Consider the following 57,671-nt stretch of genomic DNA (forward strand, 5'->3'; position numbering starts at 1 on the left):
CGCCCGGTCCCATTCCGAACCCGGAAGCTAAGCCCTCCAGCGCCGATGGTACTGCACCCGACAGGGTGTGGGAGAGTAGGACACCGCCGAACACATTGTGGAAGAAGGGGACCCAGTCACTGGGTCCCCTTTTTTCGTTTCCCACCGTTTTTCTGATTTCATTGTGAAGCGACACGCTCGATCGAAAGGAACCGTTGTGCCGGAAGACAGCAACGACCGCCGCTCCTTCCGCGGGGACGGACCTTCTCGTTCCAACGACCCGCGGGGCCGATCCGGTGGGCGCCCGGGTGGAGAAGGACGCTCCGGCAACCCTCGTCGTTCGGACAATCCTCGTCGTTCCGACAGCGCAGGCCGCCCCGATCGTCGGGGAGACGGTCCGCCCCGTCGTCACGGTGGCGAAGGCGGGTTCGCAGACGATCGCCGTGGGGCACGTGGCCAGGCAGACCGCCGCCCGCCTCGTCCTGACGAGCCCGATCTGCCAGACGAGGTGGAGCCCGGTCAGCTCGAACCCGCGGTTCGTCGCGATCTATTGAGCCTGGACAAGACCAATGCAGCTTCCGTCGCACGTCACCTGGTGATGGCCAGTCGCCTGGTCGACGACGATCCGCAACTCGCACTGCAGCATGCGCGCGCCGCACGTCAGCGCGCTGGGCGCATCGCCGTCGTGCGTGAGACCGCCGGCATCACCGCGTACCACGCGGGCGAATGGGCCGAGGCGCTGTCGGAGCTGCGCGCCGCTCGCCGCATGGCAGGCGGGCCGGGTCATCTCGCTGTCATGGCCGATTGTGAGCGCGGCCTGGGTAGACCGGAACGTGCCATCGAGCTCGGTCGAAGCGACGAAGCGCGCGCGCTGACGGGTGACGACGCGTCGGAACTTCGCATCGTCGTTGCCGGCGCTCGCATGGACCTGAGCCAATACGACCAAGCCGTCGTGACACTTCAGACTCCGGATCTCGATGCTTCGCGGTCCGGTACCGCAGCGGCCCGACTGTTCTACGTCTATGCCGACGCGTTGGTGGCAGCCGGCCGAGTCGAAGAGGGTGTCAAGTGGTTCCTCAATGCTGCTGCAGCCGACGTCGACGGTGAAACCGACGCGGAAGAGCGCGTCGAAGAACTGTCCGGTGACGGGAAGTGACGACACTCCGGTCTGCATACGACGTACTTCTGCTCGATCTGGACGGCACCGTCTACCAGGGTGAAGATCCCATCGTCGGCGCCGTCGAGGCCTTGAAGGGTGGCAGCGAGAAGCAATACTTCGTCACGAACAACGCGAGCCGCTCACCCGAACACGTGGCGGCGCACCTTCGTCGTCTCGGCTTCGACACGTCCGAAGAGTTCGTCGTCACGAGCGCGCAGGTCGCAGCGCGCATGCTGGCAGAGAAACTGACTCCTGGTGCGTCCGTCGTCGTCGTCGGAACCGAAGCTCTGGTGGACGAGATCTCGAACGTCGGTTTGACTCCGGTGCGTTCGGCCGAGGGATCACCTGCGGCGGTGGTCCAGGGGCACAACGTCGACACCGGATGGAAGGCACTCGCGGAGGCGGCGTTCGCCATCAGGGCGGGTGCCATCTGGGTCGCCACGAACATCGATGCGACGTTGCCCGTCGAGCGTGGTCTTGCCCCGGGTAACGGTTCGATGGTTGCTGCTGTTCGCCATGCGACCGGTGCTGAACCCGATGTCGCGGGCAAACCTGCAGCTCCGATCATGCGAGACGCGATCAGGCTCAGTTCCGCGTCGGCGCCGCTGGTCGTCGGCGACCGTCTCGATACCGACATCGCCGGTGCGAACACGACCGGAATCCCGTCGTTGCTGGTGCTGTCCGGCGTCAGTAGTGCAGTCGATGCGCTGCGTGCGATCGAGTCCGAGCGTCCGACGCATATCGGTTTCGACCTCGATGTGCTCAACCAACCTGCGGACGTGTCGTCGGTCGGTGCCAAGCCGGGCTGGTCGGCGACCGTCGGTGCCGGCGTTCTGACCGTTGCTCATGACGGTTCCACCCCGGTGGTGGCGCTCGATGGACTGCTGACTGCTGCCTCCGTGGGTTGGGCGTCGACCGGCTGGGAGACGATCGAGGTCGTCGGGTCCGGCGTCGACGAGCTGCGCGACCTTCTGGAAGCTCGATAGTTCTCCGCGCGGCACGGTACTGCGCTGGGACATCTGTCGGTTCCATCCGATAGCGTTGTCGGCGATGAGCACGCCCATTCCACTCCCAGGCCAGCATCGTCCGCACGATGTCGGTACGCCCATGGTCGAACCGTCTGCCGTCTCGGCAGAGGTCGACCGACTGTTGGATCGGCTGCCCGGTCGTGATGCACCGCCGATGGACGTGAAGGTTCAGGCACAGATTCTCGAACGTGCTCATGACGTGCTGGTGCAGGCGCTGTCGTCCGTGGACAAGAGCTGACGTGGCACGACGCGCACGCGTCGACGCCGAACTCGTACGTCGAGGTCTGGCTCGCTCACGCGAACATGCCGTGGAGTTGATCGACGCAGGCCGGGTGAAGATCGCGGGCACTGTCGCCACCAAACCAGCGACTGCCGTCGAAGCAGGTACTCCGTTGGTCGTGACCGCAGAGGACAACGAGGTCAACTGGGCGTCCCGTGGCGCGCACAAGTTGCTCGGGGCTCTCGACGTCTTCGAGCGCGGGGGCTTCGCCGTGTCCGGTAGGCGCTGCCTCGACGCGGGTGCGTCGACCGGTGGTTTCACCGATGTGTTGTTGAGCAAAGGGGCGGGCGAGGTAGTCGCGGTCGACGTCGGATACGGCCAGCTCGTGTGGCGTCTCCAGTCCGACGACCGGGTGCACGTCATCGACCGTACGAATGTGCGGTCCATCGACTCCGAGGTCATCGGTGGACCTGTCGAGGTCGTCGTCGCCGATCTGTCGTTCATCTCGCTGAAGCTGGTGCTCCCGGCGTTCGTCGCGTGCGTTGCTCCCGGCGCCGATCTGGCGTTGATGGTCAAGCCACAGTTCGAGGTCGGAAAGGACCGCGTCGGATCCGGCGGAGTGGTGCGCGATCCTGCATTGAGGGCCGAATCGGTGATCGAGGTCGCCGACTCTGCACGAGGACTTGGTTTGTCCCTGCGAGACGTGACGGCAAGTCCACTTCCCGGGCCCTCGGGCAACGTCGAGTACTTTTTGTGGCTACGATCGCAGTCTGTCGAGCAGGAGGACGAAACCGTGCGCGACAGTGTCGCCCTGGTGCAGCGTGCCGTCGAGGAGGGCCCACAGTGACAACCGCGGTGCGAGAGATTCTGCTCGTCGCTCATCCCGGCCGCCCCGACATCACCGATACGGTTCGGCGGGTCGGAAAAGTGCTGTCCCAGTCGGGAATCCGCCTACGAGTACTGGTCGACGAGGTGGACTCGTCACGCATCGAGGCCTCCGGCCGTCATGATGCGGATGATTCCCTCACATCCGAGCTCGAACTCAGAATCGTCGAGTTCGCGCCCGAGGCGGCCGTCGGATGTGAGCTCGTCCTCGTACTCGGAGGCGACGGCACCTTCCTGCGTGCCGCCGAGTTGGCCAAGGGCGCTGACATTCCGGTCCTGGGGATCAATCTCGGCCGCATCGGATTCCTGGCCGAGGCCGAGGCAGAGCACCTCGAAGATGCTCTGGCACGCGTCGTGAGCGGCGATTACCGGGTCGAAGCTCGCATGACCCTCGATATCGTCGTGCGCGTCGGTGAACGCGTCGTCGACCGTGGGTGGGCGTTGAACGAGGCGAGCATCGAGAACGGCTCACGTCTGGGTGTTCTCGAAGTGGTTCTCGAGGTCGACGATCGCCCGGTGTCGGCATTCGGTTGCGACGGGGTCCTGATTTCGACGCCGACCGGGTCGACGGCGTATGCGTTCTCGGCCGGTGGACCGGTGGTCTGGCCCGAACTCGAAGCGATCCTGGTCATTCCGAGCAATGCGCATGCGCTGTTCGCGCGGCCCCTGGTCACCAGTCCGGAGTCGATCATCGCCGTCGAGACGGTGGCAGGAAGCCATGACGGAGTGGTGTTCTGCGACGGTCGTCGAACATTGCAGTTGCCGGCCGGTGGCCGCGTCGAGGTGGTTCGAGGAGCTGCGCCCATCAAGTGGGTTCGGCTCGACTCGTCACCGTTCGCCGACCGTATGGTCACCAAATTCGAATTGCCCATCACAGGATGGCGGGGGAGAGCGAGGTAATCATGCTCGAAGAGATTCGAATCGACAGCCTCGGTGTCATTTCTTCGGCAAGCGCCCAGTTCCACGAAGGCCTCACTGTTCTGACCGGTGAGACCGGCGCGGGCAAGACGATGGTCGTCACAAGTCTGCATCTGCTCTCCGGGGCGCGGGCCGACGCAGGTCGTGTACGGCTCGGTGCCGACCGTGCCGTCGTCGAGGGTCGATTCAGTACGGAAACCGCGTCGGCGCAAGTCACCGACGAGGTCGAGCAGGTTCTGGAATCGGCAGGCGCGCAACGAGACGAGGACGACTCGATCATCGCTGTGCGTACCGTCAACGCTGATGGTCGCTCGCGCGCTCATCTCGGGGGACGCAGTGTGCCGGCTTCGGTGCTGTCGGGTTTCACCGACTCGCTGCTCACCGTGCACGGTCAGAACGATCAGCTTCGGCTTCTGCGAGCAGATCGACAACTGGACGCGTTGGACCGATTCGCGGGCGAGTCCGTATCGGGTCCGTTGAAGAAGTATCGCGCGGCCCGTGCCGAGTGGCTCGCTGCGCGGACCGAGTTGATCGACCGAACCGAGCGTAGCCGCGAACTTGCGCAGGAAGCCGACCGTCTGCAATTCGGACTGCAGGAGATCGACGCTGTGGCACCCGAAGCAGGTGAGGACGTCACCGTCGCAAACGATGTACGACGCCTCGGCGACCTCGATTCCCTGCGCGAATCCGCCGAGTACGCCAGTGGGGCGTTGTCCGGAGACGATGCGGGAGAAGGCCTGTCCGTTCTCCATCTGCTCGGTGAAGCGCGTAGCCGTCTCGATGCAGCGGACGACGCAGTTCTGACCGAACTCGTGCCACGGTTGAACGAGGCGCTGGCTGTCGTCACCGACGTCGGGGCCGACATCACGTCGTACCTCGCTGATCTGCCGTCGGATCCCAGCGCGTTGGAAACGCTGTTGAACCGTCAGGCCGAGTTGAAAGGCCTGACTCGGAAGTACGCGGCGGACGTCGACGGCGTCATCGCGTGGGCAGAGGATGCGCGCGAGCGTCTGGGCAAGATCGACGTGTCCGCGGATGCGCTCGCCGAGCTCTCTGCCCGTGTCGACTCGACCGCCGTCGAAGTTGCTTCTGCTGCAAGCAAACTGACGGCCGCCCGTGCCAAGGCTGCCGCGAAACTCGCGAAGGCGGTCAGTACCGAACTGGCCGGTCTCGCGATGGGCAAGGCAAAGCTCCAACTGGATCTGCGGACCATGGCCGCAGGACCGAACGACAGTGCGCCGTTGATCGTCGACGGCAAGGAATTGCACGCAGGGCAGAGCGGCGTCGACGAGGTCGAGTTCAAGTTGTCCGCTCATGACGGTGCGCAGGCCTTGCCGATCAGCAAGAGTGCGTCGGGCGGTGAATTGTCCCGCGTGATGTTGGCACTCGAGGTGGTCCTCGCAGGGTCGGACAAGGGCGCAACGATGGTGTTCGACGAGGTCGACGCAGGCGTCGGTGGTCGAGCCGCCGTCGAGGTCGGTCGTCGTCTGGGTCGTCTGGCGCGGACGCACCAGGTCATCGTCGTCACCCACCTTCCGCAGGTAGCGGCGTTCGCGGACACGCATCTCGTCGTGAACAAGGCCGATGGAAAGAGGGGTGCGGCGAACAGCGGTGTGAAGTCGTTGTCGGCGTCGGAGCGCGTCGTCGAACTCGCTCGTATGTTGGCGGGATTGGACGATACGGAGACCGGGCGCGCGCATGCCGAGGAGCTGTTGGCTACGGCGAGGGCCGACCGGGAGAACTGATTTGCAGCTTGGTACTCGTGTGACCAGTGTGGTAATTGTTTCGGCGCGCCTCCACCGTGGTGCGTGACGTCGGCGTCATCATGGGAGCCATGAAGATGCCCGCTCTGTTATCACGAAGTCAGGATTCGCTACCCGGAATCAGTGGTATCGCCCGGGTCGATCGCAACACCGCCAAGCTGCTCAAACGGGTAGGCCCAGGGGACATCGTCGTGCTCGACGAGTTGGACCTCGACCGGCTGACCGCGGATGCGCTCGTCGCGGCGGGCGTCCTTGCGGTCGTCAACGCGTCGCCGTCCATCTCCGGTCGTTACCCGAACCTCGGCCCGGAGGTGATCGTCGCCAACGGCATCACGTTGATCGACTCCGCAGGTACCGAGGTCTTCAAGAAGATCAAGGACGGCACCAAGATCCGCCTGAACGAAGGCGGTGTCTACAACGGTGATCGCAGGCTCGCGAAGGGCGAGGAGCAGAGCGAAGCCGAAATCTCGGACCGGATGATCGAGGCCAAGACCGGCCTCGTCGATCACCTGGAAGCGTTCTCGGGCAACACCATCGAATTCATCCGGACCGAGAGTCCGTTGCTGATCGACGGTGTCGGGGTACCCGACATCGACATCGTGCTGCAGGATCGCCACGTCGTCGTAGTCGCCGACGGCCCGGGACATGCCGACGACCTCAAGGCGCTCAAGCCGTTCATCAAGGAGTATGCGCCGATCATCATCGGCGTCGGCGCGGGTGCCGACACGGCGATGAAGGCCGGCTACCGACCCGATCTCATCGTCGGCGATCCCGAGGAGATCACGGCTCAGACGTTGAAGTGCGGTGCGGAGGTCGTGCTCCCGGCCGATTCCGACGGCCATGCCAACGGTCTGGAACGCATTCAGGATCTCGGGATCGGAGCCATGACGTTCCCGGCCAGCGGTGCGCCCGCTGATCTCGCCCTGCTGCTCGCCGACCACCACGGTGCGTCGCTCATCGTCACCGTCGGTAGCCCGGCAAGCCTCGACGAGTTCTTCGACCGCGGCCGCCGCAACACCAACCCGGCAGCATTCATGACACGTCTCAAGGTCGGTGCCAAGCTCGTCGACGCGAAAGCTGTTGCGACGCTGTACCGGAGCCGTGTGTCCGGCGGCGCGGTGGCACTGGTCGTGCTCGCTGCGCTCGTCGCGATCATCGTCGCGCTGATGGTGTCGAACATGGGCACCGAGGTCGTCGACTGGGCCGTCGATCTGTGGAATCGCTTCGCGCTCTGGGTTCAGGGGCTGCTCGCGTGATTTCGATGCGTCAACATGCCATTTCGATCGCAGCGATCTTCATCGCTCTCGCGATCGGCGTGGTCCTCGGTTCCGGACTGTTGTCGAGTGGCCTCGTGTCGGGCCTTCGCGACGACAAATCCGGACTCGAAAACGAAGTCGACACACTGCAGAGCACCAACAATCAGTTGGGTGAACAACTCAACTCGGCCGACGGTTTCGACGCCGCCGTGTCGGGCCGGGTGGTTCGCGATGCTCTGGCGGAGAGAAGCGTCGTCGTCATCACGACGCCCGACGCCGATCCCAGTGACGTCGACGGCGTGACACGGTCTGTACAGGCGGCCGGCGCAGCAGTCACCGGCCGCGTGTCGCTGACGGATTCGTTCGTGTCGGCAGCAAGTGGCGACGACCTGCGTACTCGGCTGACCAACGTCGTGCCCGCCGGGACACAGCTGCGCACCGGCGCCGTCGATCAGGGCAGCATGGCAGGCGACCTCCTGGGTTCGGTGTTGTTGCTCGATGCGCAGACGGCGGAACCACAGTCGACCCCCGAAGAACTGTCGCTTGCGCTCGAGACGCTGCGCAGCGGGGGCTTCATCGCGTACGACAACGGTGCCGTGGCTCCGGCTCAGCTGGCCGTCGTCGTCACCGGTGGCAACGCGGCATCCGACGACGGGAATCGCGGGGCCATCGTCGCCCGCTTCGCCGGTGGACTCGACGGCAGGGGAGCAGGAACGGTTCTGGCGGGCCGCACCGGAGCTGCCGAAGGAAACGGTCCCGTAGCCGTCGTCCGCGCGGACGCAGCGCTGTCGTCCGGCGTCAGCACCATCGACAACGTCGACCGCGAGGCAGGCCGCATCACCACGACGCTTGCGTTGCAGGAACAGTTGGACGGTGCAGCCGGCCGGTACGGCACGGGCCCGAACTCGACGGCCATCACCGTCGGGGCACCAGCACGGTGATTCTCGCCGCTTCCGAGCGCGCGTCGTTCGCGATATGGGCCCGACTGGTGTTACCGTGAAGACCCGTGGGTAGCAGGCCCATTATGGACGCAATACCTCTCTTGCCAGCTCTCTGGCAGGAGCAAGCCCTGCAGATTGGTCACGGGAGCATCATTGTCACGCCTTCAGTCGCGATCTGACACCAAGCACATCTTCGTCAGTGGGGGCGTCGCGTCCTCGCTCGGTAAGGGCCTTACGGCATCGAGCCTCGGGCAGCTTCTGACAGCACGCGGACTGCGCGTCACCATGCAGAAGCTCGATCCCTATCTGAACGTGGATCCGGGCACCATGAATCCGTTCCAGCACGGTGAAGTGTTCGTCACCGAAGACGGCGCCGAAACCGACCTCGATGTCGGCCACTACGAGCGCTTCCTCGATCGTGACCTCTCCGGGTTCGCGAACGTGACCACCGGCCAGGTGTACTCGGCAGTCATCGCCAAGGAACGCCGCGGTGAGTACCTCGGTGACACGGTGCAGGTCATTCCGCACATCACCGACGAGATCAAGAGTCGCATTCTCGCGATGAACGGCCCGGATCTCCAGGGACATCAGCCCGACGTCGTCATCACCGAGATCGGCGGCACCGTCGGCGACATCGAGTCGCAGCCGTTTCTCGAAGCCGCCCGTCAGGTGCGCCACGACGTCGGACGTGAGAACGTCTTCTTCCTGCACGTCTCGCTCGTTCCGTTCCTCGCGCCGTCGGGCGAACTGAAGACGAAGCCGACGCAGCACTCCGTCGCAGCATTGCGCAGCATCGGTATCCAGCCCGACGCACTCATCCTGCGCTGCGACCGCGAGGTCACCCCGGGACTCAAGAACAAGATCGCGCTGATGTGCGACGTCGACGTCGACGGCTGCATCTCGACGCCCGACGCACCGTCGATCTACGACATCCCGAAGGTCCTGCACAAGGAAGGCCTCGACGCCTACGTCGTGCGCAAGCTCGGTCTGCCCTTTCGCGACGTCGACTGGACGGTGTGGGGCGGTCTGCTCGAGCGCGTCCACGAGCCCCGCGAGACCGTCCGCGTCGGACTCGTCGGCAAGTACGTCGATCTTCCCGACGCGTACCTGTCCGTCACCGAAGCTCTGCGTGCCGGCGGTTTCGCGCATCGCGCCAAGGTCGAGATCAAGTGGGTGCCCTCGGACGAGTGCCAGACCCCTGCGGGCGCGCAGGCAGCGCTCGGTGACGTCGACGCCGTGCTCGTGCCCGGTGGGTTCGGTATTCGGGGCATCGAAGGCAAGCTCGGAGCCATCGAATACGCGCGTACGCGCAAGGTACCGCTGCTCGGACTGTGCCTCGGCCTGCAGTGCATGGTCATCGAAGCTGCCCGTTCGGTCGGTTTGGACGACGCCAACTCCGCCGAGTTCGAGTCCGACACCAAGTACCCGGTGATCTCGACCATGGCGGATCAGGAAGACGTCGTCGCCGGTGAAGCCGACCTCGGTGGCACCATGCGTCTCGGTGCGTACCCCGCGAAGCTGATCAAGGGTTCCGTCGTCGCCGGAGCATACGGTTCGACGGACGTCTCCGAGCGTCACCGTCACCGTTTCGAGGTCAACAACACCTACCGTGACCGAATCTCGAAGAGCGGTCTGGTGTTCAGCGGAACCTCACCGGACGGCCATCTCGTCGAGTTCGTCGAGCTTCCCGCGTCGAAGCACCCGTTCTTCGTCGGCACACAGGCCCACCCGGAGCTCAAGAGTCGTCCGACGCGCCCGCACCCGCTGTTCGCAGCGTTGATCGATGCGGCGCTGAAGTACAAAGCGGCAGAACGGCTTCCGGTCGACGTCCACGGCGACGACGCTGCAGCGAAGGATTCGGAGTTCCCGGTGTCGGGAGCAACCGCCGAGAGCATCGGATGACGTCGTCGGGTCAGGGTGCACGGTTCGAATTCGAGACCGTCGCGTCCGACACCGTCTACGAAGGCGCGATCCTGGCCCTGCGACTCGACAAGGTGAAGATGCCGGGCGGGCGCGAGGCCGAGCGCGAGGTCGTCGAGCATCACGGTGCTGTCGCGATCGTGGCGCTCGACGATCAAGACAGAATCGCGATGATCGAGCAGTACCGCCATCCGATCGGGCGTCGCCTGTGGGAGCTGCCCGCCGGGCTGCTCGACGAGCTGGACGAGCCACCCGTCGAGGCAGCCAAGCGAGAACTCGCCGAGGAGACCGGCTTGGCAGCAGCGCGCTGGTCTGTTCTCGTCGACGTCATGGCGTCTCCGGGCTTCACCGACGAGTGCGTCCGCATCTTCCTCGCGGAAGGTCTCACGGAGGTCGAGCGTCCGGAAGCGCGCGACGAGGAAGCCGACATCGAGTTGTCGTACGTCCCAGTGGACGAGGCAGTGGCTCGAGCGTTGTCCGGCGAGATCGTCAATGCGTCCGCTGTGTCCGGGGTTCTCGCGTTGGTGGCGTCCCGAGCCGCATCGACGAGCTTGCGCCCTGCCGACGCTCCGTGGCCGGATCTGCCGACTACCTTCGAGCGTCGGAAGAAGTCCGACGGGTAGACGGCATGCTGGGTGACCAGATGTCGACGTATCTCGACCACCTGGAGGTCGAGAGGGGCGCTGCCCGGAACACGTTGTCCTCGTACCGTCGTGATCTGCGCCGGTACGAGGCGTTTCTCGCCGACCACGCGATCGACGACCTGGCCGAGGTGGCCGAATCGGACGTCGCCGATTTCGTCGTCGATCTGCGCCGCGGCAGCGACGAGTTCCCTGCTCTCGCAGCGAGTTCGGCCGCCAGAACGCTGATCGCAGTCCGCGGTCTTCACCGATTCGCCGCGGCCGAGGGGCTCGTGTCGAGCGACGTCGCGAGCGCCGTCAAACCACCGACCCCGAGTCGACGACTGCCGAAGTCGCTTCCGCTCGAGCAGGTGGTCGCGATTCTGGACTCCGCGTCCACCGAGGGGGCCGATGCGCCACGCGGCTTGCGGGACAAGGCGATTCTGGAACTTCTGTACTCCACGGGGGCTCGCATCTCCGAGGCTGTCGGGCTCGACGTCGACGACATCGACACGGAGACACGGTCGGTGTTGCTGCACGGCAAGGGAGACAAGCAGCGGCTCGTTCCGGTCGGCAGGCCTGCGATCGAGGCGATCGACGCGTATCTCGTGCGCGGCAGACCTGGATTGGTCAAACGGTCGACGCCTGCGCTGTTCTTGAATGCTCGCGGTGGCCGGTTGTCGAGGCAGAGCGCCTGGCAGGTGCTGCACTCGGCCGCCGAACGCGCGGGCATCACGACGCCGGTCTCACCACACACACTGCGGCACTCGTTCGCGACCCATCTGCTCGACGGGGGCGCCGACGTCCGCGTCGTACAAGAGCTGTTGGGGCATGCGTCGGTGACGACGACACAGATCTACACACTCGTGACCGTCAACACCTTGCGCGAGGTGTGGGCGGAAGCGCACCCACGCGCTCGATGACTGCTCAGGCGGGTTTTGCGCGTGTCCCGCGATGTAGCGCACGGGCAACACGGTAGCGTTTACCCGACGGTCGCCTTGCGGCCGAACGGGCCGAGGTCAACGGACAGGGGAGCGTAGGAGAAGTGTCGACACCGCAGCCGCCAGCGGCGGAGTCAGCCTCAGGATCGACCCTGGGTGACTCGACGCCGGTGAGTCCGCCGTCGACCGATGTTCCCACCGAAGTCCGACCGGACGGGTTGCCCGCAGTTCACCCGCCCAACGACGGCGCGTTGTTCCATACGCGTCAACCCGAGACAAGCCGTGAGACGAGAGAGACCATTCCTGCGGCCAACGAGCTAGGACCCACGGGTCGTAAGACCCGCGAAGTTCCCGAACCGACCCCGCTGCCCAGTCATGGGCCGGCGAAGATCATCGCGATGTGCAACCAGAAGGGGGGCGTCGGCAAGACGACGTCGACCATCAATCTCGGTGCATCCCTCGCCGCCTTCGGACGGCGTGTCCTGCTGGTCGACTTGGACCCGCAGGGCGCTCTTTCCGCGGGCTTGGGCGTCGCGCATCACGAGTTGGATCTGACGGTCTACAACCTTCTCGTCGAACCGAAGGTCTCGGCCGACGACGTGTTGATGCGCACGCGCGTCGAGAATCTCGATCTGCTTCCCAGCAACATCGACCTGTCGGCCGCCGAGATCCAGTTGGTCACCGAAGTCGGACGCGAGCAGACTCTGGGACGGGTGCTGCATCCGGTCCTCGATCGGTACGATTACGTGCTCATCGATTGCCAGCCGTCGCTCGGTCTGCTGACGGTCAACGCGTTGACCTGCGCCGACGAGGTCATCATTCCGATGGAATGCGAGTACTTCAGCCTCCGCGGCCTGGCGCTTCTCAACGACACCGTCGAAAAGGTCCGTGATCGTCTCAATCCGCGACTGAAGCTGGCGGGCATCGTCGTGACGATGTTCGACGCCCGTACGCTGCACTCGCGTGAGGTCATGACGCGAGTCGTCGAGGTGTTCGGCGACGTGGTCTACGACACCGTCATCACGCGGACGGTGAGGTTCCCCGAGACGTCCGTCGCCGGTGAGCCCATCACCACGTGGGCGCCGAAATCCTCTGGGGCACTGGCCTACAAGGCGTTGGCCCGAGAGGTCATCTATCGGTCCGGCCCGTGAGTGCTCCCGCAACCACCGATGCGCCGATCGAGGTTCCGGACAACGAGGATCCGTCGAGGTTCCGCGTACGGTTGCTCAATTTCGAAGGCCCGTTCGATCTCCTGTTGACGTTGATCAGCCAGCATCGCCTCGACGTCACCGAGGTAGCGCTGCACACCGTCACCGACGACTTCATCTCGTTCACCAAGAGCCTCGGGCACGAGGTCGGTCTCGACCAGACGACCGAGTTCCTCGTCGTCGCAGCGACATTGCTGGATTTGAAGGCAGCCCGGCTACTGCCGTCGGGAGACGTAGAGGATGCCGAGGATCTGGCGTTGCTCGAGGTCCGAGACCTGCTGTTCGCGCGCCTGTTGCAGTACCGCGCATACAAGCAGGTGGCCCAACTCTTCGGTGAGCTCGAGGCCGCAGCGCTGCGTAGGTACCCGAGGTCGGTGTCCGTCGAAGATCGCTACACGGACTTGATCCCCGAGGTGCTACTCGGCGTCGATCCCGCCCGTTTCGCGGACATCGCTGCCGCGGCGTTTCGTCCGAAGCCGGTGCCCAAGGTCGGACTCGATCACATCCACCAGCATTCGGTGTCGGTTCCCGAGCAGGCGAAGTGGATCATGGCGAAACTCGAAAGCAACGGCAAAGGAACGTGGACGCCGTTCTCCGAGCTCACCGAGGGATGCGAGCACACCGTCGAGATCGTCGCTCGTTTCCTCGCCCTGCTCGAGCTGTTCCGTGAACAGGTGTTGGCGTTCGACCAGCCGGAGCCGCTGGGGGATCTGATGGTGAGTTGGACCGGTAACGCCGAGCCAGACCAGGTACTCGTGTCGGCGGTGGATTATGGATGAGGACTCTGTGCAGCTCGACGAGGTAGCCGAGGACGAATCGGAACTCGACGACGCCACGCTCGAAGCTGCTCTGGAGGCGGTGTTGCTCGTCGTCGACTCGCCTGCATCGAACGATCAGCTCGCGTCGGCGGTCGGCAGCGACGTTTCTCGGGTCGAGCCGACGCTGCAGCGAATGTCGGCTGGGTTCACCGAACGAGGCAGTGGAATCGACCTTCGCTACGCGGGCGACGGATGGCGTTTCTACACCCGAACCGCGTATGCCCCGTACGTCGAGCGGCTGCTTCTCGACGGGGCTCGGTCGAAGCTCACACGTGCGGCATTGGAGACTCTGGCCGTTATCGCATATCGTCAACCGTTGACCCGCGCGCGGGTCAGCGCTGTGCGCGGCGTCAACGTCGACGGCGTGATGCGCACATTGCTCGCTCGCGGGCTGATTTCGGAAGCCGGAGTGGATCCGGAATCGAATGCGACGATGTACTCCACCACCGAGTTGTTCCTGGAGCGACTCGGCCTGGCATCCCTGACGGATCTACCGCCCTTGGCGCCGTTGCTGCCGGGTGTCGATCTGATCGACGAGATCAGTGACAGCATGGACACGGACCCGAGAGTGACCCGCTCCACCAAGAACCGCGGATCGAAACCCGATCCGGTAGCCGAGCTCGACTCGGACGACTGAATAGGTACAAAAGTGAACAAGCCCGCTCGCCGTGATGGCACACCGGACAGGAACAAGAAACAGGCTCCCAACAGGAAGCCGACGAGAAGTAGGTCGGAGGAGCCCCGCGAGGGACGCCGATCCAGCGACGCGCCTCGCGGCGCGCGAGCGGACAGCCCACGTGGAGGTCGTCGCGCAGCATCCCCGAGAAGGGGCGCAGACCAGCGCACACCCTTCGACGACAGGCCCGTCGAGAGCGGAATCAACGACCGCAGCAACGACGCAGTGCCCCGCAAGAAGCCGTCGCGGCCCAAGCCCCCGAAGCCGCAGAAGAAGCAGCCGCAGACCACCACCATCAGCAACGCCAAGCCGGCGAAGCACCAGTACGCCGACTCCGACACCAAGCGTCGGCACGTGCCGCGCGGCGAGGGTGTCCGGTTGCAGAAGGTGCTTGCACAGGCAGGCGTCGCATCGCGGCGTGCAGCCGAGGAGCTGATCGCCGACGGCCGCGTCGAGGTCGACGGACGGATCGTCACCGAGCAAGGCATCCGCATCGATCCGGATGTCGCGGTCGTGCGCGTCGACGGCACTCGCGTCGTCGTCAAGGAAGAACTCGTCCATCTGGCGATGAACAAGCCACGTGGTTGGCAATGCACCATGTCCGACGACCTCGGCCGACCGTGCGTCGGCGACATCGTCTCCGAGCGCGTCCAGGCGGGTCAGCGACTGTTCCACGTCGGACGACTCGACGCCGACACCGAAGGACTGTTGCTCTTCACCAACGACGGCGATCTGGCGCACCGCCTGATGCACCCGTCGTACGAGGTCTCGAAGACCTACCTGGCGACACTGTTCGGCGCGATCCCGCGTGACCTGGGCAAGAAGCTGCGCGACGGCGTCACGCTCGACGACGGCCCGGTCAAGGTCGACGGTTTCGCACTGCTCGACATCTCGAACGGTCTGTCGCTCGTGCGCGTCACGCTGCACGAAGGTCGCAAGCACATCGTTCGACGTCTGTTCGATCACGTCGGATTCCCGGTCGGGCGTCTCGTGCGTACCGATGTCGGCAACATTGCACTCGGCGACCAGCGACCGGGCACTCTGCGTGTTCTCGGACGCGGCGAGATCGGCAAGCTGTACGAGTCGGTCGGTCTCTGATGGCGGACCTTGTCATTGCCATGGACGGGCCGTCGGGAACCGGGAAGTCGACGGTGTCGCGCAAGCTCGCGACCGCGCTCGACGCCCGGTACCTCGATACCGGAGCCATGTATCGCGTCGCGACCGTGTGGGTGCTGCGTGCGGGAATCGATCCGACCGACGCGGACAAGGTCGCCGACGTCGTCGCGACCCTGCCGTTGGATATCGGTACCGATCCGGCAGCGGAAGCAGTCACGATGAGCGGTGAGGACGTGTCGGCCGAGATCCGTGGTGACGCTGTCACCAAGGCTGTCTCGGCTGTGTCCGCAGTCCCACGTGTTCGCGAGTTGCTCGTGCAGATGCAGCGGGACATCGCAGCGTCGTTTCCACGCATCGTCGTCGAGGGTCGCGATATCGGCACCGTTGTTCTGCAGGACGCCGACGTCAAGGTCTTCCTGACCGCGTCACCCGAAGCACGGGCGGATCGACGCAACAAACAGAACATTTCACAAGGACGCGGCGACGACTACGAGGCAGTTCTCGCCGACGTCCAACGCCGCGATCACGCGGACTCCACACGCGCCGTATCTCCGTTGCGGCCGGCGGACGATTCCGTGATCGTGGACACGAGCGATCTGGGCATGGACGGCGTCATTGCCGCGTTGTTGCAGGTTGTCAGCGACAGAACTGGAGCAGTGCAGTGACCGACGATTTCTACGCCGCCGAGACGGTCGGCGACGGCACCTGGAGTGACGAGGGGGAGTGGGACCTCGTCGACTTCGTCGACGGTGAAGATGCAGGCGAGGACGTAGCGGTCCCGACGCTCGCCGTCGTCGGACGTCCCAACGTGGGCAAGTCCACTCTCGTGAACCGCATCATCGGGCGTCGTGAAGCAGTGGTCGAGGACATTCCCGGTGTCACCCGCGACCGAGTCTCGTACGAGGCCAACTGGGCCGGGCGGCGATTCCTGGTGCAGGACACGGGCGGTTGGGAACCCGACGCCAAAGGTCTGCAGCAATCCGTTGCACGCCAAGCAGAATTGGCGATGCGCACCGCGGATGCGATTCTGCTCGTCGTCGATGCACGCGTCGGCGCAACCACCACGGACGAGGCAGTCGCACGAGTGCTTCGGCGTTCGAAGACGCCAGTGTTGTTGGTAGCCAACAAAGTCGACGACGGTCGTACCGAGTCCGAGGTCGCATCGTTGTGGTCTCTCGGTCTCGGGGAGCCGAATTCGGTGTCCGCGACGCACGGCCGAGGTACCGGTGATCTGCTCGATCGCGTTCTCGACGCTCTGCCGGAGACTCCTCGCGAGGGGATTCCCGGTGGCGGGCCACGTCGAGTTGCGTTGGTGGGCAAGCCGAATGTCGGCAAGTCGTCGCTCATCAACAAGCTGTCGGGCGACGAGCGATCGGTCGTTCACGATGTAGCAGGCACAACCGTCGACCCAGTCGACTCGCTCGTCCAGTTGGGCGGCAAGACATGGCGATTCGTCGACACCGCCGGGTTGCGTAAGAAAGTGTCGCACGCCAGCGGCGCCGAGTTCTACGCGTCGCTGCGGACCAAGTCGGCCATCGAGGCCGCCGAGGTCGCGATCCTGCTGATCGACGCGTCGGAAGTGATTTCCGAGCAAGATCTCCGGGTTCTCAGCATGGTCGCCGACGCCGGCCGTGCTCTTGTCGTCGCCTTCAACAAGTGGGACCTCGTCGACGAGGACCGACGCCTGCAGCTCGAGAAGGAGATCGACCGCGATCTGGCTCGTGTGCCGTGGGCGCAGCGCGTCAACATCTCGGCGCACACCGGTCGAGCCGTTCAGAAGCTCGTACCCGCGCTCGAGACCGCGTTGGAGTCCTGGGACAAGCGAATCCCGACCGGACGCCTCAACAACTGGCTCAAAGAGGTCGTCGCAGCAACACCACCGCCCATGCGTGGTGGCAGATTGCCGCGCGTCATGTTCGCGACACAGGCGACGACGCGTCCGCCGACGTTCGTCCTCTTCACGACGGGCTTCCTCGAGGCCGGCTACCGTCGGTTCATCGAGCGGCGTCTGCGTGAGGAATTCGGGTTCGACGGAAGCCCCGTTCGCGTGTCGGTCCGCATCCGCGAGAAGCGCGAAAGACCGACGAAACGACGCTGAGCTTACCCGTCCCTCCCCTGACCAGGCGATTTCCTGTCAGGGGTGGGGCTGGGGTAGTCTCATCGAGCACCCCGAAAGGGGTGCGGCGGGCTGTGGCGCAGCTTGGTAGCGCACTTGACTGGGGGTCAAGTGGTCGCAGGTTCAAATCCTGTCAGCCCGACACTCATTTACGCAGTTCAGAGGCGGTTTTGGAGAAATCCGGAGCCGCCTTTTTCGTGCCGAAAAGGGGCTCCGTGCCGCTCAGTGTCACTACTCGTTCCCTAGTTGATTTTCGGGGTCCACTGAAGTCCGTTCGGCAGCCTGATCCGCGTCCCAATCCGGACTCGACTTCGGGCGTAGTTCTGGCCGCGCAGAGGGACGGTTCAGACGAACTGCTCTTCACGAAATTGCTCTGGTTTAGCGGCGTGACGCTTCTCTGATTCGAAGGAATTCAGCCGAGTAAGCGAACTCCCGGATCATGGACACGTAAATTGCATTTTCCGCACCAGCTTGACCGAAACACCAGTTCAGCACAGTTTTGCTCCGCAGAAATGTCCGTGACTTGCGCTAGGCTGCCCCAATGGACGTCCCACCAGCCCGAATGCCTGCGGCAGGCACTCCAGCGCCCGCATCGACGGCAGTGGAGCCCGAGATCCCGCCGGCCGTCGCCCAGCGGATCGCGAAAGCGGTGGGATCGTCCCGGTCGGAGGGCACCCGGCGGACCTACGCCGCCGGATGGCGACGGTTCGTCGGCTGGTGCAGCAGGGAGGGACATGTCGCGTTGCCGGCGCACCCGGTCACCGTCGCCGCCTACCTCGTCGACGCCGCCGACACCCGCACCGAAACAGGGGAGCGGGCCTACGCCGCCGCTACCTTCGGTACCTGGATCGCCGCGATCAACTCCCAGCACCGCACCACCGGCCACCTGTCTCCGACAGCCCACGAGCTCGTCACCGCAACGCTGTCCGGAATCCGCCGCGAGTACGCGACGGCGGGGGACCGGCTCCAGAACCGACGAGCACCGCTACTGGTCGACGACATCAAAATCCTCGTCCAGACTGCACGAGACCGCTGCCGCGGCTGGGCCGACGACGTCCTCGAACGCCGCGATTCGGCCATTCTCCTACTCGGCTTCGCCGGCGCCTACCGCCGCAGCGAACTGTCCGACCTGCAGTGCGGCGACGTCACTGTGCACCGGCTTGACGGCCTCCACGTCCGACTGCGGAAGTCGAAGACCGACCAAGAGGGGAGGGGAGCGGTGAAAGCTCTGCCGTACACCCATTCCCACGAAACCTGCCCACCCTGCGCCTACGTCCGGTGGGTACAGGTCGTCGCCGCGTTCGATACCGGTGGCCGGACGTCGGTGATCCGGCTCCTCCGGAAACGTGAACCGTTCGCCGGACACGTCTGCCGCGGGGGAGTACCGCGCACCGCCGCCCGCGCGCCACTACTGCGGGCCATCGCCCAGAACGGCAACATCGGCACAACGGCACTGTCCGGGGCCGCGATCCACAAGACCATTCGTCGCCGCGCCGAACACGCCGGCTACGACCCCACCGCGCTCACCAAGCTCGGCGGACACTCACTCCGCGCCGGCTTCGTCACGCAAGGTACCCGCAACGGTGCTGACAGCACCGCGATCGCCCGCCAGACCGGCCACACCCGCCTCGACTCCGTCGAGGTGTACCGACGCGAACACGCTCCACTGATAGGAAATGCCGTCTTGGACATAGGACTTTAGACTCATGAGTGAGCAGAATGCGCTGACAAGCAACGGGTTTGAGAAAGTTTGGTTCGAGACCAGGCTATCGGTGTTCCGTAAACCGGGTCAGGCGTTTGCGAGACTCCACTCATCCGGTTCGAAGCCCGGGCGCTGATGCAATGTCGGCGAGTTGCTCCACTGTGAATGCACCGGTAATAGAAACGTCGATCAGACTTCCGTCTGGGGTATACGCGCGTGCGCGGCGTCCGTGCTCACCATCGGAGGTGTCGACAACGGTGCCATCGTCGAGCACGTGGCGTTCGTCCACGTACCCGATGATGCATTGTCCTGCCGGTTCGGTGGACTGTTGCACGACGACGGTCAGGTTGCCCTCTTCGCCACCGAACGATACGAGTCCCTGTGCGGTGGTCTCGCTTCCGAATGGTTGAAATTGCAGCGGGGTGTGGAGCGAGTAGGGGAGGGCTTCCGTGGTTCTCGGTAGTGCCGCGCGGAGAGCATCCGACATTATCAGCGCCCTCGTTTCCGAGAACCATCCGTAATCGGAATTCGCGTAGCGCTTGTCCTCGATGAATGAATAGTCGATGTGGTGCGTGGCGTCGGGCTGAACTACCTCATCGCAGCCGGGGATTGTCTCGGGATCCGGCTGCGGATCGTTCAGTAGACCTCCCGCGACGATGCCGACGGCAACGATAGCGACGATCACTCCTGCTGTCGACCAGGCCGATGCAGACCTACGCGGTCCCGCGTTGTTCATACTGTCCCGTCAAAGTTGGTGGCTGTCCACAAGTTAGGTGACATCCTCCCAAGGACGGGCACACGGAAATCCTGGCAGTACGCAGCATCATTTGCGGGCGTCCACGTCCTGAGTCGCTCACAAGTCTGCCCGTACGGCGTCCAACGAATGCCGAACCGGTTGGGTCGGGCGAAAGTGCCCCTTCACTCTGCAAGACTAGCCGCCTGGCATGCCGGGCGGGACGTCGTGCGTCGTGGGAATACTGCAGGTTCGAATATTGCGCCTTCGCCAGTCAACTGAGCGGAGTGTTCACAGGCCGCAAGCGGGTCGATTTCTGCGGGTTCCGGCGGGGTTTACATCGACGCAAGGCAGTGGCTTTACCCGACAATGTCGGCATCACGCCAAAAGTGCCATTGTTCGAGAGCACACGAACCCTCACCACTGGGGTCTGTGCTAGACCCGACGTTTCACGTTCACCCGGGTACTACCAAGGTTGTATCCATTATCTACGATGCCGTCATGGTCGATCCGCCAGACACACTGCACCACTACACGACCGCAGCCGGGCTGTTGGGCATCGTTCAACAAGTCAGACTAGGTGCTCTATCCGAGAAGTCCAGCATGGAAGAGGTCCCCAGAACTCGCTCGATCGCTCTGTGGGCGACAGATGCACGGTTTTTGAACGACTCGGCCGAGCTCAGATATGCAGCATCAGCATTGGCGGACCGGATCCGAACTCGTGTTCCTCGCCTCGATGCAGCCGCCGCGAAGGGCAAGAACGCCTTGGCAGACAAACTCTGCGACGGGGAATTTACCGGTGACGGATACGAAGACGGGCTTCCACACACTGCATACGTCACAAGCTTTTGCACAGAAGGTGACCTTCTGAGCCAGTGGAGGGGGTACGGAGCATATGGGGGTGGATACTCGATCGAGTTCCGTACCGCCGCGCTGATCGATCTCAACATCCCCTGGGGCAGAGCGGGAGACGATGCGGCTGGGTACGTCAGCAAGTCATCGTTACACAAAGTTGTGTACGGCCTCGACGACGATCTGCTGGAAGAGACCGTAGAGAGCATCTTTTCCCCGTCCGCTATTTCGACGACAATGACAACCGCAGTAAAAGCGCTCGCGCAATTCAAGAACCCCGCGTTCGCCGAGGAAGATGAATGGCGACTGATCTTCGGATCTGGGACGTTCTATATGCCGTGCCTGTACCGGACGACTGCAACCGGTGCCGTCGTGCCCTATATACAGCTTCACCGGTTCCATTGGGACCAGCCACTCGACCCCTCTGCCGTGCCGTCCGCAATCAAGTCGATCACGATCGGACCCGGCCAAGACCAGGCGATTCGCCGCGAGTCTGTACTTCAGCTGTTACGACAACGCGGATTCACCGACGTAACAGTGCTCTGTTCGGAGACGCCGTACAGAGGATGACGATTGATAAGTACCGTCGACAAGTTTTCGCCGATGCGGCATGTTTTGGCAGCAGTATTCCTGCAACCGTGCAAGCAAGGCATCGACGAGGGATTCCGGGGTCGGCCACGCACCGACCACGCGCCTTGCCTTACCGGTGCCGTTCTCCACGTCCCAACCACCGTCGATATCGAAGGGTATACCTATGAAGTAGGGCGGCATCTCCGAGTCGAGGGCCCGCACCGCCCATCCAACCTCGGTAACTGACAATCCAGTAACGTTTGCCACGGTCGCACCGTTTGGGAGTTCTTCCTGATCGCCGAGTCAACGAGGACGCGCCGTACCGGAAGATCAAAGACAGTCACGGTCGGTCAATGTTTGACGCACGCGCAGGTTAAACCGACCGCGCGCCGTGGACCGCCGATGTCAGCATCCTATGCCCCCCTATTCGTTTGCGCCCAGGAGAACTCGCACGACCTCAAGAGCGTCAGGTTTCAGCATGGCTTCAGCGGAGATGACGTTCTGTTGAAGAACTTGATCCTTGTCCCAAATTTGTTCGAACGAGATGATGGCGCAGAGCTGATCGAGGAAGCTGAACACAACTTCGAGACACGTCTCGATCATGGTCGCTGCGTCCGCGACGACATCGGAACCTACTTGCCGGGCGCCCCAGGATTCAAGCCCACCTGTGGTTTTTCGCATGGTCGCAGCAGAGCGCTCCGGAATTAATACGTTGAGTCGCCCTCGGTCTTGTTGGAAGAAGTTTACTGTCGGTCCAATCGAACCCATCGCCTCAAGTGCAAGACTGTGGATCGTGTTTCTGAGCTCGAAAACTACCGACAGCATCGCCTGCATGTCGTCTAGAACGTCGATACCGCTGGCCCGCTCGTACGTCGGTCGGAACTTCTTGGTGTACCAGTCCGTATTGTGCAGCTTTGCGTTGAAGTTGTTTCCAGGTACCTGAAGGGCGTTGTGGACGGACCTTGCCATGATGTCGACCGCACCACACAGCGACACCAGAATGCGGTCCATACAATCCGCCGCGTCATCCATAACCTCATGGTTTTGGTAGGAACCGAGGTAGTAGATGAGTTCATCCTTGACCTTGAGTGCCCTCAGCAGGCGTCCGATCATCGCTCGGCACTCGTCGAGGTACGCGGTTGCATGAGGCAAGAACATCGACGCGTTTTGACATTTCGCAAGCCAATGCCAGATTCGAGGCGCGAGAGCAGCTACCGATTCCTGATAGAACCCTCGCCGATTGATGGTTCTATGGCGCCGAGGGTCCGTGACGTAGATATGTTGGATGCGTAGGTAGTGGGCAATCAGCGGAATGCACTGTGCTCTGCTGAAAGTGTTCGCACGGTGGTACGCATATAGCTTTGGGTCGCCAATTGCTGATGTCTCGGAGACCACGATGTCCGCGTGCACGGCGCGAGCGATCTCAGCTAGTAATACCGCTCGGTCCTCGTCAGCTTTCGGAAGAGTTGGCGCTTCGCGAGGTGCATCGGGGTAAAGCCTCGCAAAGTAGGACTGCTCGAGCTGAACTCCGGGTGAGAGATTGCCGGCACTCCGAAGGTCCCCATCGGAGTCGAAGACTCGGTAGCCGAATGCTGGTCCGGGATAGCTGAATGTTCCCTTTGATTTCGTCGTGTCGAGAACAAGCACCTCGTTCCGTGGGTTCGGGCTTCCCATAGGTGGCGGTTCGCTGATCTTCTTCATCGACACCGTCGTTGGCTCGACACCTTGGTAACCGAGAAGTGCGTCGAACATTTTGTGATGCTGGTTTTCCGGGCCGTCAAGGGAATCGTCGTCGAGCAGAATCCTTAGTTTTCGTGGGCCAGGTCGGAGCATGTAGAGATCTCCGTTGTCCGCGCATTCAGGCCGTTGTCGTTCATTGCGTCGGTGTGGATCGTCGTCGACAAGTTCGCGGTAGAACTGCATGTGGGCGGCTACTTTCATTGATCGAATGCGAGCTCATTGTTGGGGACATCGGTCCTTACTCGTCGAAGAACTCGGCTGCCTTCTTCCTGATTGCGGTGAGCCGTTTAGATATTGCGCTGTGGTTGCTGTAGCCGAGCTGTTCGGCGATTTCGCGTTGCCGCGTCCATCCACTGCTAAGCAGAACCACTACTTGGCGTTCTCTTTCGTCTAGAAGAGCGAGGAAGTCATTAGTAACCAGGTCGCCGAGTACTTCGCTCTCGGGGCCCTGTACTGGGATGGTGTCGGTGAGTTCTACGAACCGGACTTTAACCTTGGTCCGTTTGTTGTACAGCTTTCGTTCGAAGTCCTCTTTGGCATTCGACCACCGATCCGAAAAGTCGTCTTGGACGCGGTTGCTTCGAACCGCATCCAGGATCCCCCGGAGTTGGCCAGTTGCATCGGCCGACTGTACAGACTGCTCAAGGACCTTCGCCGCTTCGGTCTTCCCGCGCCAAATGTCTCCGCCCATTCGCGGATTTCCTATCACCGCTCCGTCGAGAAAGTCTCCCCCAACCAGCGGCACGGGGCCCGGCACGACTCCTTTGTCCACTTCCGCGAACTCGCGCAGGACGTCTTGCATGACGGAGGTGACGGGCGGTACCCAGAAATCGAGGTTGTGGGCGAGAATTCGGATTGGGTCGTTCCCCGTGAAGGCCGCCAACCCCGAACCTGAATTGAGATGAGGCCAAATGTGCCAGGCCCAAGCACGCGCCAAACGATGCTCGAAGTCGACCGGAAGGTGGCGGTCTAAGTTCGAGCGATCGATCACAAATGGCCACTGTCCGGTTCGTAGGAGTGGAAGTCCGAAGTGTTCAAGGGTTCGACGTGGCAGAAGATGGAGGAGCGGTGCGTATTCGTAGTACCTGGTGGATGTTCGTGGTACCAGAGTGATGTTGTTGTCCCCCAGCTCAGCGAGCTGGCCAAGTTGTTCCGGTAGATCGTCGATATCGAAGATCCGCCGCCGAAACTGAGCAGACTCCCACAGCATGTTCCACTCGCTGACTGCTAGGTGCAGTTCGTGAGATGCATTTTCCATCTCGATCGTGACGTATTCGGGCCGCATCGGAGTTCTGGGCCTGATAACGGTCTGAAAGATGAACCCAGCAGACAAGTTGGTCATCCGTGGGTAGTCGTCATCCGTAGCTTCGTCCTCGGGGACGAAGAGGTCTTCTCTCTGCCAAGCGTCGATTTCCGCCGCTGTAGGCTCGCGTTCTTCGTTCACGTCGGCATCCAATGTCTTGTCGAAAGTCAGGCTCATAACTACACCACGACAGAACTGGATGAAAATGTTCCGTCCTCCGGTATCAAATCTGTGGATCGTCAGGAATGCCCTACTACCAGTGGGCGCGCTAACTCGATGGTGGATTGATTCCCACGGGAGCCCCGGAACGCACGATCGAAGAAAATTTGTTCTGATCCGAACGCGCAGTGGGCGTATCGTCAACCCGTGTTTGACGGTGCGGAAACTGTCGGGGCGAAGGCTGCGAATGGGGCATCGGCTCGCTCCTTCCCACTGGTTACATGATGGCCGGACTTGTTGGTCAAGGACACCGATCGGCGCTACGCGTTCGACGAGTCTACTGAGACGACATAGTTGCGGAGCAACGGCTATAGAGGTTAGGGGTGGCCCGATAGAGCCCGGATCTGTTCTGTGGTGAGCGGGCGCACATGGTGGTCTTTCAAGAGAAGAAAGAGCTTTGCCGTTTCTTCGAGTTCTTCGAGTGCGTCGAGTGCGGTACTGAGGGTTTTGGCTGTGACGATGGGGCCGTGGTTACTCAGGAGCAGGGCGTGATTGTCGATGGCGGTTCTTTCCGCGAGTGCTTCGAGGGAGTTGTCTCCCGGTGCGTGGTAAGGCAGCAGCGGAAGTCGGCCAACCCGCATTGCGTAGTACGCGGTGAGCGGCGGTAGTGCATTGTCGGGGTCGAGTCCGGCGAGGCACGATACTGCCGCCGCGTAGGTCGAGTGTGTGTGCACGACAGCGTTGTCGTGCGGTCGGGCACGGAGCATCGCGGCGTGCAGGAATGCTTCCTTGGAGGGCTTTGCACCGTCGAGATGCTCACCGTGTGGGCCGATGATGGACAGTTCGTCAGTTTCGATCGTGCCCAGGCTGCTACCGGTGGGTGTCACGACGATACGGTCGCCGACTCGGATGCTGATGTTCCCGGTACTGCCGTGGGTCAATGAGCGTGTAAACAGTGATCGGGCGGCCGCGACGATCTGTTGCCTGGCTGCGGTTTCGTTCATGAGTTTTCCTTGCCGACGGATTTTGTGAGTAAGTCGGGTTCGCCGAAGTTGCCGGATTTGAGCAGAAGATCGATGGGTTTGGTGCCGGTGGTTCGGATCCACGGCACGCCGGTCGCGGCCTCGGGCCCGATGACGCCGCCGTCGATGTTCAGTGCGGTGACGACTGCGCCGGAGGTCTCGCCGCCGGCCACGATCAGTCTCCGTGCTCCGCGGTCCACGAGGCCGCTCGCGATGAGGCCCATGGCTGCTTCGAGGATGCTGGATGCGCGGGCTGTTCCGAGGTGTTGCTGCGTGATGTGCAGTTGGGTTGGTGGCAGGGAGGAGTAGATGAGCGGACCGGCAGCGTGGGTCTGTTCGTCATACCAACCGAGTGCGCGATGCGCGAGAAGGTCTGCATCCGGTGTTTCGAGCGCATTGAGAAGGTGGGCCGGGTGGCCTTGATGTTTCATGAACTCGATCTGTTCGAGTGTGCGTGCTGAGCAACTGCCGGCCAGTGCCACGGCGGGGAACAGTTCGTGGCCGATGTTCGAGTGGTCATAATCCGGCTGTTTGCCGAGATGGCGGGCGTGGGCCTCACCGACGGCGGCTGCCAGGCCCGCGGCGCCGGTGATGAGGACATCGTTCGCGCAGGCGGAGCCGATGGTTCGAAGGTCGTTCTCGTCGAGTGCGTCGATGAGTACATAGCTTCCGGGTGTGTCGAACTCTTTCAGTAACGAGACGATGTGTTCTGGTCCCTGTGCGACGGCGCGGTGATCGATCAAGGCGACGTCGTGTTCGGTCTGTTCGGACAGGACCGTCGGGAGGTGTGATTGACGCATCGGGGTGAGGGGGTGGTGTCTCATCGGCGATTCGGACAGCAGCGTGCGGTCGACGAACAAGTGCCCCATGTATTGAGTGCGGCCGTGCTGCGGTGAGGCAGGGACGAAGATGACGTGACGTGCGTTCAGGGACCTCGACAGGGCGTCCACGACTGGGCCGATGTTTCCGTCGGGTCGTGAGTCGAAGGTCGAGCAATACTTGTAGAGGATCTGCTTCGCGCCGCGTGCCTGGAGCCAGTGGAGGGCGGTGAGTGCGCGGTCCACGGCGTCGACGGCGTCGATTGTTCGGATTTTCAGTGCGATTACGACGGCGTCGCTGTCGGACAGGACGGTTTTCTCGTCCAATCGAAAAATGATGGTGGTCTTCAAACCCTGTCGTCGGAACGCCACTGCGATGTCGGTGGCTCCGGTGAAGTCATCCGCGATTGCCCCGATCATGACGGGACTGCTGCTTCGAGACGGGCGCGCAGGTTGCGCACCGCGTGATCGGGCCCGGCGAGGGTTGCAATTCCCGTGGCTGTCTCGATGCGTGGAGCTACCGGGGTCAACGAGTATTGTCCGAGTACGACCGCATCAGGGGCGGTCGCGGTGGAAGTGACTGCCGCACAGATCGATTGCGTGATCAGGTCGAGGTTCCCGTGTCTTGCAGGTCCGGCAGCTTCGGCGGCGAGTGCACCATCGACGGTGACGTCGGAGTCGACCATGCGCCGCAGGCGGGCGATGGAATCGGCGAGCGGCCCTGGTGCGGACGAGACGACGGTGATGCGCCGATACCCGCTTGCCGTGACTGCTTGGAAGAGCGCATCGTCCGGTCCGAGAATCGGAATGCTTGCACCGGTTGCCTTTTCGTGTGCGACTGATGCGTACATCGAGCAAGTCAACAGCACTGCATCGGCTCCGCCTTCGACGACATGGTCGATGAGCCGTTGCATTCGTCGATGTAGTGCTGTGGTGACTGCACCGTGAGCTGCAGCGTCACTCAGCAACCGGTCGTCGATGATGTTCCACAGTTGCGCGGTGGGGTAGTGCTCGTCGAACGCGGTGTGGATCGGTGTAATTGCTGTATCGACTGCACTGATGAGCGCGACGAGCGGAGGGTGGTCGTGGGGCATCGTGGTTCCTCGTGCAAGGTTCGGTGGGCTGGCGGGGTGATCAGGAGTTCGGGCCTTCGGCGATGTCGTTGGGAAACACCGGTTCGGCGTAGGTGTTGTGGTGACTGCCGGGAACCACGCAGCGTGTGACTGTTTCGCGCCACGAGGCGTAGTGCGGGGCTTTGCGATGCGCGACGCTGAAAGCAGCTTCGTCGGTGTAGATCTCGTAGAAGTAGAACCTGTGGTGATCGGCGGTGTCTCGGTGGACGTCGAAGCGGAGGCACCCGGGTTCGGTATGGAGAGAGGCGTGAGCGTTTGCCTCGATTCCGGAGATGAATTCGTCGATCATCTCCGGTCGTACATCGAGTCGAACGAATACGGTGTGCATCGGCGGGTCACCCTTTTTTCTCGATCGAGTTGCTGGGCCCGCTGTCAGCGGGTGCCGGCTGATTCGGCAACGGTGGCCGCGATGGCGGCGACGACGGAGGCGGTGAACTGCGCTGTGGTGGCAGTTCCGCCCAGGTCGCGTGTTCGGGTTGCTGGTGCGCGCAGAGTGCGGTCCAGAGCCGCGTCGATCACTGCTGCCGCGGTGGTGAAGGAGACGGTGTCGGTGCGAGTTCCCCACCAGTGCAACAACATTGCCGATGATGCAATGAGACTGGTCGGGTTGGCGATGCCCAGGCCGGCGATGTCGGGAGCGGAGCCGTGGCCGGCGTTCGCTGCGGCGTGATCGTCACCGACGTTCAAGGCCCCTGCCAAACCGAGGCCGCCGGCGAGAGCGGCTGCCTCATTGGACAGGATGTCGCCGAACATGTTGGTAGTCAACAGAACATCGAACTTGTCCGGTCGAAGATAGAGGTCCGCGGCCATCGCGTCGACGTCCATCTCGTGGAGTCCGACATCGGGGTACTGTCGAGCGATCTCCTCGACCGAGGCCATGAACAGTCCGTCGGTGACCTGCATGACGTGCCGTTTCCCGACGGCGGTGACGTGGCTGCGGCGCCGGCGAGCGTGTTCGAACGCGACGGTGGCGATGCGACGCGATGCGCGTGCGGTGATGACCCGCAACGACAATGCCGTGTCGGCAGTCGGCCGGAACTCACCGTAACCCTCGAACAGACTGCGGTCTGCATAGAACCCTTCGGTGTTCTCACGCACGATCAACACATCCAGACCGGATCGGCTGAGCGGAACGCCGCCGCGGTGGCGCGAGGGGCGCAGATTCGCGTAGAGGTCCAATCGCTTACGAATGGTGCCGGGAATATTGACCCCGCCCTCGTTGACGGGAGGGTATGCAGACATCCCTCCCGGGCCGAGCAGTACGCCGTCCGCTTCCACGCACGCCTCGACTACTGACTGCTCCAGTGTGGTTCCGTTGCGCCGGTACGACGCCATGCCCACCTCGTGGGTCTCGAATTGGAGACCCAAATTCAAATGTCCGTCGACGGCTTCCAGTACGCACCGCGTCGAGTCGCTGATCTCGGGGCCGATGTCGTCTCCGGGGAGGATTGCGATCTTCATCGAATGTCCAATCGTGTCGGTGGTGGGTCGAGCCGAGTGCAGTGCAGCGGCCAGAAACGGGATGGAGAGTCGACGGTTGTGTCTTCAGGCTCATGCGACCTGGTGGATATCGGGCCAAGTGCAGAGCGGGACCGTCGAACTTCGTTCAGCGTACACCTGGGGGTATACCGAGTCTAGGTGTCGAGTGGGTCGAGTGGTTGACGTCAGGGAGAGCGGCGTCGCCAGTGGGTCAGGTCAGGGCATGAGGATGTCGGCGCTTTCGCCGCCGAGAAGGTTCCGGAAGATTGCTCGATCGACGAGGTCGAGGTGTGCGATCATTGCGCCGGATGCGGCGTCGGAGTCGCCGTCGAGGAGCGCGACGCACATCCGTATGTGTTCGTCGATCGAATGCGGGATGCGTGATCGGTCGCTGTGGGCGATATTGCGCAAACGAGCGCTGTGTGGACGTAGGTCCAGTATGGAGCGTTTGAGGTATTCGTTCGGTGTGTGATCGGCCAGAAGTTGGTCGAATGCGGCGGTGAGAGTCAGGAAGCTGGCGGTGTCGTCGCCCGCCGAGCCGAGTTCCCGCAGGTCACGGAATCTGTCGAGAAGGTTCAGGATGTCGTCTCGTAGCGCGGTACTGTCCCGCGCTTTGACGGTGACCATGCGTATGGCGGCGGGTTCGAGCAGCCGGCGGAAGTCGAACAGGGCCCGGGCGCTTCGTAGTGATATCCGGGAGACTGCGGGTGCGCGGCGTGGCGCGAGGTCGATCAGGCCGTCGCCGGCGAGGCGGCGGAGCGCCTCTCTGATGGGAGTTCGCGAGGCTCCGGTGTAGGTGACCAGGTCGTGTTCGGGAAGCACCTGCCCGGGTTCGAGAACCCCCGTCTCGATGTCGGTACGTAGTTGCTCGTAGACGGTCTCTGCTTTTCCTCGCCACGGCGTCTCTGACTGCTGCATCGACCGATTCTACCGTCGTTTCATATACCTGCGGGCATACCCAGCGCTGGTTTCGGCTGGGTTGGCGCGATGGAGGTGCCAGTGCTGGGCCGGTAGGTAACCGGTCCGATCAGCCGAGAAGGGGAAGTTCCATGCGCCGGTGGCCGGCGCGGTATGTGGTTGTGGCGACCACCGGCGGACGGATGCTTCCAGGTCCCGGCAATTAGTCGGGGGATGTTTTCACGGTCACGACCGGGCACGGGGCGTCGAGCATGACTCGTTGAACTTGGCTTCCGAGAAGGAGTTTCATGGTGGCCGAGCGTCGGCGCATTCCGATGACGACGAGGTCGGCGGACACGGTGTGTGCGGTGTCGAGGATCTGAACGGCCGCATCCGAACCTGCAGGGTAGACGGTGTGGGTGATGTTGTGCTCCTCCAGCTCGTCGGCGATGGATCGTCCGAGGCCGAACGAGCTGTAGTTCGGGCTGGCGGGCGAATCGGTGCCGGCAGCGAGTACGACGTGCACCGTCAGCTCTGTGGGATCGCCTGCAAGCTGGGGACCGTTGGCGAGTATCCAGTCGAGGGCGAGTCGGCTTTCGGGGCGTTCGTTCTGTGCGGTGACGATGTTCATGGGTGTCCTCATCCGGGGTAGGCGGCGACGAGTGCGCCGACGACGAGCATGACCAGGCACACCAGCGAAGCGCGCCAGATGGCTTTTCGAAGGTGCGCTCCGAGTTCGACTTTCGCGAGGCCGATGAGCAGCAGGAACGATGCGACGAGCGGGCTCGAGGTGTGCAGCGGTTGCCCGACGATGGACGCGCGGGCCATCTCTTCGGCGGTGATGCCGTAGTGGGAGGCGGTTTCGGTCAGGACCGGTAGGACGCCGAAGAAGAAGGCGTCGTTGCTCATCAGGAAGGTGAGCGGAATGCTCAGAATTCCGGCGACGATGGCCAGGTGTGGTCCGAACGAGTTCGGAATGATGTCGACGAGCCACTGCGACATTGCTTCGACCATTCCGGTTCCGTTGAGGACGCCGGTGAGTACCGATGCGGCGAACACGAGCGACACCACGGACACGACCGAACTGGCGTGGGCCTTGATCTGATCGGCCTGCTCGGTGACGCGAGGGAAGTTGAGCACCAGGGCGATTCCCACAGCGATCAGGAATGTCACCGGCGGCTCGATCGTGTCGAGCACGAGCAGTGTCATCACCGCGAGAGTGAGAGCGAGGTTGAGCCACACCAGCTTCGGCCTGGCCTTGGGGCGGTGGAGGTGGCTGGCCGCATCTTCGGGTAGGTCACCGAAGTCGCTGTTGTCGTCTCGTACCTGCGGGGGTGTGGAGTCGTCCGAGGGATCCGGCGAGGTGGCCGCCGGTCGATCCGATCCAGTTGATCCTGTCGAGCCGCCGACACCGGTAACCGCCCCGGTGCCGCCGGTAACGGTCGTGGTGACTTTCTCGCGCTGCAGGATCCGCGACTGCGGATCGAGCGTGAGGGTTCCGACGCGCTTGCGTTCGGCTCGGCCGAGGAAGTACGCCAGGATCAGGACGGTGACGACGCCGGCTGCGATTGCGGGAATCATCGGGACGAAGATGTCGATCGGCGAGACCCCGAGGGCTGCCGATGCGCGTGCGGTCGATCCGCCCCACGGCACGGTGTTGAGGACGCCGTTGGCAGTGGCTGCGACGACGGTCAGGATGACCGGGCTCATGCGCAGTTTGAGGTAGATCGGCAGGAACGCCGAGGTGACGATGATGAAGGTCGTCGATCCGTCGCCGTCGAGCGAGACGATCGAGGTCAGTAGCGCGGTGCCGACGACCAGGCGCATCGGGTCGTTCTTGACGAATTTGAGGATCAATCGGATCAGCGGATCGAACAGTCCGACATCGATCATGATGCCGAAGAACGTGATGGCGAAGAACAGCAGCGCCGCGGTGGGGGCGAGCTTGAGCAGCGCCTCCATGATCATGTCGCTCAGTCCCAGGCCTGCGCCTGCGAACAGGCCGAACACAGTGGGCACGAGGATCAGTGCCGCGACCGGGGTGATGCGTTTGCTCATGATCAGGTACATGAAGACCGCGATCATCGAGAAGCCGAGTATGACGAGCATCGTCGCCCTTTCCAGTAGTGGTGTGCATCACTGTATACCGTATGGCGTTCCTTGGCGAGTGCCGTTTGGTTGGCTAAGATGCAATCATGGCGGGAGACAGCAAGAGCGATCGGGTGTACGCGCAGCTCAAGAGCGAAATCATGTCGGGGGAAATCCCTCCGGGCGCCTCGTTGAGTGCGATCGCGACCGGCGATCGGCTGCAGGCATCCCGGACGCCCGTTCGCCAAGCGTTCGTCCGGCTCGAGGCCGAGGGGCTGGTCACGCTTGTCGACCGGCAGGGAGCGCGGGTGGCGCCGATTTCGATATCAGGGGTCCGGGACTTGTTCGAGCTCCGTACGTTGCTCGAATCCACGGCCACGGGAATGGTGGCCGATGCGGTACGACTCGATTCCTCCATCGCCGCGCCGTTTCAGCAGATTCTCGACGAGTTGGAGGAGCTGGAGGCGCAGGCGCCGTCGACGCAGCGGTGGGAGCGGTTCTATACGCTCGCAGAAGAATTCGACCGAGCGGTGATCGCGCACACTCGCAATGTCCAACTGTCGCGGTCGATCGCCGAATTACGGCCTCACAGTGCGCGTTTGCGGTCTATTGCGCACTCGACGGACCGGTTGGCGGCCTCGCTCGCCGAACACAAACACATGTGCAGGGCCATTATCGACGGGGCCGTTGCCGCCGCGGAGGAGGCATCCGCGGTGCATCTGAAGGCAACCGAGCAGACCATCCTGGATGCAGTGATGAAACCGACGCGAGTGGGTCGAGGCCCACAGATCGATCTGATCACCGCATAGCCGCACCGCCGGATTGCCAAGCTCTGCAGGCGAACCCGAGAGGGGTGAGCGCACCCGTCCCGCATGGGTGAGTGCTGCGAGGCGTCGCGCCGAAGGCACGTCTCGGATCACCCATGGATAGGTGGACGACACCACACCGCGGCAGAACACCGAGCCGAAGATCACCAGGCCGCAGAACACCCTCGTTCCTGAACGCTCTGCGGCCGAGCTGTGGCGACGGTGCCCACGTCGATCAGGCGATGTTGGTTCCGTGTTCTTCGTCGATGCGGGTGGTGACGCCGGTTGCGATGACGGTGCGGGTGGCGTCGGTGGATGCGTAGGTCCAGAAGATGTGCAGCTCTTCGGTTTCGGAGGTGTTGTGGAAGAAGTGCTGGATTCCTGCGGGAATGAAGGAGTTGTCGCCGACGGAGACCGGGTACTGCTTGCCGTCGATGTGCGCGACTGCGGAGCCCTTCAGGATCAGCACGGACTCGTCGCAGTTGTGGATGTGCTCGGGGATTGCCGATCCCGGAGCGAACATGGTGATGCCGTTGAGGAAGTCCTTCGCGCCGACCTGCTGGGAGACCAGCGGGATGGTGCGGGCTCCGCCGCCGCGCTGACGCGGGGTGATCTCGGACGCGTGCAGGACAACGGCGGGGCGGCCGTCGTCGCTGGCGGAGTCGGTGACGGTGCGGCCTTCGGTGCTGGTGGTCATGGAAGTTGTATCCCTTTCGATTCGAATCAGGTGATCGAGCAGCGTTATTCGGAGACCGGTGCGACAGTGGCGGGTTCGTTCATGGCCCACCAGGTGCGGACGTTGACGAACTCCCGGATCCCGGCGGAGGCGAGTTCGCGGCCGTAGCCGGATCGCTTGGTGCCACCGAACGGCATCCGTGCGTCGGAGGCGACAACGGAGTTGACGAAGCAGGCACCGGAGGTGATGCGTTTGCCGACCTCGATGGCCTTGTCCACATCCGCGCTCCAGATGCTCGCACCGAGACCGAAGCGAGTGTCGTTGGCGACGAAGACAGCTTCGTCGGCATCGGCGACGGTGATGATCGAGGCGACCGGACCGAATGCTTCTTCGTGGTAGGCGTCCATCCCGACGGCGACGTTGCCGAGCACGGTGGGTGCGTAGAAGTTGCCGGGGCGATCGAGTGCCCCGCCACCGGTGAGCAGAGAGGCGCCGGCGTCGATCGAGGCACGCACCTGGGATGCAACCCCGTCACGCAGATCGGCGCGGGCCAGCGGGCCGACGTCGGTACCCTCTGCTTCCGGGTCACCGACGGTCAACGACTCGACCGCGGCGACGACCAGACGTGTGAACTCCTCTGCCACAGCGGCTTCGACGATGAAGCGTTTCGGTGAGATGCAGGACTGGCCCGCGTTGAGGAAACGTCCCTTGACGGCAAGGTGTGCAACTTTGGGCAGATCTGCGTCTGCGAGGACGATGAACGGATCGGACCCGCCGAGTTCGAGAACGGACTTCTTGATCTCACGGCCGGCGATGGATCCGACCGCCGAGCCTGCTCGTTCGCTGCCGGTGATGGTCACCGCGCCGACACGGGCGTCGGCGATGAGGCGTTCGGTGACCGCCGGGACATCGGCTTCGGCGACCAACAGCGTCGTGAACAGGCCTTCGGGCAGCCCGGCGGCTTCGAGGATCGCTTGCGCTTCGAGCGCTGCGCCGGTGGTGTTCGGTGAGTGCTTGAGGAAGGCTGCGTTGCCGGCCATCAATGCCGGTGCGGCGAAGCGGAAGACCTGCCACAGTGGGAAGTTCCACGGCATGATCGCCAACACGATCCCGATGGGTTCGTAGGAGACCCAACTGGTGTCGGCGGAGGTCTCGTAGTTCTCGTCGGCGAGGAAGCGGGCGGCGTTGTCGGCGTAGTACTCGAGACCGACCGCGCACTTTTCGACCTCGGCGCGGGACTCTGTGAGCGGCTTGCCCATCTCGCGAGTGACGAGCAGTGCGAGATCCTCGGCGCGGGAGCGCAGTTCGGCGGCACCGGCGTGCAGCACCTTCGATCGGTCGTCGAAACTGGTGTGCGCCCATGCGATCTGGGCTGCAGCTGCGCGATCGAGTGCAGAGTCGACCTGGGCGTCGCTGAACGCCGGGTAGGTCGCGAGCTCGAGGCCGGTCGCAGGGTTGATCGTGGTGATCGAAGCAGTCATGAAGGGAACTCCTGGGTGAGTCGAGAGACGAACCGGTCAGACGGAGGCGGTCTCGATCACCGTGGTGACCGAAGTGCCGAACGTGTTGAGCTGAGAACCGGGCACGAGCACGTCCTCGGCAACCTCACGCCATGCAGCGAAATGGGTGGACGCCTTGTGCGCCTCGAATGCCGCACGGTCGGTGTAGCGCTCGTAGTAGAAGAAGTGGTTGTCCTCGTTGTCGTCCTCGAATACATCGAACTGGTAGCAGCCCGGTTCGTCGCGCACCGACGATTCGGCGTTCTCGGTGATCGCAGCAAGAAACTTCTCACGCTTGTCGGCCTGGACTCTGACCGATACCAGCAGGTTCAACACGAGGTGAACTCCTTGTTCGACTGTGATGCAGATTATGTATGTCGTAGTGTATACCTAAACGTATCGAATGAAACGAGGTAGTGCTCCCATGACCCACGCGACCCGCATCAAACCCGATGCGCTCACCGACTTCGCCACCACTGTCTTGCGTTCGCACAACGTGCCCGAGGCCGATGCGCATCTGGTGGCGGACAGTCTCGTGCAGTCCGATCTGTGGGGCCACCAGTCACACGGGGTGTTGCGTCTGCCCTGGTACGTCGCCCGGCTTCGTACCGGCGTGATGACGGCGGTGACCGAGCCGGAGGTGGTCTCGGATGCGGGCGCGCTGCAGATCCTCGACGGCCGCAACGGCATCGGTCAGGTCCTGACCGAGACGGCCCGCACGATCGCGGTCGAGCGTGCTCGCGCGTACGGCATCGGCATGGTCGGTGTGCGGAACTCCAATCACTTCGGCACCGCCATGTACTACACGCGCCGCGCAGCGCTCGATGGTTGCGCGTCGATCCTGACAACGAATGCAAGTCCGGCGATGGCGCCGTGGGGTGGCAAGGAGAAGCGGCTCGGTACCAACCCGTGGTCCATCGGTGCACCCGCGCCGACCGCTGGGGGTGCTGTGGTGGTCGACATCGCCAACACCGCGGTGGCCCGCGGCAAGATCTACCTCGCTCGCAACCGCGGACAATCCATCCCCGATACCTGGGCCATGGACGCCGAGGGACGCACCACCACTGACGCCTCCGCTGCAATCGACGGAGTCATCCTGCCGATGGCCGGGCACAAGGGTTATGCGATCACCTTCATGATGGACATCCTGTCCGGGGCGCTGACCGGCAGCCGTACCGGAACTGCGATCAAGGGCCCGTACGTCGCCGATCAGCCCAGCGGGGCCGGGCACATGTTCATCGCCATCGATGTCGCCAGCGCAGGCCAGACCGATCAATACCTGCACGCTGTCCAAGGGCTGATCGACGAGGTGCACTCCACGCCGCTGGCCGAAGGCAACGACCGAATCTTCTACCCCGGCGAGGTCGAAGACGAGGCCGCCGCCCGCAATCTCGCCGACGGCGGAGTGGTGCTGGCCGAGCAGACCATCGAAGATCTGCGGAAGCTCTCCGACGAAACCAACACCGCCCTGCCGTTCTGACGTCGTCCCGACGCCGCAGATCACCGTCTGCGGCTGACAGAGGAGTTCTGTTGTCCCCGTTCGAAATCGACCGACGCACCTTCCTCACCACAATCGTGGGAGGCGCCGCTGCGGCAGCGGTGTTCCCGTCGACCGCGTCCGCCGCTGCTTCCCAGGAAGGTTCGGCTACCGTGCACTTCGCGTACGTCGGCGGATACACCACCGCCAAACGTCAGGGACGCGCGCCCGGGATCTCGGTCTTCCGAGTCGACGCACCTGGGCGATGGACTGCGGTGCAACAACTTCCGACGGCAGTGGGCAACCCGTCCTTCCTGATCCTGGATCGAGGTCAGACGACGTTGTACGCCGTGCACGGTGATCTGACTGCAGTGACCACGTACCGCGTCGACCCCCCGACCGGCACACTGACCCCGCTCGGAGTGCACGAGACCGGAGGAACGAACCCGGTCCACCTCTCGCTCTCACCTGACGAGCGCTTCCTCGTCGTCGCCAACTATGCGACCGGATCGTTGGCGGTGTTCCCGCGTAAACCCGATGGGACGCTGGGGGACCGGATTCAGCTCCTCACACTGAGCGGCACACCCGGGCCGCTAGCCGACGAGCAACACGGCCCGCAGCCGCATCACGTCCCCTTCGACGTCACCGGGCGTCACATCCTCGTCCCGGACAAGGGAACCGACGTCGTGCACCGCATAGGCTTCGATGCCGCCACCGGCACGCTCAGCGATGACGGCGTGCCGTATCGCTCGCACGCCGGATCCGGGCCACGGCACATCTCATTCCACCCCACACTGCCGATCGGATACCTGGTGGACGAACTGTCCTCGGAGGTCAGTGTTCTGGCGTACGAATCCGGGTCCGCAACCCTCGTTGCGGTACAACACCTCTCGACGCTGCCCAACGGGTTCGAAGGTGAAAGCACCGGCGCCGAGGTCGTAGTCACACCAGGCGGCAAATTCGTGCTCGTCTCGAACCGCGGCGCCGATTCGGTCGCCATCTTTGGCGTCACACCGGTGGGGGCTCTACTGCCCCCGGCATTCACTTCTTCGGGTGGGCATCAGCCACGCTTCATCACCCTTGATCCGTCGGAGCGCACCCTTTACGTGGCAAACCAGAAGTCCGACGTCATCACCGCCTACACCCTCGATCCCGAAACCGGGGACCTGGCGACTGCCGGAACTCCGATCAAGGTGGGCACGCCCTCGACAATCGTGTTCACCGCCGGGTTTCGCTGATGGGCGAACATCAGCCTCATGAACCGACCTGCCGACCCGGACGTCAAGGCAGAGTTGACGGTGCGGTAACTGCGCTTAACGCCTCTTTTTCGAGCGCATGGCACCTTATGTTCGATGGTTGGTGTGTGCGTGATGAGTGAGCAGAGGGGCACCGAGCGGCAGCTGCCGCGGTGATGCAGCGGGGCGCCACACCGAGAACCAAGGACACAGTCTTTGCGTCGATCAACGACGGTCAGGGCACCAGTATGCTGGCGGCGAGAGATACTTCGCTGCAGGGAAATACGATGACTATGACGCCGGACAGAGCACTGAACAGCCCTGTTCAACAGAAACGCGCCCGCATCACCCGCGACGTGATTGTCGAGGCGGCTGCGACGGAATTCTCGCGACGCGGGTACGCCGCCGCGTCGGTGAACACCATCGTGGCTGCGAGCGAACGCACCAAAGGTGCCATGTACTTCCATTTCCGGTCCAAGGAAGCTCTTGGTCAGGCTGTGACAGCTCAGGCGTCCCGCCGCTACGCCGAAATAGCCGAGCCCTGGCGCACGGCTGCACTACATCCGATCGATGCACTCGGTGGTCTGCTCGACGACGTCACCGCCGCTGCGATCGGCGAGCCTGTCCTGCTTGCGGAGCTGCGTCTGGGCATCGACCCGGACTTTCCCTCCGATCCCGCCGGCCGGGCGAGCCGTGGGTGGGAGGACATCGCTCTCGAACTCGCGAACTCGGCTGCCTCGGACGGTTGCTTCGCTGCACCGTTCGACCCCACCCGGTTCGTGCACGCGGCGGCGAGCATGTTGGCCGGCGGGTGTCTGTTCGCTCCCATGAGCGATGACCCGATCGCCCTCCGGGCCCGGCTCGATGAATGCATCGACGCCGTTGTGGCGGCGATGACCACTCCGCAAGCCGCTGCTCGATACCGCGCTTACTCGTCTTCGATCGCCACGCAGCGGGCTTGACTGTTGCCGTGTCGGGATGTCCTGAGGATGCGGAATTGTCGGTGCCTGTAACGCCCCAACACGGAGGGCGCCGACTCAGCTGGTACCCCGATCGGTTCGATCGCCGCCACGTTCGCCCCACACGCACACGAGGTGCTCAGCCAGACGGCCCCGTATCTTCGCCTGCCGGTGACACTCGAAGGACAACGAGGTGTACCGCAGGTTCGAGTTGACTGCATTGGGCGGAATCCCGCATGCCGGGCTCGCCGCCAGGCTGTCGCCGGCATCGTCGGGTAACTGGCCATGTGGGGGAGTGCGTAACCACATGATTCGCGGCAGTAGCTCCGCCGGATCGTGCGACCTCTAAGTGACATGGATCATATTTGGTCGGCGTTTGTTTCGGGGTTCGGGAACCGACTATATAGCTGTAACTGTCCATCACACTCACACGAGAGGTGCTGTTATGAGCTTCGTGGACAAGGCCAAGAACGCAGCGGAGGACGCACTCGGCAAGGCCAAGGAGGTTGTCGGAGACATCACCGACAACAAGGACCTGAAGGCCGAAGGCAAGACCGATCAGGGTTCCGCCGGGGTGAAGAAGATCGGCGAGAACATCAAGGACACCTTCAAGTAACCGCCTCGTTCGTAGCCCAACCTCAGGGGGCCGTTGATCACCGAATCGGCGGCCCCGCTCCCTCTCACACTCATCATCACCGACAAGGACCACCACCATGACCGCAACCGACCCCACTGCTGCAACGCGCCCAGCCCCGCGCCGCGGCGGCTTCATCGCCAAGCTCGCCCTGATCGTTGCTCTCGTCTTTTCGATCGCCCTGGTGATCTTCGTTCTTCAGAACACCGTCCACGAAAACGTGAACTTCCTGGGCTGGAACTTCGGGCTGCCCCAGGGTGTCTGGCTGCTCGGCGCCGCGGCCGTCGGCTCGATCATCACTCTCGCCGTCACCGGCGCGCTGCGCGTGCGCCGCGCGGTGCGTTGACCCAGTCGAGGATCCATTCATGATTCCTCTGCTGGCCAGAAAATATGTGTATCGATACCTGATCGTCGCGATCGGACTACCGATCCTCGCTCGACTTCTCGCCGTCGGTGGTCGTGCGATCGAACAGCGTTCCGGCAAGCCGAACATCGTGTCCAGAGCGTTGAACAAAGCGGGAGAATTCGCTCGGCGCCGCGCAGACAGGGCCGCGGGCACGGACAGAACGTAACCCCAGGCCCTGTGACCGTCGTGTGCCGAGGACTCGCATCCGATGCGTCGGTTTCGGCTGTGTAGCCGCATGATTGGCAGAATTCGTGCGATGCGGGCCGTGTCGACGGAGCGACCGCTATCGCGTGCCTTGCATAGCGCCCGGGCTCGAAAAAAGATTCTGCGTAGCATCGTCGTTGCGATGGCTGCGTCTGCCGCGGGTACGGCTCGCTCTGCGCCGTGGGTGATCAAGGTATCGGATTCTCGATCCGTGATGACATTCAGCCTGTGAAGCGGGAGGCAGCCGAAGTGACCCCTGTAGGAGAATTTGCGACTACACCCGGGGGTGAGGGGGCTCGGCACCGAGACGACGCTGTGGCCTTCCGGCGGTTCACCTCGTAGGTCCTCAACCCTGTTCGTCTCGGGAGTGCATCGCACCTGCACCCTCGCCCACCCGGCGCACGTATCGATCGGCAGGGTGAGACGCAAGCGAACATCCTCGCCCGTGTGCGCCGGGGTGCGGCCCCTGTCCGCCGGGGCCGACCAGATGTCGGCGTCGGCGGACACGGTCGATTCCGCGGTCAAGAGCCTGGTCGTACCCGGGGATGTCCGCTCTCTTTCAGCGCCGGTTCGCCGGTGAGGTTCAGCTCTCGCCGATGCGCGTAGTCGCGACAGGGAAACAGTGACAGCGGTTGTTACGCAACGGAAAACAAACTCTCCGCCGCGCCCTCCGTGGTGCGTGATCTCCGGTAGACTTCGTACCAGCTCGACGATGAGGTTTCGGGCAGAACGCGATCGTGCGGAACTGTCGCCATGAGCTTCTGAGAGGCCCTCCCACCCCGGGTGGGACTCCGGACTTCGATGAGGACCGTGCACGGTGCATTGCGAACGACAGCTGTCGATGTTCGCGTGCAAGAAGTCGACCGATCCACACGGCCCCGAAAGGTGGGCGTAGTGGACGATTCGGATCCGAGACCGATCGTGTGGGCTGACCCCAGTCCGCTTCAAAGTTGGTGGGAGCAAACAGTGTTCGGCTCTGCCCACCTCACTGCCGCTCGGTCGGCCTCTCCTCGACGAGGGGCCGACGCGCACCGGAGCCCGACCGCTCCATCGCATGGCCGCACCCGGTGGTGACTGCGAAAGAGATGAGCCTCGACGAACTCGACGCAGCACTGATCGAACTGACGCAACGCCGACGCCGGGCGGTGCGAGAAAATAGGCCCGCCGACGAGGTCGGTGCGCTCGAAGCACGTCAGGTCGCGTTGACCAACGAACTGCGACGACGCGGACTGTGACCCACAACCGGACCGTGTGACTTCGATGCGGACCGTCAGCCGATGTGCGAGGGGAGGCTACCGAACGTCGTGTCGGCTCCGAGTCGATCCGACGTGTTCATAGTGCGCCCGCACGTCGCGACCGACGTGGCCTCGATCCGTACAGCAGACGAAACCGGCAGGGAGATAGACATATTCGCTGCTTCCTGGCCCGCTACCTGACAGAGACAGTGCGGTGCCGGTCCACACTTCGCTGATCAGCTCCGTCGGTTGTCGAGCGAGGGATACACGGAGATCGATTATCTCGTTGGCCGCGCGCGGATCGCACCTCACACCGGGCCAAACCGAGCAGTCTTGTTGGACGAGAGCGGCGTTGACCAATTGACGTCGAATCGTGGCGGTGGGTGCACTGCCGTGATCCTGGACACCGGACACCGGTAACGAGCGTCGGTGCGGGTGTAGCGGGACCGACATCTCCAGCTCGACAGTGGCGCGGGACAGGGAGGGCTGATGGGACAACCCGGAACCTCAGGCGCTGTCGTGTTCGAGCTCGCACCATAGGGGGTCGCACTGTCCGACTACGTTCGATTCCCCTTTTCCCAGACAAGATTCTCCCCTACCCAGACAAGAGGTCGACATGCTGTCGATGACCTATCGCGGGCCTTACAAAGTACGCACCGAAGAGAAGCCGATTCCCAAGATCGAGCATCCGAACGATGCGATCGTCGAAGTCGGATTGGCCGCAATCTGCGGCTCCGACCTGCACCTGTACCACGGAATGATGCCCGACACGAGGGTCGGCACCACCTTCGGCCACGAGTTCATCGGAGTCGTGCACGAGGTGGGACCGTCGGTGCAGAACCTGTCCGTGGGAGATCGAGTCATGGTCCCCTTCAATATCTACTGCGGGTCCTGCTACTTCTGCGCGCGCGGGCTGTACTCGAACTGCCACAACGTCAATCCAAATGCGACAGCTGTCGGCGGCATCTACGGCTACTCCCACACCACGGGCGGTTACGACGGCGGGCAGGCCGAATTCGTCCGCGTGCCGTTCGCCGACGTCGGCCCTAGCGTCATCCCCGACTGGATGAACGACGAGGACGCTCTGCTGCTGACCGACGCCCTGTCGACCGGGTATTTCGGAGCACAGCTGGGGAGCATCCACGAGCGCGACACCGTGGTCGTATTCGGTGCAGGCCCTGTCGGCTTGTATGCCGCGGCGTCGGCGTGGTTCATGGGAGCCGGCCGCGTCATCGTGGTGGACCATCTCGAGTATCGACTGGAGAAGGCCCGGCAATTCGCACATGCGGAGACGATCAACTTCGGCGAGCACGCCGACATCGTCGTCACGCTGAAGAAAGAAACCGACTACCTGGGTGCGGACGTCGCGATCGACGCGGTCGGCGCGGAAGCCGACGGCAACTTCATCCAGCACGTCACCTCGGCGAAGTTCAAGCTCCAGGGTGGTTCGCCCATCGCCCTGAACTGGGCGATCGACTCCGTTCGCAAAGGCGGCACCATTTCGGTGATGGGCGCGTACGGCCCGATGTTCTCGGCCGTCAAGTTCGGCGACGCCATGAACAAGGGGTTGACGCTGCGGATGAATCAATGCCCGGTCAAGCGGCAGTGGCCGCGCTTGTTCGAACACATCCAGAACGGCTACCTGAAACCGAATGACATTGTCACGCACCGCATACCGCTGGAACACATCGCCGAGGGCTATCACATCTTCTCGTCGAAACTGGATAACTGCATCAAGCCGATCATCGTCCCGGGCAACGGGTAGGAGGAAAGATGACGCACAGACCGTATGTCGCAGACATGGAAACCCGCATTCCGACCAGCGACGAGCTACGTAACAGAATTCCCGGGTGGGGTGTCGACCTGGATCCTGCAGACCGCCCGGCATACCCGCGCGAGCTGTTCGCGCCCGAAAAAACCGGAGCGCATTGGGATTTCCCCGAGCAGCAACCGGAGCTGACGCCTCGTGAGCGCTCCATCGAACATGGAGAACTGCCGCCGGTATTCGGCACCGCCGCCCCGCTGCAGGGACTGTCTGGAGTGATACGACGTCAGGCATTCCGCTACAGCGAAGGGCGCGGAGCGCACTGGTTGATGCTGCTGGCGGGCGACAGGGTGGACGCGGCCGAGTCGCATATCCGGTCGCTCGTGTCGGGCAGACCGGACAACCCGGTGACCGAGACCGGGATCCTCAGCGAATTCCACAACAGCCGAGGCAAGAACAGGGTCGACGGCTCACACACGTGGATGGACCCGGTCGTCGTCAGTGCGCCCTACGTCGCTGCCGCTGCCGCTGTCGGACTGGGGGTGAGGAAACTCCGCAGGAAATGAATTCACCTGGGCGCACGCGAGGGCGGCGATGCGCACTCGTGCGCGTGTCGACCCGATGAGTGAGTTGCCAAAGCGTCGCGAGTGCAGCAGAGCTGCGCCGGGTCGCGGTCGCGGAGCACGCCAGGATGCCTGGCATCCACCACCGGGACGTGTGACATCTCTGCGCCTGGCCACCACAGTGTTCGGCGCGGTCACTGCACATGAAGAGGGTGCGGTGCTGTCGGCTGCGGGGTTGAACCGACAGCACCTGGCCCCACATGGTTCCCGGGAACAGAGATGCAGTTATTGTGCCCGAAAACCGGTAGTTCGAATCCTGGGCACACGGCGGCAGCGACGCGTCGGCACGTTCGGGGCCGGTTCGATGTCTCCATAGGGGTGTCGCCGGTGCCCGCTCGAACAGGTTTCATTCGGTCCGGTTCGGGCGGCTGTGTGTTTTGTCGATGCGGTGGCGTTGCCGGACCCCGTAGGCAGCGTCTGTGACTACGTCGTCGTCTTCGAGTCCTGAACCGAGTGCCCCGCCGATGGTCGCTATCGATGCCAGCAGCCAGGCGAGGGTGAGGTAGTCGGACAGGTTCACCTCGTGCCCGAGAGTGGTGGACAACAACTGCGGGGGGAGAGTGAGCGATGCAGTGAACAGAAGCAGGCAGAACAGCGCCACGTGCAGGACCACGACGCCGATCACCAGGGTGAGCACTGTCGCGGTGTTGTACAGAACGGATCGCTGCCGCTCGGATGGGGACTGCGGCCGCTCCCACAGTTCGTGATCGAGGATCAGCCACAGAACCATCGCTGCGATCGACAGTAGCGTCGCCGCACTCATCCGCCACGGGCCCATGGTGTCGGCGAACGACCAGATCGTGCTGGTGGCCAACGCGAACGCGCCGGTGGCGAACGCACCGACGAGCACTTTCGACAACCCGGTGACCAAACGCCACGGCCGGTTCGCTCGCACCATCCCCGACAGTAGTCGCACCCGCCGCAGCCCCGAGGGAGCGAAGTAGCGGGTGCCGCCGTCGATCTGCGCGGAAGGAAACTGCCGCCGCGCACCGGATGGCGCCAGTTCCGGCTCACCGAGTGCGCACGCAATCGCGAGTTCGGTGACAGCGGTGACACGCGCTTCGATCCGGGCGCCGCCGACGGCGGCGACGGAGACGAGTGCGAACAGGTGATCGGCACTGACATCGGCCACCACCGGAAGGGTGTCCTCGCGTCGCGGAAGGTCGGTGAGATAGACGACGATGTCTTCACGCTCCGACGACGGTTCGACCGCGTCCACCACGTCCGCGAAGGCTGCTTGCTCGTCCTTGAGGTAAGGCTCGCTGCGCACGGTCACCATCCACCGGCGGCGCCTGCCGCGGTGTTCGAGACGTTCCGGTAGGTGCTGCGCCAACCGCTGCGCCAGCGCCGTGGGTTTGCCCGGGTCGGCGATCAGCAGAACCGAGACCGACTCCTCCGTGAAATGAGGTCCGGTCTCTGTGTTGTGTTCGCTTCCCGACACCGGTGTCAGCGTACGCGGCTCGACGAGCCGCGGTGCCCGAATCGAATTGTAGGACAGCAGGCTTCGCGACACACCCATAAGGTAGAGAACCGGCGTTCAAAGGAGAGGCAGTCGAACCGCAATGCGCGTCTATCGAGTCGGACTGCGGTGGAACGGATTTCAATCCGACCGATCCGCTGCAGTGCACACTCGAGAAAGTTTTCTCGGGGGCGGGCGGCCAGTGTGGATCCGTAGTGATCTGTTGTCCACCGCCTGGACAGCACTACCGGATGCCGCGAAGGTGATGAACGTACTCGCGTACCGATCACGCTGACCTGCAACACTTCTCAGTGGGACCGCCGGAGTTGGTTTGGTGGCTGCAACAGGTCGTCCAGACTGTGACATGGCTGCCGTTTTGGTGATTCGCCCGTTTCCGTGGCGGTGTGGATCTGTGCGTCGGATCAGTGGACACGCCGCCGTGTCGGTGGCGGCAGGCGCAGCGGGATGCGTGTCGATGCGTGGGCGCCGTCGAGTGCGGTCGTGATGAGGCCAGGCACGACGCTCTCGGGGACAATTCACGTGTGGTGTGCAGCAAGGAAACGCGTGAGGCAACGCGCGGCGTCGACGACCTGCGAGCTGTTGTGGGTCAGGGTACGACTCCGCTGTTCTCACCGCTCCTGCCCCCGATCGTCTCGTGACCTGTGCACGGGGTCGAGGTCATGCTGGTGGTGGACGTAGGGTGTATGTGAAGCGTCGGTGTGTGGTCCTCGGATTCGAATGTCCTCGGTCGAGGTAGCGGCTTCGGTAACGAATCCGCACGTCGAGCTTCCAGCGAAGGGTGGAATTCACCGATGGATATCGAACAGCGGGACAGTGGCAGTGTCGATCTGAGTCTGTTGTTGGCCGAGGCGGCCCGAGGGTTCTTTCGGCCCCGCAGTGTCGATGACACCCTCGTCGAGGTCACGCGGGCGGTCACCACGGTGATCGAGGCTGCCGACTGCGCGGATGTCCTCGTCGTTGCAGGACGGACATCGTTCACCTCGCACGCGGCGACCAACGACCTGCCGCTGCGCTTGGATTCGTTGCAGGAGACGTTGCAGGAGGGGCCGTGCGTCGACGCGGCCCGGCGCGGTGTACTCGTGCGGTGCGACGATTTCGCGACGGACCCACGGTGGCCGCGGTTCGGACCTGAGGCCGCGAAGATCGGAGTACACAGCGGGTTGTCGTTCCAGCTCTACACCGGCGACGACACTCTGGGCGCGTTGAATGTGTTCGCGGCGGCGCCGCACGCGTTCGATGATCGTGACGAGGAACTGGGTGCGGTGTTCGCCACGCACGCCGCGATGGCTCTCTACACAGCGAACAAGAGTGAGCAGTTCGAGTCGGCGTTGGCCTCGCGGGATCTGATCGGTCAAGCGAAAGGGATGCTGATCGAGCGTTACAGCATCGATTCGGTGCAGGCCTTCGCTCTGCTGGTCAAGATCTCTCAGGATGCAAACGTCTCTGTCGCCACCCTCGCCGATCGACTCGTCGCACTCGGCTCCGAGAGCGGCCAGCGGGCCTAGCCAAGCGCCGACTGGGGAACCTCGTCGTCGCTCGAGCCCGACGCATGGGCACGACACAGCCCGCACCGCCGGTCAGCGTCACAAGGCGCAGGAATCGATGACATCGTGGAAGTCGACGACCACTATCGGCGCAGAGTCGAGCATGCCCGAATCGATCGATCCGCCCTCGGTACATGCGGCGACGCCGCGGCGCGGAGCCAACCGTACTTACGGCTGACTCCGCGCCTGTGACACTGGTATCCGGTTACGCTGCAACCGAATCGGCTGGACTGTACGGGTGCAGATCATCCCTGTGCGAGGTGTTGTCGAACAGCGCCGGTGATGCCGGCGCGATCAGGCTCGTGTGCCCGAGCTCGGCGGTGCTGGTATCGAGTCCGAGAACGCTGCGCCACCACGCCTCACGGTCGGGTCGGTCCGGCCAGTCGATCAGGTCGTCGACGTCGACCATCGGTCGATCACCTCCCCTCTGTTCACTCGTCGCGACATCTGAACGGCGTTGTGAGAGAGGGAGGGTCAGGTTGCGTGCGGCTCGATGGAGTGGTGCTCACCGGCGCGGGTGATCTCGATCTTGCGGGGCTTGGCGCGTTCTGCGAGCGGGATCGTCACCGACAGCACCCCGTTGTCGTAGGACGCGGAGATCGCGTCGGTGTCCACGCCGTCACCGAGCGCGATCTGACGCCGGTAGGTGCCGGCAAAGCGTTCGGAGGAAATCCATTGCACACCATCGCTTCCCGGCGCGGTGCGGTGGGCGGTGAGGGTGAGGGTGCCGCGGTCGACGTCGACGTCGATCGAACCCGGATCCACCCCGGGTAGGTCGGCGCTGAGGACGTAGTGGTCGTCGACTTTGTACAGGTCCATCGGCATGAACGCCGGGACGCGGTCCGAACCACTTGAGCTGCCCAGCATGGCGGCGGTGAGGGAATCGAGGTCACGGAACGGATCGAATCGAAGCACAGCAATCACCTCCTGCACTGACGTCGCACCCGCCCCTGCGGCGGGCTGCTGCTTCACTGTGCTGACACGAAATTTAGCACTCCGGCGTCGAGAGTGCCAAGAGGGTGTGGCAAAATTTTCCGAGAGACCACCGGAGCCCAAAGGTGCTGCGCGACAGCCGCACCGAGTCGGGCAGGGGCGGTCGCCGGTTTCTGTCGTGTGGATGAGTGGACTCGATGAGTGGGGATGCGGGGGAGTGGGTAGTGGTGATGGTGGGGGACGAGCGTCGGGACTGCCAGCGTATGGATGCAGAGATGACGAGTGCGGATGTCGATCGCGCAATGGTGGACTATCTGCTGCGGTGGGTAAACTCCGGCGGTGGTCCTGCCGCGGAGATCGTTGACCGTTTCGGGTTGTCGGCGTGGGCCTTTCATAGGCGGGTGCTCGAGATCCTCGACGACCGCCCCGACTGGGCGATCGGTGAGCTCGGACTGTCGCCGGTGATGCTGGCGCGAATGAAAGCTGTTGCAGGGCGGCGCGTGTGGCTCTCGACCTGACGGGCGACACACCGCAGTGTATCGATTCATTCCGTCGACCCAGGTCAGTGAGTAGTCGGACAGAAGTATCAGGCGTCGTGAGCATCGAGGAGAGTAACCCTCACAGTCAGTTTCACGCCGGCAACAAGCTACCGAACCACCGCGCCGACCGGATCGACGCCGTCCAACGTGGTGGGCTCGATCGCGAGGCTGGAACTTCGGCCCGATGTCCCGGGCACGGATCGCCGATGCCGCCCATTGCCTGAACGCGCTCGGTAGCGACCTGTGGGCGTCGGTCCTGAACCCGAACCCTTCGAGGACACTGGTCGTGCGGCCTGGACCGCTCGGTCGTGCAGGTCAGGTGATGGACGTGGTGGGGTGATCGGTCTCGACGAGATTTTTCGCAACGACACGAAGAGGGATGTTCTCGCGTTGCGACAGCGTCGCCAGCAATTCGAAGGCCTGAACGGCGTCGACGTCGTAGCGTTCCATGATGATGCCCTTGGCTTGACCGATGATGTCTCGCGAGGCCAGCCCCGCCCGGAATTGTTCCCCGTCACGGACCCCGAGCATCGCGATCACCGCATGCGCGGCGAGTGCTTCCCCGATGACAACCGCGTCGGTGTCGAAGGCTTGCGGAGTAGAGCTGAACAACACGAGCGCGCCGACATCGTCGCCGTTGCTGTAGAGCTGGAACGCCGCGAGCGACCGGATTCCTTCGGCAACTGCAGTGGCAGCGAAGTGTGGCCACCTCTGCTCGGTATCGAGGTCATCGGCGATGACGACATCGAAGTGGCGGACTTCGCTCGGGATGGGGCCTTCGCCCATCTCGTATTGCTGTCGGCAGAGCTTGTCGGCGAGGGGGCAGGTCGAGGCGACGATGGTGCGTACCCCTGTGTCGACGGTGGTGATGGCGCCGCTATCGGCGTGATCGATCAACGTGAGTGCGGAGTGCAAGATCTCGTCGAGGGTCTGCGGCATCGACCGCCGCAGATCACGCAGTGAGCGGGCGAAGTCGGCGAGTTGGGCTGCAGTGTCCGATGACCGAGGGGTCGTGCTGTCGCATGGGTTCTGTGTCAAGGGCGTGTGCTTTCTTCACCAAGGACCCGGCACGCCTCAAGGCGCACGCCGGATACGAGTGTGGCGCGCCTGCTGCTGGACGCGGGGACACCGAGGTGTCCCAGTTACCGGGCCGCAAGTTTACTTCGCTCAGCGCGTCGAACCAACACGACTCAGTTCTGAAGACCTGACAGTTTGCGGCATACGTCAGGTTGTCTTGACGGTGCGGAAATGTCGCTTAACGCGGTCACCGTGTTCATTCGTGGGAACTATGCCTGTCGCGGCTCGACGTCGACCGTTTCCTGCGACTCCGGTGTCGCCTCGTGTGCAATTCTGGACTCGAGCGACCGCAGAAACGGAGGGACGAGGTGGCATGGACTCGCCGCAACCCGAACGGGCTCGAAGACGGCATGCTCGTCCGCAAGCTCTCGCTGCCGACCGCGGTGTTTCGTGTCAGCGGCGATCCGGACGCCGGCCGCGCCACCTTCGTGGCACTGAGCAAAGGGCAACGCACAGTCGTGGGCGGCAACGCCCGCAACTACCGCCCCGAGACCGACGACGAAATTGCCGAACGCCAGAGCGGTTACCTCGACCCGACAGTGATGGACACCGCCGAGGCAGAGCAGGACGACGACGCAGAGCCAGTCGATGTCATCGAACCACCTTCCGCAACACCCGAGCGCTTGCTGCGATCTGTCGACCCGATTCCGAAGCCTTCCCCTGGTGCGGACATCGCGGCGCTGTGTCGGCGCCTGGAAGATGTGGTCGCGGTGGTGTGCTGTCCAACATCAACCCCGTGGGCAGCTGCGAGGGCTACGAACGCGAGATCCCCTACCTTTACCTCTACCGACGCGAACTACCCGCATCCGGTGGACACGGCCAGTTCCGCGGAGGTGCCACCTTCACCGCCGCCGTCACCGGCCACCACACCGACGAGAACTACATCAGCTCCGGTGGATTGTTCCAGAGCGTCACCCAGGGAATCGCACTAGCCGGAGCACCACCGGCGCCGGGTGGTGTCATGTGGCATGCCACCGACACCAAAGTCCTCGACGAAATGGCAGCAGGTAGAGTCCCCGCAGACACCGAGCAGGTCAAAACACTTGCACCACACGGTGCACCGCCGCCTCCGAAGAAGTTCGACAACCGCCTGTTGCCCGGTGACATATTCGCGACCATGTCCAGCGCCGGCGCCGGCTACGGCGATCCCGTGCTCCGCGATCCGGAGCTCGTCCTCGGCGACGAACGTGCCGGGCGGTTGCTCGCGGGCGAGGCAACTTCTGTGTACGGGGTGGTCATCACGGACGGCGCGGTCGACGAGGAAAAGACCTCGCAGACACGTGAAGCCATGCTCCGCGATCGGCTCGGTCGCGCCGTCCAACCGCATCGAGTGAGGACGGGCAAGGTCGATGAATCCGCCGTCACCACGAAGGTCCTCGCTACGGTGCTCATCGGCGAAAACAACGGCAATTCGGTCTTCGGGTGCGCACACTGCCGCGAGACATTGTCGGACAGCGACATCAGCTACCGCCACGGCAGCGCCATCGTGGAGGTCTCGCTCGACACTCTCGGCCCGTTGTTCTCGGACCCCGTTACCCAGACCGGAGTCGACCTGAAGGCACGGACATACCTATGCCCTTCCTGCGGCATCGCCCTGGATACCGAAGTCGTCGTTCCGAACGATCCGATCGTTGATGACGTTGTTCTGAGCAACGCCTGAAATTGCACCTACGTCCGGCCCGGAAGCAAACAAGCTTCCGGGCCGGACGTCATCGAACAGAAAATGGAGACACAGCCCATGTCCACGTCTGCGCCGACCGCGGCATCGACGAAAAGGCGCGAGGTGACGGCAGCAGCTGCCGGAACGGTCGTCGAATTCTACGACCTGACGATCTATGCCTACCTCGCGGTTGTATTGAGCCCGTTGTTCTTTCCGAACGAAGACCCCACAGCGTCTCTGCTGGCGAGCCTCGCTGTCTTTGCTTCCGCCTACGCGATTCGCCCTATCGGCGGGATTGTTCTGGGTCGTCTCGGTGACCGGCATGGCCGCAAACGTGCCCTCTACGTTTCGGTTGTCCTCATGGGCGTCGGCAGTACCTTGATGGCACTGCTCCCGACCTACGAGACTGCTGGCCTCTTGGCCCCAGTTCTATTGGTTGTCGCTCGCCTGATACAAGGTTTCTCTGCGGGAGGGGAATTCGGCAGCGCCCTGACATATGTATTCGAAACTGCCGATGACAAGCGCAAGGGTTTCAGCGGTTCATTCGTCACCTTCGGGTCCAACGGAGGCTTCGCATTGGCTGCGATCGCAGTCGGCACCGTCACCGCACTCACGACCGACGAACAAATGAACTCCTGGGGCTGGCGGGTCCCGTTCATCCTCGGGATTCCGTTGCGGCTCTTCAGTATCTGGACACGATCCAGGATCGGCGAGAGCGAAGACTTCGAGAAGCTCGCAGGCAACAATGACACCCTCGACGCACCGCTGCGATACACGCTTCGAAACAACCTCAAGCAAGTAACCCAAGTATTCGGATTGGCAGTGGCGCAGTCGGCGACCGGTTACATGATCCTGACGTACATGGCGATCTACCTGGTAAACGAAGCTGGATATGGAACTTCGGTCGTAGCATGGACGACCGCAGGCATCATCAGCCTCATCGCGGTTCTGACGCCGTTCGTCGGCATGTTAGTCGACAGGTTCGGTAGCAAGCGAATCCTGATCGTCGGACTTCTGTGGTCGGGGATCACCGCGTATCCTGCGATGTCGATGATGCATGACCACGGGTACCTCACTGCGGTGATCGCTTACTTCGTCTTCGCTATCGGTGCACCTCTTGTTCAGATTGCGAACGCGCCTCTCCTTCCTTCGCTGTTCGGGCCCGAGGCACGATTGACGGGCGTGGCGTTCGGATTCAACTGTGCGACATGCCTTGCCGGTGGAACTGCGGCGTATATCTCTACCTGGCTCATCGACGCGACGAGCAATCAGCAGTCGCCAGCTTTCTTCGTCATTGTAACTTGCCTGGTTGGCGGGGTCGCTGCGCTCAGCCTCCGAAAGGCAGTTGTCGGTGCGGACCGCACCGACAAGCAGTCACCAATCGAAGCGTAGGTGTGAACTGCGGCGTTCTCGACCAACATGAATCATGGACGACAACGCCGCAGTCCGTCGATGTCGGACGGTCGAGGGTTGCAGTCCGAAGCTCCTGGCGCGCAGCGGGTCCGTGTGCCGGACGGTGCATCTGTAAGCGCGGCGAATTTGCGCTATACAGATTGTCGTGCACTCGTTCGACCGTCTCTGTCCCATCAACTCTCCACGACTCTCTGGAGATCCGAGGATCCGGCGCGGTAGGTCAATTTCTCGGCAGCCCTCGCCGCCGCCCACAACCCTCGCAAACTTTTCGTCATAGGTGATCCGGCCGACCGATTCGAACTCGCGAGCCGCTGGGGTGAGATATCACCATCTTGATCACCGAGCACATCGATGCAGCCGAATGAATCGCCCTCGTCAACGACGCGCTCCACGCCGACGGCTCCTAGATCGTGTTTAATATGCCCGGAGGGCTGGCGCGTTCACGGAAGGCGTGCAGATGGCGGCGCGCGTTGGCCGCTACTGGATGGTCGGTAGCAACTACCTTCCGCAGCGACTCCGCCGCATCGGATGAAACGGTTCCCGCGAACTGTCTTCCCTTGTGAGCCGGACGCCTAAGAATTCTGCCCCGGTGGCGGCGCCTGCCCCCGTCTGTCTCGCCGTTTCTGGTGCGGGATGTCGTTGGTCGACGGGGTGAGCAGCCGTGGGAGCAGAATCGCAGGGCGGTGAGGCTCGTCGCCCGCGAACCTACCGCAAGATAGGAGGCTGACCGTGGAACGAGGCAACTATCGATCGACATCTTGGAGCGACGGATTGCGAAGGTCGCGGACCCGCACCCGTGGAACGAGCATCGTCAGGACCGACGCAACGACAGCCACTCCGGTGAAGATGAAAAAAGCTACGTCATTGCCTAGGGTTGCTCCAATGATGATGCCGCCGATCACGGGACCGAAGATCCCGCCGAGTCGGCCGAAGCCTGCGCACCATGCCATCCCCGCTGCTCGTGCTGTGGTCGTGTAGTAGTTTGCGACGAATCCCCAGATGACGACCTGGGTTCCGGTCGTTCCAGCCCCCGCGATCGCAACGGCGACGAGCAGTAGCGGCAACGGCAGCGGCAGTGTGAGAATTACGAGCGCAAGACCTGCCATCGCGAACATGCCTGCGATAATGCGTTGTGGCCCGTGACGGTCGGCGAATCTGGACGCGAGCAGTGCGCCGATCACTGCGCCGCCGTTGAGAACGACGAGGAACCACAGTGACTTGCTGGTGTTGTATCCGGCGTTCTCCATGATCTTCGGCAGCCATGTGTTCAAACCGAAGATCAGCAACAGGCACGCGAATACAGTCCATCCGAGAACGATCGTCCCGAAAAGGTACTGCCGGGTGACGAGTGCCGCGAATCCGACCTTGTCGGTGGTGTCGCGTTCGGCGTGGACCTCGGCGACAACGGGCGATGGGATGCCGGTTGTTCGGGCGATCTCGTTCGCCTCGTCGAGTTTGTCGTGTGCGATGAGCCATCTGGGCGATTCCGGCATTTTGAAATAGGCGAGGGGAAGCACGATTACCAGTGGCAATGCGCCGAGCCAAAACATTCCGCGCCATCCGATCGAGTCACGGACGACGAGGGCTGAAGCCGAGGCCAGGACACCGCCGACTGCGAAGCCTCCGTAGACGATCGCGTTGTACAGGTTCTTCCTGTCCGGCGGGGCGAACTCTGCGATGAGTGCGCCTACGGTGACGATCAGTCCACCCATGCCGATGCCGGTGAGAAATCTGGTGACGCCGAAGGCCGCGACGCTTGTGGTCAGTGCGGTTGCCGCCATTCCGATTGAGAACCAGACGATGCTGACGAGCATCATCTTCCTTCTGCCGACGTAATCACCGATGGCACCCGACATCAGCGCCCCCACCATGATGCCGATCAGGGCCCAAGACCCCAGCAGTCCGGCTGTCTGTGCGGTGACTACGCCCAGCTGTGTGGGGTCGTTGAGGAACAGGGGCAGGATCGTGCCGTAGACGACCATGTCGTAGCCGTCGAAAATCATTGCGAGGGTTGCGATACCCACGATCCACAGCACAGATGAGCGGTGACGGGCGTCGAGCCAGGGTGACGCTGGTGCAGACATACGAGTCCGTTCGATGGGGAACTGAGGTTCCGAGGTGCGTTCGGGAATCAAAGCTGTTGGTAAAAGGATCTGTTCGAGTCTCGAACGATGTTCTTTCGTACTTTTCCGGTGGCGGTTTTCGGCAGCAGGTCGACTATGATGACGGCCTTGGGGATCTTGTATGCGTCGATGTGGTCACGCATCTTCGTTCGAATGGATTCCTGATCGAGGATCGTGTCTGGCCTCGGTACGACGAAGGCGGTCACAGCCTCGGACCAGCGGTCGTGGGGAAGTCCGACGACAACGACTTCGGCTGCGCCGGGTTCAGCTGAATACAGGGCTTTTTCGACCTCGACCGAGGAAATGTTCTCGCCGCCGCTCTTGATGACGTCCTTGTTGCGGTCGGTGAACCAGAGTATGCCGTCGTCGTCGAAGTGACCGATGTCGCCGGAATGGAACCATCCGTCTCGAAAGGCTTCGTCGGTGGCGTCGGGTCGGCCAAGGTACTCGGTCATCACGTGTGGTCCTCGGTACACGATCTCGCCAGATCGGCCTTGCTGCAACCGGTTTCCGTCCTCGTCCATGATCGCGACCTGCACGTTGACGACCGGCGTTCCCACCGAGCCAGAGTGCGTGAGCTGGTTTTCGGGTCGGAAGATCGTGGCGGTGGGGCTCATCTCTGTCTGACCGAACAGCAGATAGAATTCGCAATCGAAGACGTCGATGCAGCGTTCGAGCATGTTCTGGGGCATCGGTGCCATTGCATACAAGGCGCGCCGCACACTTGATAGATTTCTGGTGTCGATGGAATGGTGTTCGAGCATCGCGCGGTACATCATGGGTAGACCGAACAGCTGCGTGATGTGTTCGGATTCGATCAGGCTCAGCAAGTTCTGGGGGTCGAATCCCCGTTGGATGTGGAGTGCAGCTCCAACCATGATCGCTGGTGTGCAGTGACAGTTGAGTTGCGCAGTGTGGAACATAGGGAGGATTGCGGCGAAGCGGTCCTCGGGACGGAATTGCCCTTCGATGATCATGGTCATGGATTCGAGATAGACCGCGGTGTGGTTGCCCACCACGCCTTTCGGTGCTGAGGTAGTTCCGCTCGTATACAGGTACGTCAGTGCAGCCCGGTCGCCGACAAGGCGTTCGGGTTGAGATGCGTTTGAGTGCGCGAGGATCGAATCGAAATCGGTGATCGATGCAGCCCCGAAGTCGTGTCGTGGTCGTGGACCGACGACGGCGACGACTTCGACAGTTCCGGCAGTGGCTGCCGCCTCGGACATTGTCTCAGCGAGTTCGCTCTCGACCACGAAGATGCGTGCTGCGCAATCCCCGAGAACGTACGCGACTTCGTCGGCGCGCCAGTCGAGGTTGATTGGAACGCAGACTGCTCCGATCTTTGCGCACGCGTAATAAGTCGTCAGGAACTCGATGCTGTTGCCAGAGGCAAGCGCGACGGCGTCGCCGACTGCGACTCTGTAGTCGATCAGGCTGTGTGCGACTCGGTTGACCTGCTCGTCGAAGCGGGAGTAGGTGAGTCGGCGGCTGCCGTCGGACAGGGCCAGCGCGTCCGGGTGACGTTCAGCGCTCCGGGTCAGGCTGTCGCCGACGTTGACCCGGTGTATCAGATTGACAGCGAGGGGATCAGGGCTCACGCGTACTCCTAGTGAATTTCGAGCCACTAAAGTCAGTTGGAGTCAACCGTACTGTGACGTGGATCGCAAGCATTTCGCCCAGATCGGTTCGATTCTGCTCGAATCGGTACAAATCAAGGCGGCTGGCGACGTGCAGAGGGTTTGGAGTGTTTGTGTTGACGTCGTAATGAGTGACGTCTTAGTGTTTCGGTATTCACTTTCAGGACTGAGAAGGATCTCTATTGAGTAGGATCTTCCGAACCGCCGCGCAGTGGGCGGACGAGTTGCGCTCGCATGACTTTCCCACGGGAGTGCTGTACGTGCTGCCGTACGAGGACTGGATAGCCCGCGACTGCATCGGTGCCGCGCCGGCCGAAGGGGGCCTCCTGCACCCTTTGCACCCTGCATGGACGTTGATCGGCGCTTTGCGGGGGATGGGACTGACGTTGTCGCAGCTCTTCGCCGTGATGGGAGTCGGCGATGATGACGGTGTGATGTTCGGCGAGGCCGACATCGAACACTACGAATCTCTGCGGGCCGAACGCGAATACTCTGTGACAGGCCGGTTCCTCGACGTTCGACGCAAAACCGGAAGCACCCTCGGCGCTTTCGACCTGATCTCGTTCGAGCTCTCCATCGACTACCGGAACGAGCCGGCGGTCAAGTGCGTCAATACCTTTGTCGTTCCCAGGAAGGATGCGCCGTGACGAGCCTCGAACTGGGCACCCCGATACCCGAATACCGCGTCGTGGTTCGTGCGGAAGCCATGAAACCCATGGCTCTTCTGCTGCGCGATCCGAACCCGATCCACTGGGATACCGCTGCGCTTCGCGCGTTGGGCCTCGATGAACGTCCGATCAACCAAGGTCCGCTCAACGTGTCCTACATCTGGGAAGCAGTGACCGCCTGGCTCGGTCCGCAGGTCTCGGTGCGTCGTGTGCATGTGCGGTTCCTCAGCAATGCGCTGGCAGGTGAACACCTGGTTGTCGGGGGCGAAGTGATCGAACTGGACCCAGACGACGGTACGGTCACCTGCTTCATTCGCATCGATCACGACAACGGTCAGCATGTGCTGACCGGAAACATCACCATCGGCTTGGAAGACCGACTGTGACACTGCGTAATTCAGAGTCACTGCATGATTCGGAAATGCGGCGTGATTGAGGGACGGTGCGCGCCTCGTCCAGGCATCTTCCCGGGCTCCTGGAAGCGGCCGCCGCAGAAGCCCCGGACATCCCACTCGTGACGTTCATCGGTGACCGAACCTACACCCGCAGTGAGCTCTTGGCGAACGTAATGCAGGTCGCGGGTGGCCTTCACGACGCAGGTCTGCAGCCCGGGGACCGGGTGGCGATCATGGTGGGCAACCGAATCGAGTTCCTGAGCACATACTTGGCGGTCAGCGCGCTCGGCGCGGTGTCGGTGCCGCTGAACACAGCCCTTCAAGGGGATGTGCTCGAATACATGCTCTCATCGGTCGGGCCGTGCAGGCTCGTATACGAGGATGTCTATGCCGCACAGATACTTCCGGCTGTCGAAAGCTCTTCGGCGGTGACCGATTCGTGGTGCATCGGAGTTCCACGAGCGAAAGCGGCGTCGTTCGAATCTCTCGGCGCCACCGCACCGCTGCCGAAATCGCATGCGGCCCAGGCATCGGACCTCGTGTCGATTCTGTTCACCTCGGGGACCACTGGTCCGTCGAAAGGGGTCATGTGGAGTCACGAGACGGCTGTGCACGCCGCGGAG

Annotated in this window: 56 protein-coding genes, 1 tRNA gene and 1 rRNA gene (1 of these 58 running past the window's edge); 38 read left to right on the forward strand and 20 right to left on the reverse strand. The window is 63.0% G+C overall.

Annotated features, from left to right (window positions below; genetic code table 11):
- The 20 genes from rrf to CHB96_RS26490 form a co-directional block, all read left to right on the forward strand.
- Positions 1-92 (forward strand): 5S ribosomal RNA (rrf, locus tag CHB96_RS26395); the annotation flags it as partial.
- A gap of 104 nt (positions 93-196) precedes the next feature.
- Positions 197-1,135 carry a tetratricopeptide repeat protein gene (locus CHB96_RS26400; RefSeq protein ID WP_089251934.1) on the forward strand — a complete coding sequence of 313 codons (939 nt, stop codon included), beginning with the start codon at positions 197-199 and terminating at the stop codon, positions 1,133-1,135.
- Positions 1,132-2,124 (forward strand): HAD-IIA family hydrolase, encoded by a 993-nt coding sequence (locus CHB96_RS26405; protein ID WP_089251936.1) that lies wholly within the window; start codon positions 1,132-1,134, stop codon positions 2,122-2,124. The genes CHB96_RS26400 and CHB96_RS26405 overlap by 4 nt, the downstream gene beginning before the upstream one ends.
- Positions 2,125-2,188: 64 nt before the next feature.
- The gene (locus tag CHB96_RS26410; RefSeq protein WP_089251938.1) at positions 2,189-2,404 is read left to right on the forward strand and encodes a hypothetical protein; all 216 of its coding nucleotides are present in this window, start codon (positions 2,189-2,191) and stop codon (positions 2,402-2,404) included.
- Position 2,405: 1 nt separating this feature from the next.
- The gene (locus CHB96_RS26415; protein ID WP_089251940.1) at positions 2,406-3,233 is read left to right on the forward strand and encodes a TlyA family RNA methyltransferase; all 828 of its coding nucleotides are present in this window, start codon (positions 2,406-2,408) and stop codon (positions 3,231-3,233) included.
- The gene (locus CHB96_RS26420) at positions 3,230-4,171 is read left to right on the forward strand and encodes an NAD kinase (protein ID WP_089251942.1); all 942 of its coding nucleotides are present in this window, start codon (positions 3,230-3,232) and stop codon (positions 4,169-4,171) included. The genes CHB96_RS26415 and CHB96_RS26420 overlap by 4 nt, the downstream gene beginning before the upstream one ends.
- Positions 4,172-4,173: 2 nt before the next feature.
- Positions 4,174-5,934 carry a DNA repair protein RecN gene (recN, locus tag CHB96_RS26425; RefSeq protein WP_176444512.1) on the forward strand — a complete coding sequence of 587 codons (1,761 nt, stop codon included), beginning with the start codon at positions 4,174-4,176 and terminating at the stop codon, positions 5,932-5,934.
- A gap of 89 nt (positions 5,935-6,023) precedes the next feature.
- Positions 6,024-7,208 (forward strand): putative cytokinetic ring protein SteA, encoded by a 1,185-nt coding sequence (gene steA / locus CHB96_RS26430; protein ID WP_089252054.1) that lies wholly within the window; start codon positions 6,024-6,026, stop codon positions 7,206-7,208.
- Entirely contained in the window at positions 7,205-8,149 is a 945-nt protein-coding gene (locus CHB96_RS26435) for a copper transporter (protein ID WP_141136568.1), read from the forward strand. Before steA ends, CHB96_RS26435 begins: the two co-directional genes overlap by 4 nt.
- A gap of 153 nt (positions 8,150-8,302) precedes the next feature.
- The gene (pyrG, locus tag CHB96_RS26440) at positions 8,303-10,051 is read left to right on the forward strand and encodes a CTP synthase (RefSeq protein WP_089251946.1); all 1,749 of its coding nucleotides are present in this window, start codon (positions 8,303-8,305) and stop codon (positions 10,049-10,051) included.
- The gene (locus tag CHB96_RS26445; RefSeq protein WP_089251948.1) at positions 10,048-10,692 is read left to right on the forward strand and encodes an NUDIX domain-containing protein; all 645 of its coding nucleotides are present in this window, start codon (positions 10,048-10,050) and stop codon (positions 10,690-10,692) included. The genes pyrG and CHB96_RS26445 overlap by 4 nt, the downstream gene beginning before the upstream one ends.
- 5 nt (positions 10,693-10,697) lie before the next feature.
- Complete coding sequence (xerD, locus tag CHB96_RS26450) at positions 10,698-11,612, forward strand: site-specific tyrosine recombinase XerD (RefSeq protein ID WP_089251950.1); 915 nt, start codon at positions 10,698-10,700, stop codon at positions 11,610-11,612.
- A gap of 269 nt (positions 11,613-11,881) precedes the next feature.
- Positions 11,882-12,781, forward strand: a complete 900-nt coding sequence (locus tag CHB96_RS26455) for a ParA family protein (protein WP_371829057.1) — start codon at positions 11,882-11,884, stop codon at positions 12,779-12,781.
- Positions 12,778-13,617, forward strand: coding sequence for a segregation and condensation protein A (locus CHB96_RS26460; protein ID WP_089251952.1), 840 nt, complete (start codon positions 12,778-12,780; stop codon positions 13,615-13,617). The genes CHB96_RS26455 and CHB96_RS26460 overlap by 4 nt, the downstream gene beginning before the upstream one ends.
- A complete protein-coding gene (gene scpB / locus CHB96_RS26465; protein WP_089251954.1) occupies positions 13,610-14,293 on the forward strand; it encodes an SMC-Scp complex subunit ScpB in 684 nt (227 codons plus the stop codon). Before CHB96_RS26460 ends, scpB begins: the two co-directional genes overlap by 8 nt.
- A 12-nt stretch (positions 14,294-14,305) precedes the next feature.
- A complete protein-coding gene (locus tag CHB96_RS26470; protein WP_089251956.1) occupies positions 14,306-15,430 on the forward strand; it encodes a pseudouridine synthase in 1,125 nt (374 codons plus the stop codon).
- Positions 15,430-16,113, forward strand: coding sequence for a (d)CMP kinase (cmk, locus tag CHB96_RS26475; RefSeq protein WP_089251958.1), 684 nt, complete (start codon positions 15,430-15,432; stop codon positions 16,111-16,113). The genes CHB96_RS26470 and cmk overlap by 1 nt, the downstream gene beginning before the upstream one ends.
- Positions 16,110-17,546 carry a ribosome biogenesis GTPase Der gene (gene der, locus CHB96_RS26480; protein WP_089251960.1) on the forward strand — a complete coding sequence of 479 codons (1,437 nt, stop codon included), beginning with the start codon at positions 16,110-16,112 and terminating at the stop codon, positions 17,544-17,546. Before cmk ends, der begins: the two co-directional genes overlap by 4 nt.
- 86 nt (positions 17,547-17,632) lie before the next feature.
- A tRNA-Pro gene (locus CHB96_RS26485) sits at positions 17,633-17,706 on the forward strand.
- 399 nt (positions 17,707-18,105) lie between these two features.
- Positions 18,106-19,266 carry an integrase gene (locus CHB96_RS26490; protein WP_371829056.1) on the forward strand — a complete coding sequence of 387 codons (1,161 nt, stop codon included), beginning with the start codon at positions 18,106-18,108 and terminating at the stop codon, positions 19,264-19,266.
- Positions 19,267-19,375: 109 nt separating this feature from the next.
- Here the strand turns inward: CHB96_RS26490 and CHB96_RS26495 are convergent, their stop codons facing one another.
- A complete protein-coding gene (locus tag CHB96_RS26495) occupies positions 19,376-20,002 on the reverse strand; it encodes a hypothetical protein (protein WP_217899994.1) in 627 nt (208 codons plus the stop codon).
- Positions 20,003-20,500: 498 nt separating this feature from the next.
- Here CHB96_RS26495 and CHB96_RS26500 point away from each other — a divergent pair, with 498 nt between their 5' ends.
- Positions 20,501-21,421: a DUF2971 domain-containing protein gene (locus CHB96_RS26500; protein WP_176444513.1), complete on the forward strand. Its 921-nt coding sequence runs from the start codon at positions 20,501-20,503 to the stop codon at positions 21,419-21,421.
- Between the two features lie 423 nt (positions 21,422-21,844).
- Here the strand turns inward: CHB96_RS26500 and CHB96_RS26505 are convergent, their stop codons facing one another.
- From CHB96_RS26505 to CHB96_RS26550, 10 genes are all read right to left on the reverse strand, one after another.
- Entirely contained in the window at positions 21,845-23,362 is a 1,518-nt protein-coding gene (locus CHB96_RS26505; protein ID WP_089251966.1) for a hypothetical protein, read from the reverse strand.
- Positions 23,363-23,399: 37 nt separating this feature from the next.
- A complete protein-coding gene (locus CHB96_RS26510; RefSeq protein WP_245866219.1) occupies positions 23,400-24,641 on the reverse strand; it encodes a helix-turn-helix domain-containing protein in 1,242 nt (413 codons plus the stop codon).
- A 359-nt stretch (positions 24,642-25,000) separates the two neighbouring features.
- On the reverse strand, positions 25,001-25,627 hold the full coding sequence (gene otnC / locus CHB96_RS26515) for a 3-oxo-tetronate 4-phosphate decarboxylase (RefSeq protein ID WP_089251968.1): 627 nt from the start codon (positions 25,625-25,627) through the stop codon (positions 25,001-25,003).
- On the reverse strand, positions 25,624-26,883 hold the full coding sequence (gene otnK, locus CHB96_RS26520; protein WP_089251970.1) for a 3-oxo-tetronate kinase: 1,260 nt from the start codon (positions 26,881-26,883) through the stop codon (positions 25,624-25,626). The genes otnC and otnK overlap by 4 nt, the downstream gene beginning before the upstream one ends.
- Complete coding sequence (locus tag CHB96_RS26525) at positions 26,880-27,557, reverse strand: hypothetical protein (protein WP_089251972.1); 678 nt, start codon at positions 27,555-27,557, stop codon at positions 26,880-26,882. The genes otnK and CHB96_RS26525 overlap by 4 nt, the downstream gene beginning before the upstream one ends.
- Positions 27,558-27,597: 40 nt before the next feature.
- Positions 27,598-27,924, reverse strand: coding sequence for a putative quinol monooxygenase (locus CHB96_RS26530; RefSeq protein ID WP_089251974.1), 327 nt, complete (start codon positions 27,922-27,924; stop codon positions 27,598-27,600).
- Between the two features lie 44 nt (positions 27,925-27,968).
- Positions 27,969-29,057: an isocitrate/isopropylmalate dehydrogenase family protein gene (locus tag CHB96_RS26535; RefSeq protein WP_089251976.1), complete on the reverse strand. Its 1,089-nt coding sequence runs from the start codon at positions 29,055-29,057 to the stop codon at positions 27,969-27,971.
- 234 nt (positions 29,058-29,291) lie between these two features.
- The gene (locus tag CHB96_RS26540; RefSeq protein ID WP_089251978.1) at positions 29,292-29,993 is read right to left on the reverse strand and encodes a GntR family transcriptional regulator; all 702 of its coding nucleotides are present in this window, start codon (positions 29,991-29,993) and stop codon (positions 29,292-29,294) included.
- 202 nt (positions 29,994-30,195) lie between these two features.
- Entirely contained in the window at positions 30,196-30,603 is a 408-nt protein-coding gene (locus CHB96_RS26545; protein ID WP_089251980.1) for a universal stress protein, read from the reverse strand.
- An 8-nt stretch (positions 30,604-30,611) separates the two neighbouring features.
- Positions 30,612-32,081, reverse strand: a complete 1,470-nt coding sequence (locus CHB96_RS26550) for a CitMHS family transporter (protein WP_089251982.1) — start codon at positions 32,079-32,081, stop codon at positions 30,612-30,614.
- A gap of 86 nt (positions 32,082-32,167) precedes the next feature.
- Between CHB96_RS26550 and CHB96_RS26555 the strand changes: the two genes are divergently transcribed.
- Positions 32,168-32,869 carry a GntR family transcriptional regulator gene (locus CHB96_RS26555; protein ID WP_089251984.1) on the forward strand — a complete coding sequence of 234 codons (702 nt, stop codon included), beginning with the start codon at positions 32,168-32,170 and terminating at the stop codon, positions 32,867-32,869.
- Positions 32,870-33,101: 232 nt separating this feature from the next.
- Here CHB96_RS26555 and CHB96_RS26560 read toward each other — a convergent pair whose 3' ends face one another.
- The 3 genes from CHB96_RS26560 to CHB96_RS26570 are packed head-to-tail and all read right to left on the reverse strand — an operon-like array spanning position 33,102 to position 35,377.
- On the reverse strand, positions 33,102-33,563 hold the full coding sequence (locus CHB96_RS26560; RefSeq protein WP_089251986.1) for a cupin domain-containing protein: 462 nt from the start codon (positions 33,561-33,563) through the stop codon (positions 33,102-33,104).
- Between the two features lie 44 nt (positions 33,564-33,607).
- Positions 33,608-35,023 (reverse strand): NAD-dependent succinate-semialdehyde dehydrogenase, encoded by a 1,416-nt coding sequence (locus CHB96_RS26565; protein ID WP_089251988.1) that lies wholly within the window; start codon positions 35,021-35,023, stop codon positions 33,608-33,610.
- A gap of 36 nt (positions 35,024-35,059) precedes the next feature.
- On the reverse strand, positions 35,060-35,377 hold the full coding sequence (locus tag CHB96_RS26570; RefSeq protein ID WP_089251990.1) for a putative quinol monooxygenase: 318 nt from the start codon (positions 35,375-35,377) through the stop codon (positions 35,060-35,062).
- 88 nt (positions 35,378-35,465) lie between these two features.
- Here CHB96_RS26570 and CHB96_RS26575 point away from each other — a divergent pair, with 88 nt between their 5' ends.
- The 9 genes from CHB96_RS26575 (at position 35,466) to CHB96_RS26615 (ending at position 43,522) form a co-directional block, all read left to right on the forward strand.
- Positions 35,466-36,521 carry an Ldh family oxidoreductase gene (locus CHB96_RS26575; RefSeq protein WP_089251992.1) on the forward strand — a complete coding sequence of 352 codons (1,056 nt, stop codon included), beginning with the start codon at positions 35,466-35,468 and terminating at the stop codon, positions 36,519-36,521.
- 50 nt (positions 36,522-36,571) lie between these two features.
- Entirely contained in the window at positions 36,572-37,756 is a 1,185-nt protein-coding gene (locus CHB96_RS26580) for a lactonase family protein (RefSeq protein ID WP_245866222.1), read from the forward strand.
- Positions 37,757-38,040: 284 nt separating this feature from the next.
- On the forward strand, positions 38,041-38,715 hold the full coding sequence (locus CHB96_RS26585; RefSeq protein ID WP_176444514.1) for a TetR family transcriptional regulator: 675 nt from the start codon (positions 38,041-38,043) through the stop codon (positions 38,713-38,715).
- A 442-nt stretch (positions 38,716-39,157) separates the two neighbouring features.
- On the forward strand, positions 39,158-39,328 hold the full coding sequence (locus CHB96_RS26590) for a CsbD family protein (RefSeq protein WP_089251998.1): 171 nt from the start codon (positions 39,158-39,160) through the stop codon (positions 39,326-39,328).
- Between the two features lie 97 nt (positions 39,329-39,425).
- Positions 39,426-39,692 carry a LapA family protein gene (locus tag CHB96_RS26595; RefSeq protein WP_089252000.1) on the forward strand — a complete coding sequence of 89 codons (267 nt, stop codon included), beginning with the start codon at positions 39,426-39,428 and terminating at the stop codon, positions 39,690-39,692.
- Positions 39,693-39,711: 19 nt separating this feature from the next.
- On the forward strand, positions 39,712-39,918 hold the full coding sequence (locus CHB96_RS26600; protein WP_089252002.1) for a hypothetical protein: 207 nt from the start codon (positions 39,712-39,714) through the stop codon (positions 39,916-39,918).
- Positions 39,919-41,041: 1,123 nt separating this feature from the next.
- Complete coding sequence (locus tag CHB96_RS29855; RefSeq protein WP_176444515.1) at positions 41,042-41,191, forward strand: hypothetical protein; 150 nt, start codon at positions 41,042-41,044, stop codon at positions 41,189-41,191.
- Positions 41,192-41,807: 616 nt separating this feature from the next.
- The gene (locus tag CHB96_RS26610; protein WP_089252006.1) at positions 41,808-42,956 is read left to right on the forward strand and encodes a zinc-dependent alcohol dehydrogenase; all 1,149 of its coding nucleotides are present in this window, start codon (positions 41,808-41,810) and stop codon (positions 42,954-42,956) included.
- A gap of 8 nt (positions 42,957-42,964) precedes the next feature.
- On the forward strand, positions 42,965-43,522 hold the full coding sequence (locus tag CHB96_RS26615) for a hypothetical protein (protein WP_245866224.1): 558 nt from the start codon (positions 42,965-42,967) through the stop codon (positions 43,520-43,522).
- Between the two features lie 403 nt (positions 43,523-43,925).
- Here the strand turns inward: CHB96_RS26615 and CHB96_RS26620 are convergent, their stop codons facing one another.
- Entirely contained in the window at positions 43,926-45,020 is a 1,095-nt protein-coding gene (locus CHB96_RS26620) for a hypothetical protein (protein WP_089252066.1), read from the reverse strand.
- Between the two features lie 830 nt (positions 45,021-45,850).
- Here CHB96_RS26620 and CHB96_RS26635 point away from each other — a divergent pair.
- Complete coding sequence (locus CHB96_RS26635; RefSeq protein ID WP_089252012.1) at positions 45,851-46,564, forward strand: GAF and ANTAR domain-containing protein; 714 nt, start codon at positions 45,851-45,853, stop codon at positions 46,562-46,564.
- 244 nt (positions 46,565-46,808) lie between these two features.
- On the opposite strand, the gene CHB96_RS26640 is transcribed toward CHB96_RS26635, so the two are convergent.
- Both CHB96_RS26640 and CHB96_RS26645 read right to left on the reverse strand, forming a co-directional pair.
- Complete coding sequence (locus CHB96_RS26640) at positions 46,809-47,012, reverse strand: hypothetical protein (protein WP_089252014.1); 204 nt, start codon at positions 47,010-47,012, stop codon at positions 46,809-46,811.
- A gap of 65 nt (positions 47,013-47,077) precedes the next feature.
- Positions 47,078-47,518 (reverse strand): Hsp20/alpha crystallin family protein, encoded by a 441-nt coding sequence (locus CHB96_RS26645; protein WP_089252068.1) that lies wholly within the window; start codon positions 47,516-47,518, stop codon positions 47,078-47,080.
- Between the two features lie 293 nt (positions 47,519-47,811).
- On the opposite strand from CHB96_RS26645, the gene CHB96_RS26650 reads away from it, so the two are divergent.
- Positions 47,812-48,054 carry a nitrile hydratase subunit alpha gene (locus CHB96_RS26650; RefSeq protein ID WP_217899995.1) on the forward strand — a complete coding sequence of 81 codons (243 nt, stop codon included), beginning with the start codon at positions 47,812-47,814 and terminating at the stop codon, positions 48,052-48,054.
- Between the two features lie 336 nt (positions 48,055-48,390).
- Here CHB96_RS26650 and CHB96_RS26655 read toward each other — a convergent pair whose 3' ends face one another.
- A complete protein-coding gene (locus CHB96_RS26655) occupies positions 48,391-49,113 on the reverse strand; it encodes a GAF and ANTAR domain-containing protein (RefSeq protein ID WP_245866226.1) in 723 nt (240 codons plus the stop codon).
- A gap of 754 nt (positions 49,114-49,867) precedes the next feature.
- Between CHB96_RS26655 and CHB96_RS29860 the strand changes: the two genes are divergently transcribed.
- The gene (locus tag CHB96_RS29860) at positions 49,868-50,812 is read left to right on the forward strand and encodes a hydantoinase B/oxoprolinase family protein (protein WP_089252020.1); all 945 of its coding nucleotides are present in this window, start codon (positions 49,868-49,870) and stop codon (positions 50,810-50,812) included.
- A 78-nt stretch (positions 50,813-50,890) separates the two neighbouring features.
- Entirely contained in the window at positions 50,891-52,204 is a 1,314-nt protein-coding gene (locus tag CHB96_RS26665) for an MFS transporter (RefSeq protein ID WP_176444516.1), read from the forward strand.
- A 764-nt stretch (positions 52,205-52,968) separates the two neighbouring features.
- Here CHB96_RS26665 and CHB96_RS26670 read toward each other — a convergent pair.
- Complete coding sequence (locus tag CHB96_RS26670) at positions 52,969-54,309, reverse strand: MFS transporter (protein ID WP_089252070.1); 1,341 nt, start codon at positions 54,307-54,309, stop codon at positions 52,969-52,971.
- 47 nt (positions 54,310-54,356) lie between these two features.
- Positions 54,357-55,946, reverse strand: coding sequence for a long-chain-fatty-acid--CoA ligase (locus CHB96_RS26675; protein ID WP_089252024.1), 1,590 nt, complete (start codon positions 55,944-55,946; stop codon positions 54,357-54,359).
- Positions 55,947-56,245: 299 nt separating this feature from the next.
- Here CHB96_RS26675 and CHB96_RS26680 point away from each other — a divergent pair, with 299 nt between their 5' ends.
- The 3 genes in view from CHB96_RS26680 to CHB96_RS26690 are tightly spaced (at most 56 nt apart) and all read left to right on the forward strand, a layout consistent with a single transcriptional unit that may run on beyond the window.
- The gene (locus CHB96_RS26680; RefSeq protein WP_141136571.1) at positions 56,246-56,632 is read left to right on the forward strand and encodes a hypothetical protein; all 387 of its coding nucleotides are present in this window, start codon (positions 56,246-56,248) and stop codon (positions 56,630-56,632) included.
- Positions 56,629-57,039: a MaoC family dehydratase gene (locus CHB96_RS26685; RefSeq protein ID WP_089252028.1), complete on the forward strand. Its 411-nt coding sequence runs from the start codon at positions 56,629-56,631 to the stop codon at positions 57,037-57,039. Before CHB96_RS26680 ends, CHB96_RS26685 begins: the two co-directional genes overlap by 4 nt.
- Before the next feature lie 56 nt (positions 57,040-57,095).
- Positions 57,096-57,671, forward strand: the 5' portion of a protein-coding gene (locus CHB96_RS26690) for an AMP-binding protein (protein ID WP_089252030.1). It continues 699 nt past the right edge of the window; only the first 576 of its 1,275 coding nucleotides appear in the window; its start codon is at positions 57,096-57,098; its stop codon lies beyond the right edge, outside the window.

This window comes from Rhodococcoides kyotonense (assembly GCF_900188125.1).
Lineage (GTDB): Bacteria > Actinomycetota > Actinomycetes > Mycobacteriales > Mycobacteriaceae > Rhodococcoides > Rhodococcoides kyotonense.

Bases quoted from the DNA above. Each gene is read 5' to 3' on its own strand.
- CHB96_RS26635 (WP_089252012.1), top strand. From the start codon at position 45,851: ATGGATATCGAACAGCGGGACAGTGGCAGTGTCGATCTGAGTCTGTTG.
- CHB96_RS26505 (WP_089251966.1), bottom strand. From the start codon at position 23,362: ATGAAAGTAGCCGCCCACATGCAGTTCTACCGCGAACTTGTCGACGAC.
- otnC (WP_089251968.1), bottom strand. From the start codon at position 25,627: ATGAACGAAACCGCAGCCAGGCAACAGATCGTCGCGGCCGCCCGATCA.
- CHB96_RS26490 (WP_371829056.1), top strand. From the start codon at position 18,106: ATGGACGTCCCACCAGCCCGAATGCCTGCGGCAGGCACTCCAGCGCCC.
- CHB96_RS26575 (WP_089251992.1), top strand. From the start codon at position 35,466: ATGACCCACGCGACCCGCATCAAACCCGATGCGCTCACCGACTTCGCC.
- scpB (WP_089251954.1), top strand. From the start codon at position 13,610: ATGGATGAGGACTCTGTGCAGCTCGACGAGGTAGCCGAGGACGAATCG.
- CHB96_RS26610 (WP_089252006.1), top strand. From the start codon at position 41,808: ATGCTGTCGATGACCTATCGCGGGCCTTACAAAGTACGCACCGAAGAG.
- CHB96_RS26445 (WP_089251948.1), top strand. From the start codon at position 10,048: ATGACGTCGTCGGGTCAGGGTGCACGGTTCGAATTCGAGACCGTCGCG.
- recN (WP_176444512.1), top strand. From the start codon at position 4,174: ATGCTCGAAGAGATTCGAATCGACAGCCTCGGTGTCATTTCTTCGGCA.
- CHB96_RS26410 (WP_089251938.1), top strand. From the start codon at position 2,189: ATGAGCACGCCCATTCCACTCCCAGGCCAGCATCGTCCGCACGATGTC.
- steA (WP_089252054.1), top strand. From the start codon at position 6,024: ATGAAGATGCCCGCTCTGTTATCACGAAGTCAGGATTCGCTACCCGGA.
- CHB96_RS26650 (WP_217899995.1), top strand. From the start codon at position 47,812: ATGACGAGTGCGGATGTCGATCGCGCAATGGTGGACTATCTGCTGCGG.
- CHB96_RS26600 (WP_089252002.1), top strand. From the start codon at position 39,712: ATGATTCCTCTGCTGGCCAGAAAATATGTGTATCGATACCTGATCGTC.
- CHB96_RS26670 (WP_089252070.1), bottom strand. From the start codon at position 54,309: ATGTCTGCACCAGCGTCACCCTGGCTCGACGCCCGTCACCGCTCATCT.
- CHB96_RS26640 (WP_089252014.1), bottom strand. From the start codon at position 47,012: ATGGTCGACGTCGACGACCTGATCGACTGGCCGGACCGACCCGACCGT.
- cmk (WP_089251958.1), top strand. From the start codon at position 15,430: ATGGCGGACCTTGTCATTGCCATGGACGGGCCGTCGGGAACCGGGAAG.
- CHB96_RS26500 (WP_176444513.1), top strand. From the start codon at position 20,501: ATGGTCGATCCGCCAGACACACTGCACCACTACACGACCGCAGCCGGG.
- CHB96_RS26665 (WP_176444516.1), top strand. From the start codon at position 50,891: ATGTCCACGTCTGCGCCGACCGCGGCATCGACGAAAAGGCGCGAGGTG.
- CHB96_RS26495 (WP_217899994.1), bottom strand. From the start codon at position 20,002: ATGAACAACGCGGGACCGCGTAGGTCTGCATCGGCCTGGTCGACAGCA.
- CHB96_RS26550 (WP_089251982.1), bottom strand. From the start codon at position 32,081: ATGCTCGTCATACTCGGCTTCTCGATGATCGCGGTCTTCATGTACCTG.
- CHB96_RS26540 (WP_089251978.1), bottom strand. From the start codon at position 29,993: ATGCAGCAGTCAGAGACGCCGTGGCGAGGAAAAGCAGAGACCGTCTAC.
- otnK (WP_089251970.1), bottom strand. From the start codon at position 26,883: ATGATCGGGGCAATCGCGGATGACTTCACCGGAGCCACCGACATCGCA.
- CHB96_RS26530 (WP_089251974.1), bottom strand. From the start codon at position 27,924: ATGCACACCGTATTCGTTCGACTCGATGTACGACCGGAGATGATCGAC.
- CHB96_RS29855 (WP_176444515.1), top strand. From the start codon at position 41,042: ATGAGCCTCGACGAACTCGACGCAGCACTGATCGAACTGACGCAACGC.
- CHB96_RS26590 (WP_089251998.1), top strand. From the start codon at position 39,158: ATGAGCTTCGTGGACAAGGCCAAGAACGCAGCGGAGGACGCACTCGGC.
- CHB96_RS26585 (WP_176444514.1), top strand. From the start codon at position 38,041: ATGACTATGACGCCGGACAGAGCACTGAACAGCCCTGTTCAACAGAAA.
- CHB96_RS26565 (WP_089251988.1), bottom strand. From the start codon at position 35,023: ATGACTGCTTCGATCACCACGATCAACCCTGCGACCGGCCTCGAGCTC.
- CHB96_RS26510 (WP_245866219.1), bottom strand. From the start codon at position 24,641: ATGAGCCTGACTTTCGACAAGACATTGGATGCCGACGTGAACGAAGAA.
- CHB96_RS26615 (WP_245866224.1), top strand. From the start codon at position 42,965: ATGACGCACAGACCGTATGTCGCAGACATGGAAACCCGCATTCCGACC.
- CHB96_RS26525 (WP_089251972.1), bottom strand. From the start codon at position 27,557: ATGCCCCACGACCACCCTCCGCTCGTCGCGCTCATCAGTGCAGTCGAT.
- CHB96_RS26595 (WP_089252000.1), top strand. From the start codon at position 39,426: ATGACCGCAACCGACCCCACTGCTGCAACGCGCCCAGCCCCGCGCCGC.
- CHB96_RS26555 (WP_089251984.1), top strand. From the start codon at position 32,168: ATGGCGGGAGACAGCAAGAGCGATCGGGTGTACGCGCAGCTCAAGAGC.
- xerD (WP_089251950.1), top strand. From the start codon at position 10,698: ATGCTGGGTGACCAGATGTCGACGTATCTCGACCACCTGGAGGTCGAG.
- CHB96_RS26545 (WP_089251980.1), bottom strand. From the start codon at position 30,603: ATGAACATCGTCACCGCACAGAACGAACGCCCCGAAAGCCGACTCGCC.
- CHB96_RS26560 (WP_089251986.1), bottom strand. From the start codon at position 33,563: ATGACCACCAGCACCGAAGGCCGCACCGTCACCGACTCCGCCAGCGAC.
- CHB96_RS26535 (WP_089251976.1), bottom strand. From the start codon at position 29,057: ATGAAGATCGCAATCCTCCCCGGAGACGACATCGGCCCCGAGATCAGC.